Annotated in this window: 49 protein-coding genes and 1 pseudogene (1 of these 50 cut by a window edge); 20 read left to right on the plus strand and 30 right to left on the minus strand. The window is 61.9% G+C overall.

All coding sequences use genetic code 11. The features are described 5' to 3' along the window. Positions 1–41: 41 nt before the first annotated feature. Complete coding sequence (locus tag L1073_RS09155; RefSeq protein WP_246898655.1) at positions 42–1,355, minus strand: 2-hydroxycarboxylate transporter family protein; 1,314 nt, start codon at positions 1,353–1,355, stop codon at positions 42–44. Positions 1,356–1,562: 207 nt separating this feature from the next. On the opposite strand from L1073_RS09155, the gene dcuS reads away from it, so the two are divergent. Together dcuS and L1073_RS09165 are read left to right on the plus strand one after the other, a co-directional pair. Continuing rightward, entirely contained in the window at positions 1,563–3,188 is a 1,626-nt protein-coding gene (gene dcuS, locus L1073_RS09160; RefSeq protein WP_246898657.1) for a DcuS/MalK family sensor histidine kinase, read from the plus strand. A 21-nt stretch (positions 3,189–3,209) separates the two neighbouring features. Then, on the plus strand, positions 3,210–3,950 hold the full coding sequence (locus L1073_RS09165; RefSeq protein ID WP_246898658.1) for a response regulator: 741 nt from the start codon (positions 3,210–3,212) through the stop codon (positions 3,948–3,950). Between the two features lie 152 nt (positions 3,951–4,102). Here L1073_RS09165 and zipA read toward each other — a convergent pair whose 3' ends face one another. Together zipA and smc are read right to left on the minus strand one after the other, a co-directional pair. Continuing rightward, positions 4,103–5,485, minus strand: a complete 1,383-nt coding sequence (zipA, locus tag L1073_RS09170) for a cell division protein ZipA (RefSeq protein ID WP_425531573.1) — start codon at positions 5,483–5,485, stop codon at positions 4,103–4,105. A 138-nt stretch (positions 5,486–5,623) separates the two neighbouring features. Then, positions 5,624–9,118 (minus strand): chromosome segregation protein SMC, encoded by a 3,495-nt coding sequence (gene smc, locus L1073_RS09175; RefSeq protein WP_246898662.1) that lies wholly within the window; start codon positions 9,116–9,118, stop codon positions 5,624–5,626. Between the two features lie 181 nt (positions 9,119–9,299). On the opposite strand from smc, the gene L1073_RS09180 reads away from it, so the two are divergent. The 4 genes from L1073_RS09180 to L1073_RS09195 all read left to right on the plus strand — a co-directional run bounded on the left by L1073_RS09180 (position 9,300) and on the right by L1073_RS09195 (position 12,309). Further along, positions 9,300–9,773 carry a LexA family protein gene (locus L1073_RS09180; protein WP_246898663.1) on the plus strand — a complete coding sequence of 158 codons (474 nt, stop codon included), beginning with the start codon at positions 9,300–9,302 and terminating at the stop codon, positions 9,771–9,773. Further along, positions 9,773–10,393 carry an IMPACT family protein gene (locus tag L1073_RS09185; RefSeq protein ID WP_246898665.1) on the plus strand — a complete coding sequence of 207 codons (621 nt, stop codon included), beginning with the start codon at positions 9,773–9,775 and terminating at the stop codon, positions 10,391–10,393. Before L1073_RS09180 ends, L1073_RS09185 begins: the two co-directional genes overlap by 1 nt. A gap of 109 nt (positions 10,394–10,502) precedes the next feature. Further along, the gene (locus L1073_RS09190) at positions 10,503–11,552 is read left to right on the plus strand and encodes a tRNA dihydrouridine synthase (RefSeq protein WP_246898667.1); all 1,050 of its coding nucleotides are present in this window, start codon (positions 10,503–10,505) and stop codon (positions 11,550–11,552) included. A gap of 46 nt (positions 11,553–11,598) precedes the next feature. Further along, positions 11,599–12,309, plus strand: a complete 711-nt coding sequence (locus L1073_RS09195) for a phosphatase PAP2 family protein (protein WP_246898668.1) — start codon at positions 11,599–11,601, stop codon at positions 12,307–12,309. Here the strand turns inward: L1073_RS09195 and L1073_RS09200 are convergent. Then, positions 12,292–13,473: a GGDEF domain-containing protein gene (locus tag L1073_RS09200; protein WP_246898670.1), complete on the minus strand. Its 1,182-nt coding sequence runs from the start codon at positions 13,471–13,473 to the stop codon at positions 12,292–12,294. The genes L1073_RS09195 and L1073_RS09200 overlap by 18 nt on opposite strands. Positions 13,474–13,714: 241 nt before the next feature. Then, entirely contained in the window at positions 13,715–14,812 is a 1,098-nt protein-coding gene (locus L1073_RS09205; RefSeq protein ID WP_246898672.1) for a GGDEF domain-containing protein, read from the minus strand. Between the two features lie 334 nt (positions 14,813–15,146). On the opposite strand from L1073_RS09205, the gene L1073_RS09210 reads away from it, so the two are divergent. Then, the gene (locus tag L1073_RS09210) at positions 15,147–15,551 is read left to right on the plus strand and encodes a DoxX family protein (protein WP_246898673.1); all 405 of its coding nucleotides are present in this window, start codon (positions 15,147–15,149) and stop codon (positions 15,549–15,551) included. Between the two features lie 29 nt (positions 15,552–15,580). On the opposite strand, the gene L1073_RS09215 is transcribed toward L1073_RS09210, so the two are convergent. Together L1073_RS09215 and L1073_RS09220 are read right to left on the minus strand one after the other, a co-directional pair. Beyond that, positions 15,581–16,270, minus strand: coding sequence for a uracil-DNA glycosylase family protein (locus L1073_RS09215; RefSeq protein ID WP_246898674.1), 690 nt, complete (start codon positions 16,268–16,270; stop codon positions 15,581–15,583). Between the two features lie 91 nt (positions 16,271–16,361). Further along, the gene (locus L1073_RS09220) at positions 16,362–16,802 is read right to left on the minus strand and encodes a VOC family protein (protein ID WP_246898676.1); all 441 of its coding nucleotides are present in this window, start codon (positions 16,800–16,802) and stop codon (positions 16,362–16,364) included. Between the two features lie 114 nt (positions 16,803–16,916). Here L1073_RS09220 and L1073_RS09225 point away from each other — a divergent pair, with 114 nt between their 5' ends. Both L1073_RS09225 and L1073_RS09230 read left to right on the plus strand, forming a co-directional pair. Then, entirely contained in the window at positions 16,917–17,456 is a 540-nt protein-coding gene (locus L1073_RS09225; RefSeq protein WP_246898677.1) for a DNA-3-methyladenine glycosylase I, read from the plus strand. A gap of 43 nt (positions 17,457–17,499) precedes the next feature. Then, positions 17,500–18,573, plus strand: a complete 1,074-nt coding sequence (locus tag L1073_RS09230; protein WP_246898679.1) for a metal-dependent hydrolase — start codon at positions 17,500–17,502, stop codon at positions 18,571–18,573. A 97-nt stretch (positions 18,574–18,670) separates the two neighbouring features. On the opposite strand, the gene L1073_RS09235 is transcribed toward L1073_RS09230, so the two are convergent. The 3 genes from L1073_RS09235 to metE form a co-directional block, all read right to left on the minus strand. Continuing rightward, positions 18,671–19,285, minus strand: coding sequence for an FMN-dependent NADH-azoreductase (locus L1073_RS09235; RefSeq protein WP_246898681.1), 615 nt, complete (start codon positions 19,283–19,285; stop codon positions 18,671–18,673). Between the two features lie 130 nt (positions 19,286–19,415). Then, positions 19,416–20,204 carry a C-type lysozyme, inhibitor gene (locus L1073_RS09240; RefSeq protein ID WP_246898683.1) on the minus strand — a complete coding sequence of 263 codons (789 nt, stop codon included), beginning with the start codon at positions 20,202–20,204 and terminating at the stop codon, positions 19,416–19,418. 173 nt (positions 20,205–20,377) lie between these two features. Continuing rightward, positions 20,378–22,663: a 5-methyltetrahydropteroyltriglutamate--homocysteine S-methyltransferase gene (gene metE / locus L1073_RS09245; protein ID WP_246898685.1), complete on the minus strand. Its 2,286-nt coding sequence runs from the start codon at positions 22,661–22,663 to the stop codon at positions 20,378–20,380. 146 nt (positions 22,664–22,809) lie between these two features. On the opposite strand from metE, the gene L1073_RS09250 reads away from it, so the two are divergent. Next, positions 22,810–23,724, plus strand: coding sequence for a LysR family transcriptional regulator (locus L1073_RS09250; protein WP_246898686.1), 915 nt, complete (start codon positions 22,810–22,812; stop codon positions 23,722–23,724). 69 nt (positions 23,725–23,793) lie between these two features. Here L1073_RS09250 and L1073_RS09255 read toward each other — a convergent pair whose 3' ends face one another. Next, positions 23,794–25,437: an ATP-binding protein gene (locus tag L1073_RS09255; protein ID WP_246898688.1), complete on the minus strand. Its 1,644-nt coding sequence runs from the start codon at positions 25,435–25,437 to the stop codon at positions 23,794–23,796. A gap of 5 nt (positions 25,438–25,442) precedes the next feature. Beyond that, complete coding sequence (locus tag L1073_RS09260; RefSeq protein WP_246898690.1) at positions 25,443–26,162, minus strand: response regulator; 720 nt, start codon at positions 26,160–26,162, stop codon at positions 25,443–25,445. A gap of 545 nt (positions 26,163–26,707) precedes the next feature. Here L1073_RS09260 and L1073_RS09265 point away from each other — a divergent pair. The 3 genes from L1073_RS09265 (at position 26,708) to gnd (ending at position 32,124) form a co-directional block, all read left to right on the plus strand. Then, a complete protein-coding gene (locus tag L1073_RS09265; RefSeq protein ID WP_246898692.1) occupies positions 26,708–29,641 on the plus strand; it encodes a ribonucleoside-diphosphate reductase subunit alpha in 2,934 nt (977 codons plus the stop codon). A 120-nt stretch (positions 29,642–29,761) separates the two neighbouring features. Further along, positions 29,762–31,018 carry a ribonucleotide-diphosphate reductase subunit beta gene (locus L1073_RS09270; RefSeq protein WP_246898693.1) on the plus strand — a complete coding sequence of 419 codons (1,257 nt, stop codon included), beginning with the start codon at positions 29,762–29,764 and terminating at the stop codon, positions 31,016–31,018. A 107-nt stretch (positions 31,019–31,125) separates the two neighbouring features. Further along, entirely contained in the window at positions 31,126–32,124 is a 999-nt protein-coding gene (gene gnd / locus L1073_RS09275; RefSeq protein ID WP_343322488.1) for a phosphogluconate dehydrogenase (NAD(+)-dependent, decarboxylating), read from the plus strand. Positions 32,125–32,323: 199 nt separating this feature from the next. Here the strand turns inward: gnd and lhpI are convergent, their stop codons facing one another. From lhpI to amaB, 5 genes are all read right to left on the minus strand, one after another. Then, positions 32,324–33,259 (minus strand): bifunctional Delta(1)-pyrroline-2-carboxylate/Delta(1)-piperideine-2-carboxylate reductase, encoded by a 936-nt coding sequence (gene lhpI, locus L1073_RS09280; RefSeq protein WP_246898697.1) that lies wholly within the window; start codon positions 33,257–33,259, stop codon positions 32,324–32,326. Between the two features lie 164 nt (positions 33,260–33,423). Next, positions 33,424–34,704: an L-pipecolate oxidase gene (amaA, locus tag L1073_RS09285; RefSeq protein WP_246898699.1), complete on the minus strand. Its 1,281-nt coding sequence runs from the start codon at positions 34,702–34,704 to the stop codon at positions 33,424–33,426. Next, positions 34,701–35,012, minus strand: a complete 312-nt coding sequence (locus L1073_RS09290; RefSeq protein WP_246898701.1) for a DUF8026 family protein — start codon at positions 35,010–35,012, stop codon at positions 34,701–34,703. Before L1073_RS09290 ends, amaA begins: the two co-directional genes overlap by 4 nt. Continuing rightward, positions 35,009–36,460: a sodium-dependent transporter gene (locus L1073_RS09295; RefSeq protein WP_246898703.1), complete on the minus strand. Its 1,452-nt coding sequence runs from the start codon at positions 36,458–36,460 to the stop codon at positions 35,009–35,011. The genes L1073_RS09290 and L1073_RS09295 overlap by 4 nt, the downstream gene beginning before the upstream one ends. 126 nt (positions 36,461–36,586) lie before the next feature. Beyond that, the gene (amaB, locus tag L1073_RS09300; protein WP_246898704.1) at positions 36,587–38,080 is read right to left on the minus strand and encodes an L-piperidine-6-carboxylate dehydrogenase; all 1,494 of its coding nucleotides are present in this window, start codon (positions 38,078–38,080) and stop codon (positions 36,587–36,589) included. A 166-nt stretch (positions 38,081–38,246) separates the two neighbouring features. On the opposite strand from amaB, the gene L1073_RS09305 reads away from it, so the two are divergent. From L1073_RS09305 to L1073_RS17240, 4 genes and pseudogenes are all read left to right on the plus strand, one after another. Further along, positions 38,247–39,158: a LysR family transcriptional regulator gene (locus L1073_RS09305; RefSeq protein WP_246898706.1), complete on the plus strand. Its 912-nt coding sequence runs from the start codon at positions 38,247–38,249 to the stop codon at positions 39,156–39,158. 99 nt (positions 39,159–39,257) lie between these two features. Beyond that, a pseudogene (locus tag L1073_RS09310) lies at positions 39,258–40,484 on the plus strand (2-aminoadipate transaminase); the annotation flags it as partial. 69 nt (positions 40,485–40,553) lie between these two features. After that, the gene (gene hglS / locus L1073_RS09315) at positions 40,554–41,909 is read left to right on the plus strand and encodes a 2-oxoadipate dioxygenase/decarboxylase HglS (protein WP_246898937.1); all 1,356 of its coding nucleotides are present in this window, start codon (positions 40,554–40,556) and stop codon (positions 41,907–41,909) included. Between the two features lie 254 nt (positions 41,910–42,163). Continuing rightward, positions 42,164–42,286 carry a hypothetical protein gene (locus L1073_RS17240; RefSeq protein ID WP_263433926.1) on the plus strand — a complete coding sequence of 41 codons (123 nt, stop codon included), beginning with the start codon at positions 42,164–42,166 and terminating at the stop codon, positions 42,284–42,286. 111 nt (positions 42,287–42,397) lie between these two features. Here the strand turns inward: L1073_RS17240 and L1073_RS09320 are convergent, their stop codons facing one another. The 3 genes from L1073_RS09320 to L1073_RS09330 all read right to left on the minus strand — a co-directional run bounded on the left by L1073_RS09320 (position 42,398) and on the right by L1073_RS09330 (position 44,396). Further along, complete coding sequence (locus tag L1073_RS09320; protein ID WP_246898708.1) at positions 42,398–42,934, minus strand: carboxypeptidase regulatory-like domain-containing protein; 537 nt, start codon at positions 42,932–42,934, stop codon at positions 42,398–42,400. 25 nt (positions 42,935–42,959) lie between these two features. Then, entirely contained in the window at positions 42,960–43,586 is a 627-nt protein-coding gene (locus L1073_RS09325; RefSeq protein ID WP_246898710.1) for a YbhB/YbcL family Raf kinase inhibitor-like protein, read from the minus strand. Positions 43,587–43,688: 102 nt separating this feature from the next. After that, on the minus strand, positions 43,689–44,396 hold the full coding sequence (locus tag L1073_RS09330; RefSeq protein ID WP_246898712.1) for an extensin-like domain-containing protein: 708 nt from the start codon (positions 44,394–44,396) through the stop codon (positions 43,689–43,691). Positions 44,397–44,521: 125 nt separating this feature from the next. Between L1073_RS09330 and L1073_RS09335 the strand changes: the two genes are divergently transcribed. Then, complete coding sequence (locus L1073_RS09335) at positions 44,522–44,950, plus strand: hypothetical protein (RefSeq protein ID WP_246898714.1); 429 nt, start codon at positions 44,522–44,524, stop codon at positions 44,948–44,950. On the opposite strand, the gene L1073_RS09340 is transcribed toward L1073_RS09335, so the two are convergent. Both L1073_RS09340 and L1073_RS09345 read right to left on the minus strand, forming a co-directional pair. Next, positions 44,951–45,136, minus strand: a complete 186-nt coding sequence (locus L1073_RS09340) for a hypothetical protein (protein ID WP_246898716.1) — start codon at positions 45,134–45,136, stop codon at positions 44,951–44,953. 117 nt (positions 45,137–45,253) lie between these two features. Further along, on the minus strand, positions 45,254–46,888 hold the full coding sequence (locus L1073_RS09345; protein ID WP_246898718.1) for a BCCT family transporter: 1,635 nt from the start codon (positions 46,886–46,888) through the stop codon (positions 45,254–45,256). A gap of 208 nt (positions 46,889–47,096) precedes the next feature. On the opposite strand from L1073_RS09345, the gene L1073_RS09350 reads away from it, so the two are divergent. Both L1073_RS09350 and L1073_RS09355 read left to right on the plus strand, forming a co-directional pair. Next, a complete protein-coding gene (locus L1073_RS09350) occupies positions 47,097–47,690 on the plus strand; it encodes a YqaA family protein (RefSeq protein ID WP_246898719.1) in 594 nt (197 codons plus the stop codon). A 90-nt stretch (positions 47,691–47,780) separates the two neighbouring features. Next, positions 47,781–48,776 carry an LLM class flavin-dependent oxidoreductase gene (locus tag L1073_RS09355; RefSeq protein WP_246898721.1) on the plus strand — a complete coding sequence of 332 codons (996 nt, stop codon included), beginning with the start codon at positions 47,781–47,783 and terminating at the stop codon, positions 48,774–48,776. 96 nt (positions 48,777–48,872) lie between these two features. Here the strand turns inward: L1073_RS09355 and tal are convergent, their stop codons facing one another. The 8 genes from tal to L1073_RS09395 form a co-directional block, all read right to left on the minus strand. After that, a complete protein-coding gene (tal, locus tag L1073_RS09360; protein ID WP_246898723.1) occupies positions 48,873–49,823 on the minus strand; it encodes a transaldolase in 951 nt (316 codons plus the stop codon). 39 nt (positions 49,824–49,862) lie between these two features. Beyond that, on the minus strand, positions 49,863–51,359 hold the full coding sequence (gene xylB / locus L1073_RS09365; protein WP_246898725.1) for a xylulokinase: 1,497 nt from the start codon (positions 51,357–51,359) through the stop codon (positions 49,863–49,865). A gap of 60 nt (positions 51,360–51,419) precedes the next feature. Beyond that, positions 51,420–52,904: a mannitol dehydrogenase family protein gene (locus L1073_RS09370; protein ID WP_246898727.1), complete on the minus strand. Its 1,485-nt coding sequence runs from the start codon at positions 52,902–52,904 to the stop codon at positions 51,420–51,422. A gap of 212 nt (positions 52,905–53,116) precedes the next feature. Then, the gene (locus L1073_RS09375; protein WP_246898728.1) at positions 53,117–53,797 is read right to left on the minus strand and encodes an HAD family hydrolase; all 681 of its coding nucleotides are present in this window, start codon (positions 53,795–53,797) and stop codon (positions 53,117–53,119) included. Between the two features lie 11 nt (positions 53,798–53,808). Beyond that, a complete protein-coding gene (locus L1073_RS09380) occupies positions 53,809–54,951 on the minus strand; it encodes an ABC transporter ATP-binding protein (RefSeq protein ID WP_246898730.1) in 1,143 nt (380 codons plus the stop codon). 11 nt (positions 54,952–54,962) lie between these two features. Next, complete coding sequence (locus L1073_RS09385) at positions 54,963–55,748, minus strand: carbohydrate ABC transporter permease (RefSeq protein WP_246898732.1); 786 nt, start codon at positions 55,746–55,748, stop codon at positions 54,963–54,965. Positions 55,749–55,826: 78 nt separating this feature from the next. Next, entirely contained in the window at positions 55,827–57,137 is a 1,311-nt protein-coding gene (locus L1073_RS09390) for an ABC transporter substrate-binding protein (protein ID WP_246898734.1), read from the minus strand. Positions 57,138–57,251: 114 nt separating this feature from the next. Next, positions 57,252–57,532: the 3' portion of a sugar-binding transcriptional regulator gene (locus L1073_RS09395; protein WP_040239644.1), read on the minus strand. Its footprint extends 679 nt past the window's final position; 281 of the gene's 960 nt are visible here — the last part of the coding sequence; its start codon lies off the right edge, out of view; the stop codon is at positions 57,252–57,254.

A 57,532-nucleotide genomic window follows, 5' to 3' on the forward strand; every position in this document is an offset into this window, starting at 1 on the left:
GGCGCCCCATGGGGCGCCCTTTTGAATCGCGGCAAAGATGCTCAGGTAAAGAATATCGGCACGAGGATGCTCGAGATCAGCAGGATCAAGGCGCCACCCAAGCGCGAGGAGATCTGCGCGAAGGGCATCAGTTGCATGCGTTTGGCGGCGGAGAGCACCGCAACATCGCCAGTACCGCCCATGTTGGCCATGCACAACCCTGCGGTGATGGCGGACTCAACGGGATAGAAACCCACCAGCTTGCCGACCAGTCCGGCGCCGAAGGCGGCCCCGGCCACGACGGCGAGCACGATCATCACATAGGTCGGCGTGATCGCATCGATCACCTGGCCGAGATCGGTATAGGCAATGCCGATCCCGAACAGCAGTGCGAAAGTCCAGTTCTTGGCGACGAACTGGAACCACTGCGAGGCAGACTCGTTGATGCTTTCCGGCACCACATTGGCGATCTTGAGCACAGCGACCAAGATGATCATCAGCGCATAGGGATGCAGCGGGATGAAACCACCCAGAATCTGCCCGGCGGTGAAGAATGTCAGTGCGGCGACGAGACCGATGCCCAGCTTGGAGAGATCGAAGGTGCTCTTGCGCTCTTCGATTTCCACGCCTGGCATCATCTGACCGTTACCCGTCAGTTTGGGAAAGCGGTTGGCCAAGCCGTTGAGCAGGCCCGCGATGATGATCGCGAAGACGTTACCCAGCGCCAGCGCCGGCACCAGAATCGAAATGTAGTAGCTTGCCGGCTGGCCGAGAAGCTGCTCGTAGATCTGGCTCATGGGCACCGCGCCTGCGCCCATGCCCCCACCAAGGATCGGCAGGGTGATGACCACCAAGGCATCCTGAGGCGAGAAGCCCATTATGGCACCGACGATCACCGCGAACAGGCCCGCGAAAAACACCGCACAGAGCAAGGGCAACGCGTAACGCGACCCCACCTTGACCAGCACCTTGGAATCCATGCCCAGAATACTGCCGGTGATCAAGGCAGCGATGTAGAAGTTGAGGAAGCCGCCGCTTTTCATGAAGGCGGTGACATTCTCGTTGATCCCGGCAGGCAACCAGCCAACATAAACCAGTGCAGCCGCACCGAAGATGGCCAGGATTGCGCCACCACCGAGGTAGGTCTTGACGATCGGTAGGCGATCACCGATGAAGCCCAGCAATTCACCGAGTATCATCATCACCAGCAAGGCACCGATCATGCCGCTTGGCAGCGTGTCGGTGAACATGGCCACGACCATGACGGCGAAAGCGATGAAGAAGATCGGCAGTGGCATGCCGAAGATGCGCGCACCCAGCACGCTCGAAGCGTGCTGGGTATCGTCCAGGCTTTGTGTAGCGGCACTGGTATTCATTGGCGTGCTCCCATGTGTTGGAATCCGCCCGCGCGGGCGGAGAACGTTAACGTCGCCGAGGATAAGCCGCACATGCCGTGAACCAAGCTTTGCCAACTTATTAAAGCGTTTTGAAATTATTGAAAACGACGACCTTGTGTCCGGCATAGCGTGTCAGGCTTGGGTATTACACCAAGGTCGAAAATCACCCCATAGGGTCCGCTACGCATGCCTCGCTTGCCGACTATTCGTCTCAATGTGCTGATCTCGCTTCTCGTGGCCTCGACGGTGATCGTCACGCTGGGCGTGGCGTTGTGGATGTTCGATGCTGCCCTGCACGACACCCAAGAAGATGCCCAGGCAGCCCGCGTGACCGATATCGCCCAGGTCGTGGCCTCGCGACGGCGTGTCGTCAACGCACTGAAAGAAGCAGGGGGAAAACGCGATTTTGCCGCCGATAGCGACGTACAAAGGGAGATAGACAACTTGCGCCAGCGCCTGGATGTGGATTTCATCGTTGTGATGAACTCCCATGCCATTCGCCTGACACACCCCGACCCGACGCGTATCGGCGAGCATTTCCAGGGCGGCGATGAAGGCGCAGCACTGCGGGGCGAGCATTACGCCTCACGGGCCAAGGGCACCTTGGGTGTCAGCATTCGCGGTTTCGCACCGGTACGCGATGCTGACGGCGAGGTGATCGGCGCTGTCTCGGTAGGGGTGACACTGGATACACTCGGCGCTCGCCTGGCCGACAACCGCCTGCGTGTGGTGCTGGGCATCGCGCTTCTAATGGTTCTGGGTACCTTCGGCGCCAGTTGGCTGGCGCGTTACATCAAGCGTGTGCTGATGGGCCTGGAGCCTCACCAGATCACGCACCTGGTGGAAGAACGCCAAGCGATTCTCGGCTCGGTGCACGAGGGTATTCTCGCGGTGGATGTCGCCGGGCATATTACCTTGACCAACGCCGCCGCGCGCACGTTGCTGCATCAAGCGGGTCTGGAAGCGCCGACGCTGGGCACGTCTATCACCGACTACCTGCCGCAGAGCGGGCTGCCAGACGTGCTGCAAAGCGGCGAGGCCTCGCTCGACCAGGAGGTCTTCATCAATGGCCAGGCACTGCTCGCCAACCGCATGCCGATCCGCCACCAGGGCCGGGTGATCGGCGCGGTGGCAACCTTCCGCGACAAGAGCGAAGTTCGCCTGCTCGCCGAGGAATTGACCGGCGTACGGCGTTACGCCGAAGCCCTGCGCGCGGCGACACATGAATTCAAGAACAAGCTGCATGTCATGCTCGGCCTGGTGCAGCTCGAGGAATACCCTGCACTGCACCGCTACCTGCGCGATGTGGCGGATTACCATGTCGCGCCGAGAGCGGCACTGGTCGAAGGTATCGGCGAGCCGGTACTGGCAGGCTTTCTGCTGGGCAAGCAGAGCGAGGCCCGCGAACGCGACATCACCTTGACGCTGGACGTCGAGGACGCCATTCCCACACCACGCGACCCTGCCATGATTCATACGCTGGTCATCGTGCTGGGCAACCTGCTGGAGAACGCCTTCGACGCCGTCGACACGCAGCACGAGCGCCATGTCACGCTCACCATGGGCGTCGACGCCGCAATGTTGTCGCTGCATGTGCAGGACACCGGCCCCGGCATCCCCGCGGCCATGCAGGCGCACATCTTTACCACTGGCACCTCCTCCAAGGGACGCCAGCGCGGCCTCGGGCTAGCGATGGTGCGCGAGCATGTCGAAGCGCATGACGGTACCCTGGCACTGTATTCCGAACCCGGGCGCGGCACCCTGATCGAAGTCGCCCTGCCCTATCCCGTTTCGTCCGCCACCGAGAATTGAGCGAACAATGAGAACGCCGGCATGAGCGATACGCCACTGCAAGTACTCATCGTCGAGGATGACCCCATGGTCATGCGCCTCAACGTCGAATATCTCAACCGACTCGACGATGTCGCGCTGGTCGCGCAGTGCGGCGATGTTCCCAGCGCCCTGGACGTGCTGGAGCGCGACGCCGTCGACGTCATCCTGCTCGACGTCTACCTGCGCGGTCGCAACGGATTGGAAATCGTCCGCTATCTGCAGCGCCTGGGCCGCGACATCGACGTCATCCTTATCACCGCTGCCAGCGAGACCGAGACCGTGCGCGCCGCACGGCGCCTCGGCGTGCGCGATTATCTGGTCAAACCCTTCGAGTTCGAGCGCTTCAAGGTCGCCGTCGATGCCTGCCGACGCGTGCGCGCCACTCTGGAGCGCCTACCCGAACAAGCCGACCAACGCGACCTCGACCGGCTCTTCCAGCCCGCCAGGCCACGCCAGACGCGTAGCGATGGGCTGCCCAAGGGGCTGACGACGCCCTCATTGGCGCAAATCGCCCAAGCCATTCTGAGCCTCGACGCGGAAACCTTCACCACCGAAAGCCTGATTCCAGCCACCGGCATGTCCCGCGTTTCGGTGCGCAAGTATTTGAAATACCTCACCGAGCACGGCTATCTCAGCGAGTCCTTTCACTACGGGCAGGTGGGACGCCCTTCGTTCACCTACCGCTGCCTGGATACGACCGCCCTGCAAGGGCTCCTCACCGTCGACCGCCCGACGCCATGACATCGGCCATCGTCGACGCATAAAAAACGAGGTCCCGAAGGACCCCGCTGGTTTTCAAGAGCAGTCGTTTTCAAGAACAACCGTTTTCAAGTACAGCCGTCTTCACGAACAGGCGTCGTCGAGAACAGGCAAGAATCGCGACACCAGTGCTCTCAATTCGCCTGATAGCGATGCAGGCGATGGCGGCGCTCGAATTCCTGCACGCGCTGTCGGGCGAATTCCACCGTCTGCGCGGTCATCACGCTGCGGTTTTCGTCCTTCAGCTCACCGCTGAGGTTACGTACCAGCACCATGGCGGTTTCGAACATTGCCTCGAACGCTGCGGCACTGTCTTGCGCGCTGGGCAACGGCATCAAGAACGTCACCCCCGGCGTTGCGAACTCGTCCATGTCATCGAGATCGAACACGCCCGGCTTGATCACATTGACCATGGTGAACTGCAGCGCGCTGTCATCCGATTCGGTCTCGAAACGGTGGAAGACACCCATCTCATGGCAATACCGCAGACCACAGGCCAGCATCAGGTTAAGCAGATCGGGGCCCTGGAAGCCCGCCTCGTCGCGTGACAGAACGCTGATGACGATGACTTCCTCGGCGTCGGACAAGGCCTCGCGTGCGCGATCGGCACGCACCGGATTGCGCTTGGCACGCTCCACCGCCGGGTGATCGGTGACCACCTCGCGACGCGCCGTGCGTTCCTCGGCACGCGCTGGCTGAGCCTGCGGCTCCTCGTCAGGCGTCGATTGCGGGGTCACCTCGGTCTCTTCGTCCGAGTCCGAGGCACGAAACGCCGGTGGTTCGTCGGACACTGTCCGCCGCGTGGGGGCTTCCTCGCGGCGACGCGGCGACGTCTCGTCCATTGCCGGACGCGCCACGTCCGCGCGGGTCGTGTCGGGCGCTGGCTCGCGGGACGACGACTCCAGCGTCGGTTCGTGATGCGGATGCTCGTCATCGGCCAAGCGCTCGTCATCTTGACCAAGGGATGCCGTGAAACGCTGGGCCGAGGCGCTCATACGCTGAGCACCCGCGCGCACAGCGTCCTTCATGCCCCGCATACCGGAACGCTTGACCTGAGAGGCATCGTCATCTCGGTACGCATCGTCCTCATGAGCCCTGTCTTCATGAGCACTGCCCCGGGCACGCTTGAGCACGCTGGGCTTGAGCTTTTCCTCGGGAATTCGCTCCTGGCGCAAGGGCGATTCCGGGCGTACCGGTTCACGCTCCTCGCTACGATCGAAGGTGGCATCGCGTACGACACGCGCACCTCCATTGGGCAATTCCCGCCGGATCTCAGCCTCGCGGGCCGCTTTCTCCGGGTCCTCTTCCTCGGCGTCCCTGCCCTCGGCTACCTGGCTTTGCGCTGCCTGGTCGAGGCGCGGAACGCGGCGCTGGCGCTGGAGCCGACGCACACCGTCGATCACGATGGTCGTCACCAGCACCAGTCCCAGGATGATTAGCCACTCTCTTAGTTCCATGGGTCGTCTTGCCTGTTCGCTATTGGCGCCATGATTAAAATTCGTTCGTGGATGAAGCATAGCGCGATTAACAAAAAAAGGGCCACTTTTTTTGAATGTCAAGTAGTACCCTTAGCTCAGAGCAATCACCCTTCAATATCCCTGTCGAGGCTAGCACATTAGTGTTGGTAACCCTTTTGGCAATTTTCTGCAAGTCGTTCATGCGTCCGCCAGGGTCGCCGCCTCGTCGATTCCTACCGATACCAGCCGGGATACCCCGGCTTCCTGCATGGTCACGCCCATCAATCGCTCGGCCGCTTCCATGGCAATCTTGTTGTGTGTGATGTAAATGAACTGGACACTCTCGGACATTTCCTTCACCAGCTTGGCGTAACGTCCCACGTTGGCATCATCCAACGGTGCGTCGACTTCGTCGAGCATACAGAATGGCGCCGGGTTGAGCTGAAAGATAGCAAATACCAGCGACAATGCCGTGAGTGCTTTTTCACCCCCCGAGAGAAGATGAATGGTGGTGTTTTTCTTGCCCGGCGGGCGCGCCATGATAGCCACACCCGTCTCCAGCAAATCGTCGCCGGTTAGCGTCAACCATGCGGCCCCACCGCCGAAGACCTTGGGAAAAAGTTCACCAAAGCCGGCATTGACCTGATCGAAAGTCTGCTTGAAACGCGTCCGCGTTTCCTGATCGATACGCCGAATCGCCTTTTCCAGCGTCTCGATGGCCTCGCTCAATTCGGCATGCTGGGCCTCGAGATAGTCACGACGCTCGGCCTGCTGGTCGTACTCCTCGATGGCCGCCAGGTTGATGGCGCCGAGACGGCGGATCTTATCACCGAGCTCGTCTAGCCGGGTCTGCCACGCCGATTCGGTGGCGTTGGGGTCGAGCCCTTCGCGCAACGCGTCGACATCGTGCCCAAGCTCTTCGAGATGTTCATCCTGCGTATCGGCTTTCAACGTCAGCGCCTGCACCTGCATGCGCGCTTCTTCGAGCTTTCCGCGTAGACCGTCGAGGTTGCGCTCGTGTTGCTGGCGCGTGGCCTCGGTGTCGCGCAGCGTCTCGGCCAGCTGATGTGCGCGATCGCGCGAAGCGTTGAGCGTCTCCTCTTCGCGACTGCGGCGGTCAAGCAATTCGTCGAGCCGTTCGCGGGTTTCCTCTTCCGGTTCACGCAGGGTGGCGCGCTGCTCTTCGAGCATGGCGAGCTTTTCGGCCAGGCGCTCACGCTGGTCGCGCGAGCGCGCATGCTGCTGATCGAGACCGGAGCGCTCCGTCTCCAAACGCTGACGCTCCATCGCCAGATGCTGCTGGCGCTCACGCGCAGGCGCTACCTGCTGGCGTAGCGATTGGGCTTTTTCCCGCGCTTCGCGACGCTGATTTTCCAATCTCTCCCGGGTCTGGCTGTTGGCGTCCACGTCGCTCATCGCCGCCTGCCAGCGCTCACGCGTTTCCTCGAGTTCCTGACGCCGCTGGGCATGCCGCTCGACGAGCTGCGCTACATCGTCATCGAGCTCACGAGAGCGCGCGTCGAGCTGCTCCAGACGGCTCGCCAGCCCCGCCTCGCGCGAGGCCAACTGCTGCCGACGCTGCCCGAGATCACGTTCCTGAAGACGCAACGATTCGAGTTCCGTCGCCGCGTGCTCCACCGCTTCACGCGCGCTCTGCAACGTTTCCTCGAGCGTCTCGAGAGATGCCTCGAGCGCCGCGATATCCGCCTGCAGTGTCTCGCGTCGACGGCGCTGAACCAGCACGCCATCCTCGGACGCCGATTCGCCGCGCCGACGTACCCAATCCGGGCCCAGCCACAGCCCGCCAGAGGTGATCACACTCTCGCCCGCGGCCAAGCGCCCGCGCATCGACCAGGCGGCGTCTTCATCGGCAGCGCAGTGAATGCCGTTGAGCCAGGTACCCAGCGCCCCGGCGCCGTTGACCTGTTCCCTCAATGTGCCGGCCACCGGCGCCACGTCATCGCCCCCCAGCAATGCCAGTTCGGCGGGCGGGGCATCGGCGACGATCTCGGCCATGGCAGAGGTCGTGGCGAGACGCGCCTTGAGCCACGGCGCCAGCGCCCAGGCGACAACCGTCTCCCAGGGCGCGGCAACCTCCAGCCGTTCGGCCAGACGCGGCGCCTCGGCCAGGCCATGGCGCGCGAGGTGCGACTCCAGAGCAGCGTCGTCATCGGTCAAGGCGGCATCGAGCAATGCCTCCACCGACGCCAGTTCGCCCTGCAGGCGACTCAACTGCGAACGCTGGGTATCGCGCTGAGCGGCTGCGTCGTCGAGGCGTGCCTGGGCGTCCTCGCGTTGTTGCTGCAAGTGCTCGCGTTGGCTTTCCAGGGCTTCCTGATCGAGATCCAGTCCCTCGAGTTCCTCGCGCAATTCACCGCGCTCGCCGCGCAACGACTCGACATCGGGCAGTTCCTGACGTTGCTGACGGCGCTTGCCGATCTGGTCGTCGAGCTCGGCGATAGCGTTTTCGAGACGACGCACGTCGTCCTGGGCCCGCTCGGCCCCGTGTGCCACGTCACGATCGCTTTCGTTGAAACGCTCCCACTCTTGTTGCGCTGTGGTGGCTTCTTCGTCGGCGGCGTCCAGCGACTCCTGCAGCATCTCCAGCGTTTCCTGGGCCTCTTCGAGTTCGGGGGCGATGCTCTCCAGGCGTTCGTCCAAGGCCGCGCGACGCTCGTCGTCCTGGGATCCCAACTGTTCGAGTTCGCTCAGCTCGCGGCGCGCCTCCTCGATATCCTGCGCCAATTGCTGATCGCGCGAACGGACATGCTCGATGGACTGCTCGATACGCGCGATGGCGGCGCCGGTCTCATAGAAGCGGGCCTGATGACTCTCCAGCTCGGCGGCAACCTCATCGTGCGCCAGACGCGATTCTTCCAGGCGGCTTTCGCATTGGCGCTGGCCGAGAATCTCGCGCTCGACCTGAGTTTCCAGCTCGCGGACGTGCTGCTCCTGGGTGTGCTGCTGGGTCCGAAAGGCCCGCGTGCGCAGCAGGGCCAGCTCACCCTTGAGGCGATATTCCTCGTCTTTCAGGGCCTGGTAGCGTCGCGCGGCATCGGCCTGACGCTTCAAGCGCTCGAGCTGCTTGTCGAGCTCCTCGCGAATGTCGTCGAGGCGGTCGAGATTCTCCTGGGTGCGGCGCAGGCGATTCTCGGTTTCGCGGCGGCGCTCCTTGTACTTGGAAACGCCCGCCGCTTCCTCCAGTGTCGAGCGCAGTTCCTCGGGGCGCGCCTCGACCAGCCGCGAGATCATGCCCTGGCCGATGATGGCGTAGGAACGCGGCCCCAACCCCGTACCCAGGAATAGATCGGAAATATCGCGCCGCCGGCACTTCTGGCCATTGAAGAAATAGTTGGATTGGCTATCGCGGGTGACCTGGCGCTTGACGGAGATTTCGGCGTACTGGGCATAAGCGCCGCCCATGGTGCCATCGCTATTGTCGAAGACCAGCTCGATGGAGGCCTGGCCCACCGGTGAGCGCCCCGTAGAGCCGTTGAAGATGACATCGGTCATCGACTCGCCGCGCAGCGTCTTGGCGGAGGATTCGCCCATCACCCAACGCACGGCGTCGATGATATTCGACTTGCCGCAGCCATTGGGGCCAACGATGGCGGTCATGTTGCCGGCGAACGGCACATTGACCGCATCGACGAATGACTTGAAGCCGACCAGTTTGATGGACGTGAGGCGCATGCGCTGCCGGAATTCCTGAGGATGAGTCGCGGCCCGATGCTCGAGCCATGCATGAGAGCCCGCAGTCTATCCGAGGCGCGGGCGCGGCCCAAGCCCCATTGCTAACTCCACGCTGCCAACGGGATTTGCCGCTTCGCCCCGCCTTGCTATGATGCCGAAGGATCATCCGAGGGAGAGGGTCATGTCGCACGTTACGCCGCACTATCTGCAGCGCCTGCCGAACCTGCCACTATCGGACGCCGCTTGGGAGGAAATCGACGCCACCGATTTCGTCGAGATTCCTCTGTTGGGCGTGGTCGCCGCCGGTCTGCCCATGGAGGCCTGCCTCGACAACGAGGCCATCCACGTGCCATCGCGCATGGTACGACGCAACACTTACGCCTTGCGCGTGCGCGGTGACTCGATGATCGATAGCAACATCTTCGATGGTGACATCATCATTATCGAGCGCTTCGAGTCCGCCGAGAACGGCGAAACCGCCGTGGTACAGATCAACAATCAGGAAGTCACCCTCAAGCGGCTTTACATCGAGAAATCCGGCGTGCGCCTGCAACCCGCCAACGATGACATGGCGCCCATCTATCTCAAGAACGACGATGTACAAGTGCTGGGGCTGGTGATGGGTGTGATGCGTCACGCGACCACGAGTCACTGATGCGCTACGCGATTCCCGACCTCGCATCCGGCGAGCATCGCTACCATGAGATCGAAATCGAAAAAAGCCGCTTCATTACCTGGACGGCCTTCATCCCCGATATCGCCAGTTTCGACGCGTTGCTGGCGCAAGCGCGGGCGGCGCACCCCAACGCTAGCCACCACTGTACGGCCTATATCGCCGGTGCGCCCGGCGAGCAAAATGCCATCGGCTTTTCCGACGACGGTGAACCCGGCGGTACCGCGGGGCGGCCCATGTATCAGGCGCTGGAAGGTTCAGGGCTGGGGCAGGTCGGCTGCGTAGTAATTCGTTACTTCGGCGGCACCAAACTGGGCACCGGCGGCCTGGTGCGCGCCTATACGCAGGCGGTCGTCCAGGCACTCGAGAGCCTGCCACGACGCCCCTTTATCGAGCGTCGAACGCTGCGCATACGCATCGATTTCGCCGGCGAGGCCATCGCCCGCGAGTGGCTCGCCACGCAGGATGCCCTCATCGAGAGCGCCGATTACGACGCAGACGGCGTGACGCTCGATATCGCCTGGCCCGACGAGCGCAGCAGCGACTTGAGTGAGCTGACCTCGCGCCTCAAGGGACGGCTCACTCATCTCACCTTGCCATGAGGCAACGCCACAGCACCCACTATCGTTTTCCTGATCGTCCGGGGGTAATGACATAATACCCGTCCGATTCAGGGGATCTTGCAATGATACCAAGGGTGATGGCGAAGACATGACGCAAGTGGCCAGCGGGCGTATCGGCTTAGCCCCGATGGAAGGTGTGATCGACGTGGTCACACGGGATTTGTTGAGCGCCGACGGGGCGCTCGACTGGACGGTGACCGAATTCGTCCGCGTGGTCGATGCACGCCTGCCGGCACGGGTATTCCTGCGCCACTGCCCCGAGCTCGAGCAGGCCCCTTGCGCGACCTCGAACGGTACACCGGTTCACCTGCAACTGCTCGGCTCCGACCCCGATGCCCTGGCAGCCAACGCGGTGCACGCCCAGGCACTCGGCGCCCGCCAAGTCGATCTCAACTTCGGCTGCCCGGCCAAGACCGTCAATCGCCATGACGGCGGCGCCTCGCTGCTGCGCGACCCCGATCGCGTCTACAACGTCGTGCGGGCCGTGCATGAAGCGCTGACGCCCCTAGGGATCGACGTGACGGCCAAGATCCGCCTGGGATTTGACGACAAACAAGTGGCGCTGGCCTGTGCTGAGGCCGCCGAAGCCGGAGGGGCGGCACACCTGGTGGTGCATGCCCGCACCCGCCGCGAAGGGTATCGACCGCCCGCACATTGGGAATGGATCGGACGCATTCGTGCCCGACTGAGGATACCGGTGATCGCCAATGGCGATATCTGGACACTGGAAGATTACTGGAAGGCGCGTACGCTATCGGACTGCACGGATGTGATGCTGGGTCGCGGCATGCTAGCCGATCCCTGGCTTGCACGACGCATCAAGCATTGGCAGCACACCGGCGAGCGCTTACCGGAGACGCCTTGGGCGGCGCGTGCCGAGGTACTGACGGCCTATGCTCAGCGTATGCGCATGCATCTACCGGAAAAGATCGTGGTCTCGCTGCTCAAGCAGTGGCTCAACCAGATGCGTGGGCGTGACGACGAGGCCGCCAAGCGCTTCACCGCCCTGCGTCGGCGTACCGAATTGCAGGCATTTCTTGACGGTCTACAGCCAGACATTCAGGAGGACACCTCTCCCCTCCAAGAGGTTGCTATCGGGATGGCTGAATCTCAAGTTATCAAACGCTGTTCACAATGATGATGAAGCATTAGAATTCGGGTTCACCCATCTCGTTTTCACGCTTATGAAAATCACCCGCATCGCTTGCTACAACCTGCTGGGGATGGCCTTGCTGCTCAGTTGGTGGCTACCTCATTTCCCTCTCTGGTCGACCCTCGACGACGACATCTTCTGGTTCTTCAATCAAACGCTGTCGATCGCCGACCATCCGCTGTGGACGACGCTGATCGCCGTGCTCAACAATCGTGATTTCGATATCGCCAGCTTCCTCGCCCTGGCCGCTGTTTTCGCATGGGCCATGCGCCAGGACAAACGGCCCGAACGCCTGAAACGCTGGGGCGCCATCGGCGTGAGCATGCTGGTCACTGCGGGATTAGTGAGTTTGTTGGTCAATAAACTAGTGACCTACGGCCACCCCAGCCCAACTCTGACGCACAGCGGGATTCATCTGTTGTCGCAGGAAGTAAGTTTCGCCACCAAGGATAGCTCGGGCAACAGCTTTCCCGGCGATCACGGCCTGATGCTGATGACCTTTACCGCCTTCATGTGGCATTTCGCGGGACGCCGCGTCGGTCTCGTCAGCGCCGCCCTGGCCATCGGCTTGAGTGCCCCGCGCATCATCGGCGGCGGCCACTGGTTCAGCGACGTCTACATGGGGGCACTGGCCATCGCCCTGCTATTGCTGCCCTGGGTGCTGTGTACCTCATTGGCCAACCGCATGGCCACCTGGGTTCAGCGAGGCATCGAGCACCTCGCCTCACGCCTTGATCACTGAGTCGTCACGTCGCCGAGGCGGTTCGAACGGACACGCCTCGGCGCCTTCGACGACATACAGGCTCGGTAAGGGAGACAATGCTTCGAAGGCTTCCCAGGCCATGACGCAATCGCGCCCAGCGTCTTTGGCGGCATACAATCGCTGATCGGCCAAGGCGATCACGGCACTGAGTGTCGCCGCCTCGTCCTGGGTAGCGATGCCTTGACTGACGGTCATGCCGAGCGACTTGTCGGGCAGCACCAATGGCTGATCGCGCACGACGGCCGCGACACGCTCGGCGACTGTGATAGCGTCACTGCGTGACGCTCCCGGCAGCAACAGCATGAATTCCTCGCCGCCGTAACGCCCCAGCACGTCACCATCGCGCAACCCCTGACGCAGGCAGTTCACCAGATGGCAGAGCGCCGCATCGCCCGTGGCATGTCCGTGCAGGTCGTTGAACGGCTTGAAGTGATCGACATCCAGCAGTACCACGGCGAAGGGCCGCTTGGCACGCTGCCAGCGCTCGGCGATGGCGACGATGGCGCGCCGATTGAGGGCGCCGGTGAGCATGTCGTGCAGCGCTTCACGGCGATACGCACGCTCGAGCCGCTCGGTCACGCCTTCCAGCCCCATCAGTACTCCGCCAAATAGCACCCCCGTCAGCACTAGGTTGACCCACAACAGCCAAGTCGCCGTCGCCAGGGGCAACACGATCTGGGGCGCCCCCCGGTGCATGCTCATCAACAATGCGCCCATCACGCCCAGCAGCAACAGCGACAGCAAGATCTTGTAACCGCGTGGGATCGCACTGACATGCAACACCAATAGCGCCAGGCTCACGTAGAACTCGAAACCGACGCCGGCGCCATAGAGACGGATGGCCTCGCCAATCAACAACAGCATCATGCTCAGCAACAAGGCCGCGCCCCAGGCCATGTAGCCCCGATGATGCAACCCGCGCGCACCGAGCGTCATCAAAACGCTGGCCAGGACGATCAATATCGGACCGGGCTGCCCTAGCCAGACGAACAGCGGCAGCATCAAACCCACATAGGCCACCAACGCCATCGCGTATAGATGGGCGAAGGTATCGAAATAACGCCGGTATTCCGGCGGCAGTGGACAATACGGAGGCAACGATGCGTCTCGGCCTCCCCATAGGCGATAGGTACGTAGCGGCATGATGAACGAATCCCTTTTTATTGCGTTAGGCCACGTCATGCGACGGGCCTTCCCCTGCATCGATTCCCTAGCAAGGTTAGCCATATTCGGCGCATCAAAAGGACGATTCGTGTATGAATTTAGCCGTTTAGCAGCATGAAATTCGTCAAACGCCAAACAAGCTAAATCCCATGTTGCCGCTTCGTTGCGCTAGGGCATCCGTATTAGATGAAGCGATCTCCACACGGCGTTTCCGGATATCTCATAAGACCGCTGCCGGCCCAATGAACTCCAGGTCACTCATGACCAACTGATCGCGCCCGGCAGACTTGGCGCGATACAAGCGACGATCGGCCATGTCGATGAGCGCTTGCATTGACGTGACTTCCTTGGCGGCCGCCATACCCATGGAGAACGTTACCGGCAGCGTCAACGCTTCCAGCTGACACGGCTGCTCGGCCAGGCATCGGCGAATGCGCGATGCCACCGCGAGCACCTCATCCCGGGAGCTGTCAGGAAACACGATCAGGAATTCCTCGCCGCCCACGCGCCCGAGACGGTCGTCTTCGCGCAAGGCGCCACGCACTATATACGCCAGGTGGCGCAAGACATCGTCGCCTGCGGTATGGCCGTGGGTATCGTTGACCTGCTTGAAATGATCGGCATCCAGCAGCAGCAAGGTGAACTCACGCCCCTGCTGCCACAGCATCTCGGCTTCATGAAAGATGGCGCGCCGGTTGAGCAACTTGGTGAGGTCATCGTAAGTGGCGTCACGTCGAAAACGATGCTCGCAGCGCTCGGTGATGGCATGCAGCCGCCACAAGATACCCCCTAGAATCAAGAAGACCATGACCAGATTGGTCAAGCGGATGTCCTCGCGAAACGCCTCGGCTTCAAGCATCCAGGGGGTGAAATCCGGAGCCATCAGCAGCGTGGCCAGCGCCACGCTACCGATCACAGCACTCGTCGCGATCTTATAGCGCGCCGTCATGTCGCTGATCAGCATCTCGCATAGCAGCAGGAAAAAATAATATTCGAAACCGGCATCGGGGCCGATCAGCCACACACTCAGCGTGATCAAAAGGAGGGTCGCGGTCAGCTTGACGCTCATCGCCCGGTTCAGTTGCAAGCGTCGGTGGAACATCAACGCTGCGGTATTGGTCGCCACGCAGGCGAGGTTCAAAACAATCAGCAGCGGAATCTGCAAGCCGATCAGCACGCATGCAAACAGCAAATGCCCCAGGCTTGCGAGCACGAAAGTCTGCGCTACCACCTCGTAGCTGCGTCGCTGCTCCAGCGGCAACGCCCCCGGCGCATGGCACGACCATTCCCAGAGCCGCTGCAAGGCTCTTGAAGTCATCTTGGCTATCCCTTTCTACCTGCGTACCGTTGCGAGTGTCGCAACGTAGCGTCCTCGCCTCCGGCCACCCTTTGCAGGGATTTCAGGGCAAGGATCGTTATTTGTCTCCGCCAAACGGCGGCTTTAATCCGCCAGTCTCGATGCCAACGTCTGCACAGAGGTCCACTTCCAGCAGTATTTCTGAGAAAGCTTAGCTAATACAAACCAAAGCGCTAGTCAAACGTAAAAAAATGTTAAAAACCGTCTTGCTGGTGAGCAACGCGCGAACATGCGAAAGTCCACACGTCTTGCCCGGCTAGATGCCGGTTTCACACGATGAAGGGTGCCTACTTCCATGCAACGACTGCTGCATCATGACGACTTGGGAAAACTGATTCTGCGCCTGGCCGTGGGCGGGCTGATTCTGCTGCACGGCATCGACAAGCTCTTGTCGCCCGCCAGCATCACCGGCATCGGCAACATGCTCGACGCCATGGGGCTACCGATCTTCCTCGCCTATGGCGTGCTCATCGGCGAGATCGTTGCCCCGTTGATGGCCATCTTGGGTTGGCAGGCGCGCATCGGCGGCCTGTTGATGGCCGGCAACATGCTGGTGGCGTTCATCCTCGTCCATCGCGACGAGTTGCTGACGCTCAATGCGCAGGGCGGCTGGACGCTGGAGTTGCAGGGCATGTTTCTGTGCGGCGCCCTGGCGATCATGCTCATGGGCAGCGGGCGCCTGGCGATGCACCCCGACTGATTTGGCGCCTCATACCACTCCTCACACCCTCAGTGGACGCTTTCCAAAGCAGCGAGGCGCGCATCGAGCAATGCCGGAAAACGCTTGTACCAGGTTTGGTTGAGGGGCGAAGGATGCGGCAGTGGCGCCAGTTGGAACTCGGCACTACGCCCGTCGGGGAGTGACAGCACAGTGGTATGCAGCGCCTCGAAGCGGTCCTCACGCGCCCAGAAGGCCTCCAATTCATGCTTGATCTCGCGCGGCTGACCGATGGCAAACCACAAGAACGCCTCGCGCCCCAGAGTGATCAGAGTGCGGCCTTGCCAGTGCGCGATTAGAAGCTCCGCCATCAAGGGCTGAAAGCGCTTCTTGACCGCCATCGACCACGCCTTGTTGCCGATTGGCTTGTAGGGCACGGTGTTGGCCCAGAAATAACGCCGCCCCACGGCGAGCGAGGCCTCGAAATCGGGCAGTTCTTCCCCGTGCAGATGTTTATACAGGCCGGCACGTACCTTCTGGCCGCCGCTGCCCACAAATGGCGCGCCATGCACGACCTCCTGACGACCTGGGTCACGCCCGAAAAAGCCCACCGGCGCGTCGCGCGGACCCAGGCCGATGATCGGCTCCAGCGGGTCGCGCCGATTGGCGCGGTAGACATCGCGGTCGATGCCGTCGAGCGCGTCGGCTTCACGGCGAAACGCATCGCGCAGCGCCGGCGGGAGGGTCACGTCTTGTGACATGCTTGGTATCCTTTCCAGTTCTAGAATCGTTCAGCCTGCGGCAATAGCCGCGTCCCGCCCATCGTAGGAACGGGGCGCGATACGCGGTGGCTTACCAGCTACCGGTGTTTTCCATCGAGGCCCACGGTTCCTGAGCGGGCAGTTCATCGCCCTTTTGCAACAATTCCACAGAGATGCCATCCGGCGAGCGAACGAAGGCCATGTGGCCGTCGCGCGGCGGACGATTGATGGTCACGCCGTTGTCCATCAGGTGCTGGCACAGGGCGTAGATATCATCGACCCGATACGCTAGGTGGCCGAAGTTGCGACCGCCGGTATAGGTCTCCGGATCCCAGTTGTAGGTGAGCTCGACTTCCGGGGCCTTTTGCTCACGCGAACGTTCTTCGTCCTCCGGCGCGGCGAGGAACACCAGCGTGAAGCGGCCCTTTTCGTTCTCCTTGCGGCGCACTTCCTTGAGGCCCAGCAGGTCACAATAGAAATGCAGCGAAGCGTCGAGATCGGCGACACGGACCATGGTGTGAAGGTACTGCATGGTAATCTCCTCATGATGTTATGCAGGCTAAACGTCTATGGTAAACCAGCCCACCGGCCACGGCGAATTCATCACCGCCGGGGCAATTCGTCAACACTCCGCGAGGCACTCCCCATGAGCACGTATTGCGACCATGCCCCCGGCCATCCTTTTCATGGTCCCTACCACGATCACGAATACGGGTTTCCCGTGCGCGACGACGACCGGCTCTTCGAACGCTTGATCCTCGAGATCAACCAGGCCGGTCTTTCCTGGCTGACCGTTCTCAAGAAGCGCGAAGCATTCTCGGCGGCCTTCGACGATTTCTCGGTGGCACGCGTTGCCGCCTACGACGACACGCAAAGGGCGCGTCTGCTCGCGGATGCAGGTATCATCCGCAATCGGCGTAAGGTCGACGCGGCGATTCACAATGCCAACGTGGTGCTCGACCTGCAGTATTCTCACGGCAGTTTCGCCACCTGGCTCGATGCGCATCATCCACTCGCGTTACCGGAATGGGTAAAGCTATTCAAGCGCACCTTCCGCTTCACCGGCCCGGAAATCGTCAACGAGTTCTTGATGAGTACCGGCTACCTGCCGGGCGCCCATCGCGAAGACTGCCCGATTCAGCATCAGATACGCGCACAACGGCCGCCGTGGCTAAACATCGAATGAACGTTCACCAGGGACACACCGCCGCAAGGGGAGATCACAGCGCATGGATTCACTGACGCAGGCCTGCCTCGGCGCCGCTATCGGCGGCACCGTGCTGGGCCGCCGTCTAGGCCGCAAGGCCGTCATCGCCGGCGCCTTACTCGGCACATTGCCCGATCTCGACGTGGTCATCGACTACGGCGACGCCGTGGCCGATTACACCTATCACCGGGGGTTCAGTCATTCCCTGTGGGTACTCGGCGCCCTCGCCGTCCTGCTGACCGGGCTGACCCGCGCAGGCGAGCGTTGGCGCCAAGTCTCGCCGCCCATCGGCACCTGGCGCTGGGGCTTACTGTTCGGCGGTTGCCTGCTGACGCACCCGCTGCTGGATGCCTTGACCACCTACGGCACTCAACTCTGGTGGCCGATGACCACGCCGCCGGTAAGTTGGCACACCATCTTCATCATCGACCCGCTGTTCACGCTGCCGTTGCTGGTGGGCGTCATCGCCGCGCTGATCAAGGGCTATTCGCCGCGTCTGCTGGGCTGGGGGCTGACGCTTGCCTGCTTCTACCTGGCCTTTACCGTCGCCGCCCAGAACACGGTAAACGCGCGCATCGGCCCGAGCCTGGCCAGCCAAGGCCTCGAGGATGCCCCACGACTGGTTCAGCCCACGCCCTTCAACGCCCTGCTGTGGCGCGTCACGGTGGTCCAGGACGACGCCTACTACGAAGGCGTCGTAAGCCTCTTCGATGGTCGCACACCACTGGCGCTGACTCGTCTGCCGCGTGGCAACGAATGGCAGGACGCCGCACTGGCGACGACGGCCGGGCAGCGTCTGGCGTGGTTCGCCGGGCCGTTCCTGCGCTATCGCACCGAAGAACGCCAGGGCATCACTCAGTTGATCGCCACCGATCTACGCCTGGGCACGCCCGGCTACCACATGTTCAACTTCACGCTTGCCGAGCGCAGCGCAGATGGCTGGCATGCCATCGACAGCGAACGTGTCGCGGGCGCGCGTCCCGACAAAACCGCCTTCGTCTCACTCTTCCAACGCCTGATCGCACCGCAAGCCAACGTCTGCCCGCCACTCGGCGATCCTCAGGCGCGGTGCCTCACGCCACGCGTCTCGCCCTGAAATGCAGAGGGCGGCTCGCCATGAGCCGCCCTTTTCTTACTTTCTTCCTGATCTTACTTTCTTCCTGACTGCTTTATCTGCCAGGCACCACTTTACCTCAGAGACGTTCCGCCGCGTAATTCGCCACCGCCTGACGCGCCTCGCCCATGGCCTGTTCACGTACCGCTTCGCCCATATTGAGGCCTTCCGCGTAGATCCAGTCGATGTCGCGAATGCCGATCAAACCCAGCAGACTGCTGACGTGGCCGGTCTGAGTATCCATATCGGTGCCCGCGTACTGCCCGCCGCGTGCCGCCAGCACCAGCGCGCGTTTTCCCTCGATCAGGCCCACCGGGCCGTTCTCCGTATACTTGAACGTCTTGCCGGCCCGCAGAACGCGGTCGAACCACGCCTTGAGCTGACTCGGAATGCCCAGGTTGTAGAGCGGCACCGCCAGTACGATCAGATCGTGCGCGAGTACTTCCTCGATCAATACATCGGAGCGCGCCGCCAGCTCCTGCTGGACCGCGTCGCGCTCGGCGGGAGCGGTCATCCAACTGGCCATTTCGGCGCCATCGAGATGCGGCAGATCGAGCGCCACGACATCACGCTCGGTGATCCGGACATCATCCCGCGCGCCGAGCTGCGCCTTGAAATGCGTCGCCAGCGCGCGTGACTGACCATGCTCGCCAAGAATGGAAGCGGTCACCAATAGAATATTGCGAACGGCCATGCGAAATTCCTCTCATTGAATTCAGGGCATGTGATGCGAGTCGCGTTATTATTCGTTGCCCTTTTTGAAAAGAAAAACGCAAAAAACCCCATGAACCATTCGATAGAATGCACGTTTCCCCATATACGTCTCAGCGCGTTCGCTCGATGCCCTGGCCGCAGCCGACCCAGGTGCGTCCCGCCTCCTCGACACGCACCTGAACGGGATACGGTTTGCCGCTCATGCTGTCGAAACAGGCCCGCGCCTTGAGCTCGACGGTCACGGGCGCATCGGCGTCGCCAGACTCTAGCGTCATGGCGGCCTGGTGGCCGTTGTCGAGCTGCGTAACCCGATAATCCAGCGTGCGCTTTTCCTCGCCGTATTGCGTCATCAGCGTGAGCTGCGGCGCCTCGCGGTCGAGTTCGAGCGTCCATCCTGGCTCGTTGCCCTGCCCCTTGAAGATGACGTCCGGGGCGTCGTCACGCGTGATCGACTCGCGACGGGCATCTTGCTGACAGGCGAGCTGGCCGTTGTCGCTTTCGACATGCGCCTCGTCGCCCTGCTGGGCGAACGTCAGGGTGCCCTTGCGGTAGCGCTTGCCGTCGGCGACCACGCTACGCTCGAGCGCGTAGTACCCCTGTGCCGACCACAGCCGCAGGCTATTTCCGGGCGCAACCGAGATGAGATCCTGCGCTGGCGTACACCGCCAGGAGACGAATGCCTCCGCCCCATCGGCAAAGAAGGCGCTCGGCAGTAGCGGCGACTTGGGGGCGTCGTCGTTCTCGTCCGGCGAATCGAGTTGCGGCGGGGGCGTAAAACCACTCCCGGAGGCGTCGCGCACCTGCGGCGGGCCGTCGGAACTGGCGCAGCCACCCAATACGGCAACGCATACCATACCCGACAAGACGTGCCGCGCACGCCGAGACATTCTGGGTAACATTCAGCTTCTCCTTGCTGGCCAAGATATGCGATATCGTTCAATCAAAGAAGGCCGATAGCATACCAGTCCTCATGTCATGAGAAACGCTGGTGCCACGAGAAACGCCTGCATCATAAGAAACGCGCCGCCGAGCGGTGGCTCGACGGCGCGTTCATGGCGTCAATACGAAATACTTACCCGTGGCGGCGACGCAGCTCCTTGGCCGCTTCGACCATGTTGGCCAATGCCGGCTCGACTTCCGCCCAACCGCGCGTTTTCAGACCGCAGTCCGGGTTGACCCAAAGCCGCTCGGCGGGGATCTTCTCGGCGGCTTTTTCCATCAACTGCACCATCCATTCCACCTCGGGGATGTTAGGCGAGTGGATGTCGTACACGCCCGGGCCGATCTCGTTGGGATAGGCGAAGTCCTGAAAAGCGTCGAGCAGTTCCATATCCGAACGCGAAGTTTCGATGGTAATCACGTCGGCGTCCAGGGCCGCGATCGCCGCGATGATGTCGTTGAACTCCGAGTAGCACATATGGGTGTGGATCTGCGTCTCGTCGCGGGCCACGGCCGCGCTCAGCTTGAAGCTTTCCACCGCCCAGTCGAGGTAGCGCTGCCATTCGCCCTGCCGCAGCGGCAGGCCTTCACGCAGTGCCGGCTCGTCGATCTGAATGATCTTGATGCCCGCCGCTTCGAGATCGGCGACTTCGTCACGCAGAGACAGGGCGATCTGACGGCAAGTGGCATCGCGCGGTTGGTCGTCGCGCACGAACGACCATTGCAGGATCGTCACCGGCCCGGTGAGCATGCCCTTCATAGGCTTGTCGGTGAGCGATTGCGCGTATTCGCTCCAGCGCACCGTCATCGGCCCAGGGCGGCTCACATCACCGAAGATCACCGGCGGCTTCACGCAGCGCGAGCCGTAACTTTGCACCCAACCGAAGCGCGTGAAAGCAAAGCCATCCAGCAGTTCGCCGAAATACTCGACCATGTCGTTACGCTCGGGCTCGCCATGCACCGGCACATCTATATCCAGGGCTTCCTGGCGCTCGACGGCGTGGACGATCTCCTCACGCATGCGAGCCTCGTAGGCATCGCGGCCCAATTCGCCACTCTTGAAGGCGCGGCGCGCGGCGCGGATATCCTGCGTCTGAGGGAACGAACCGATGGTGGTGGTCGGAAACAGCGGCAGGTCGAGATGACGACGCTGGGCCTTGGCACGCGCACCGTAAGGGCTCGGGCGCTCGGCATCGGCGGCGGACACCGCCGCCAGGCGCTCGCCCACGGTAGACTTGTGAATGCGCGGAGAGTTGCGACGTGCTGCCAGCGCCTGCGTAGCGGCTTCCAGACGAGCGGTGTCGTCGTCCGTGGCACGCCCGTCGAGCAAGTGCGCCAGGGTGACGATTTCATCGAGCTTCTGGCGTGCGAAGGCCAGCCAACTCTTGAGCTCGGCGTCGAGGTCGGTTTCCGCCTCGAGATCCACTGGCACGTGCAGCAGCGAGCAAGACGCCGAGACCCACAGACGCTCGCCGAGACGCGCGCGGGCCACTTGCAGGCGCTCACGCAGTGCCGCCAGATCGGCACGCCAGATGTTGCGTCCGTCGATGGCGCCGATGGACAGCACTTTATAGGTGGGAAGACGGTCGAGCACCGCATCGAGCTGTTCGGGCGCACGGACTGTGTCGATATGCAGCCCGGCGACCGGCAGACCGGCGGCCAGGCCCAGATTGTCGCCCAGGGCGCCGAAATAGGTCGCCACCAGAAGCTTGACCCGCGCGGACTGCAACTTGTTATAGGCGGCCTCGAAGGCCTGGCGCCAGTCGCGGGGCAAGTCCTGCACCAGGGCCGGCTCGTCGAGCTGTACCCATTCGACGCCCTGCGCCGCCAAACGCTCGAGGATCTCGCCATACACCGGCAACAACGTATCGAGCAGGGTCAGACGGTCGAGCCCCTCGCTCTTTTCCTTGGCCAGCCACAACCAGCTAATCGGCCCCAGCAGTGCCACCTTGACCGGGTGCCCTTCGGCCTGGGCTTCAGCGACCTCGTCGAACAACCGCGTGGAGGCCACCCGGAAGCGTTGCCCGGCATGCAGCTCGGGGACCAGGTAGTGGTAGTTGGTATCGAAGTACTTGGTCATCTCGCAGGCGGCCGCCGGCTCGCCGGTGGGCGCCCGGCCACGCGCCATGCGGAACGTCGTATCCAGGTCGACATCGCCCTCGATGGCACCAAAACGCGGCGGCACCGCGCCCAACAGCGCGCTGACGTTGAGTACCTGGTCATAGAAGGCGAAGTCGCCTACGGTGACGAGGTCGAGCCCCGCATCGCGGCTGGCTTGCCAGTGTGCGGCACGCAGCGTCTTGCCGCTCTCCTCGAGCGTGGCCTGATCGATCTCGCCTTTCCAGTAGGCCTCGACGGCCTTTTTCAACTCACGGTTCGCGCCAATGCGCGGATAGCCCAGAATGTGTGCCAGCGCCATCGTGTTTCCCCTTGCGGTATACGGCTAGAATAAGTGACTTCGTGGTCACGGCGACGCCGTGATGTGCTGGCGGGCAGTCTCGCTGGCGGTAGTGCGTGAATCAAACTAAATTAATTAATCTTCAAAATGAACGGCTCTCATACACCATGCTCGAGCTTCGCCATCTCCGCACCTTGATCGCACTCCGTGACGCCGGCTCGCTCGTCGAGGCCGCCGAACGCGTGCATCTCACCCAATCGGCGCTCTCGCATCAGATCAAGGATCTCGAGGAGCGCCTGGAGGCGCCCCTGTTCCAGCGCAAGACGCGCCCCGTCACCTTCACCCGGGCGGGCGAGCGTCTGCTTGCGCTGGCCGAACAGGTCCTGCCGCAGATCCGCATGGCGGAACGCGACCTGGCACGCCTGGCCGGCCATGAACAAGGACGCCTGCACATGGCCATCGAATGCCATAGCTGCTTTCAGTGGCTGATGCCGACCATCGATCACTTCCGCAATCACTGGCCGGAGGTTGAAGTCGACATCCCCAGCGGCTACAGCTTCGATGCCCTGCCATCACTGGCGCGCGAATCGCTGGATCTGGTGATTACCGCCGACCCCCAGCCGCTTGCCGGCATTCATTACGAGCCGTTATTCCGCTATGAGGGGCTATTGGCGGTGGGCAAGCAGCATGCCCTGACATGCCGCGACTGGGTCACGCCGGAGGAACTGGCCGGCGAGACACTCATCACCTACCCGGTGGAGCACACGCGCCTCGACGTCTTCACCCAGTTTCTGACTCCTGCGGGCTTCACGCCGGCCGAGGTACGCACCGCCGAGTTGACGGTCATGATGATGCAGCTAGTGGCCAGCGGCCGAGGGGTCTGCGCATTGCCCAACTGGGCGCTCACCGAGTATCTGGAGCGCGGTTATGTGCGCGCCCTGCATCTCGGCGAGCAGGGGGTATGGAGCACGCTATTCGCGGCGATTCGCGAGGAAAGCCGTGACGCGCCGTGGATGGAAGATTTCCTGCGCACCGCGCGCGAGACCTCCTTCGCGGTACTCGAGGGAATCAAGCCGGCCTAGCCACGTCTCGTCGCCACGCTCCCACGCTGACGCTTGCGGGATGCCAGCGTCTGTCGAGGGAGATAGCGGTCAAGCATCGTCCAGGCGGCGCCCCCGCGAGTAGCGGGGGTCCCCCTGGAGGAGATCCGGGGTCGGCAACAATAGACTGAAGCGTGCCCCACCGAGTCTCTGGCTACGCTCGACCACGACGCTGCCGCCATGCCAGGCCATGATTTTCTGCACGATGGAAAGCCCCAGGCCATAACCGCCGGAACGCCGTGTGCGGCTGTCGTCGAGGCGCGCGAAGGGTTTGAAGATCAGCAGGCGATCGGCTTCGGGAACCCCGGCGCCGTCGTCCTCGACATCCAGGCGCACGGCCCGCGTTTCCCGCGTCACGCTGACATGGATATGCCCGTCCGCATGGCGGCAGGCATTGGACACGAGATTGGAAAGCGCGCGTTGCAGATAGCGCGGATCGGCCTCGAGATCGACCTCCTCGCCTTCCAGGACTTCGAGACGCAAATGCGCGTGCAGCGGTGCCAGGGTATCGACCACGCGATGGGCCATGGCGCGACAATCGGTGGTCTCGGTGGCGAGCTGGATGCCCTGGGCGCTATCACTCCCCAGGCGGGCGTAGGTCAGAATTTCGTCGACGAGTTGATCGAGTTCTTCGATATCGCCATCGATATCCTGCAACTGACGCCGCACCACGGGCTCATCGGTCATGTCCTCGACCATCTGCACCGCGAAACGGATACGTGCCACCGGGGTGCGCAACTCATGGGAGACGGCGCGAATCATTTCCTGCTGTGTACGCAGCAACGATTGCACCTGGGCCGCCATGCCGTTGAAGGCCATCCCCAACCGTCCGAGAAAGTCGCTGCTCTCGACCTTGACGCGGGTATCCAGGTGTCCCCCGGCGATGCGCGTGGCAGCACGCTCCAGACGCTCCACACGCCCTTCCACGCCACGCACCACGAAGTAGATGGTGCCCGCCAGCACTAGCAGCATGATGCCCAGCAGGGCCAGCGCCAACGAGATAGGCATCGGCTCGAAGGATGGAATGGGGCCGATAGTGAGCCAGCGATCCGCTCCCAGACGTGCATGCACATACAATACGCCGAGCCCCGGCTCGAGGCGCACTACGACTTCACCGCCTTCGAGACGCGACTGCTGGATGGGATCGACGCCCGCAGGTGGCGTCGGCGAGACGTCCAACGGGATCTTGAAGACACGCTGAAGACGCGCCAGACGCTCGGCGCTCTCATCTTCCGAGACGCCGCTGAGCCAGGTACGCAGAGCCTCGGTAGCACCGCGCAACTGCATTTCCTTGAGCCCGCCGACACGCACTTCCAGCAACCAAGGCGTATCCGGCAGCCGTCGCAGAACCGACCATGCCGCATCGTGGCGCTCGATCAGCGGCCGTCCTTCATTGAGCCGCGAGCGATCGAAGTAACTCAGCGACACGTCATCGATGGGATGCAATGTCATGGGAACGCCCAGCGTCGATGACATCGACGCCAACCATTCGTCACGCTCGTCGACGGGCTGCTCGGCAGCCAGATGCGCCAGCACCTGCATCGGGCCACTGGCCAGGCGCTCGCGGTAATTCTCCTGACGCACCTGGTCGACCACCAGATATCCCAGCAATGCGAGTCCGAATGTCAGCACCAACGCCAGCAACAACAAGGCGTAAACGCGCAGGAAGGTGCTGTCCGACAGGGTTCGCCGCATCAACGTTAGCTATCCTTGACGAACAGATACCCTTTACTGCGCACGGTCTTGATCCGGTGCGGTTGGTTGGGATCGTCGCCGATCTTGGGCCGGATACGCGAAACCCGCACATCGATGGAACGATCCTGTCCGTCATACTTGATGCCCCGCAGTTGCGAAAAGATTTCCTCGCGGGTCAGCACATGGCCTGCATTACCGGCCAACAGCCATAACAGGTCGAACTCGGCGCTGGTCAAATCGATGCGTTCGTCGTTGAGCCAAGCCTCACGGGTGGCGCTATCGATGAGCAGGTCACCGAAGTTCAGCCGCGTAGCGCCGCTGGCAGCCTCCAGGGCATCGGCACGGCGCAGCAGGGCGCGCATGCGCGCCAGCAGCACACGCGGCTGCACCGGCTTGGGCACATAGTCGTCGGCCCCCATTTCGAGTCCCAGCACCTGGTCCATGTCGTCGGTACGCGCGGTCAGCATGAGAATGGGACCGGCATACTGGGTACGCACACGACGACAGATGGAAAGACCATCCTCGCCGGGCAACATGAGATCGAGAATGACCATATCCGGCTGCTCGTCGAGAATGCGCTCCACGGCACGTGCGCCGTCGTATTCCAGATCGACCTGGAATTCATTCGCCTCGAGATAGTCTCGCGTCAGATGCGCCAGCCGCTCGTCGTCCTCTATGATCAGGACGTGATCGTGATGTCTGCTGCTGTCCAAGCTGTCATCCATCCCTTTACATTGGTGCCATGAAGCCCTGCCTACCTTCGGCCTTGTCGTGCGAGTTCCGTTCGTCTTTATTTTGTATTCTTTGCGCTCTCCAGAGAGGCTCCGCCGGAATGCGCGGTGCGACAAAGGGGTGCATGCCGCCATTCCCTACCATAGCGGATAGCAAGCGATGATACCCGAATTCACTCGCGAGTAGCTGTCGAGCATCATAGAGATCGCCATGCAGATTGAAAAATCGTCGCGTGGCAGCGAGTTATGGATGCCTTGGCGGAACCCAAGAATAGCCCCCAGGAGAGCCACAGACTATCCACAACTTATCCACTTGCGACCCCCGCAAAACCGCTCTATCTTGTGCTCATTATAAGGATCCCCCCCATATATAGGGATCACCGTATTTCGCGTGCTCGTCCCGAACGTTCCTCTTCAGGCACGAAAATGCCGAGACAAGACGGTTAAATCGGTCATCGTCACGATAATGCCCGACTTCTCGCGACACGAACATGTGCGGCGATACCCTTTCCTCTGGACCGTAACGACAGGAAGGCGTCATGGATACCACACTTTCTTCCTCTGACAAGGCGTCAGTGGACATCACCGCACCGCAGCGACTGCGCGTCATCAAGCGCAACGGCGATGTCGCGGCCTTCGACGGCAGCAAAGTCTCGGTGGCGATCACCAAGGCGTTCATCGCCACCGAAGGCGACAATGCCGCAGCATCGTCACGCATCCGTGACTTCGTTCACGAGGCGACCCAGAGCATCGTCGATACCTTCCTGCGGCGCATGCCCGATGGCGGCACCCTGCACATCGAAGAGATCCAGGATCAGGTCGAGCTGGCCCTGATGCGTGCCGGCGAGCAGAAAGTCGCCCGCGCCTATGTACTGTACCGCGAGGAACATGCCCGTGCCCGTCAGCCTCACAACGGTGATATCGCCAAGCCGCATCCCAGCCTCAATGTCACACAGGCCGACGGCACCGTGCGTCCGCTGGATCTGGGCCGGGTCGAGACGCTGGTCTTTGACGCCTGCGAAGGGCTGACTAACGTCGAGCCGCAGAAGATCGTCGATGCGTCGCTGAAAAATCTCTACGACGGCGTGTCCATCGATGGCGTGTCGCAAGCGCTGACGATGACCGCACGTACCCTGGTCGAGAAAGAGCCCAACTATACCTACGCCACCGCGCGACTCTTGCAGGACAGCCTGCGTCGCGAGGCACTTGCCTTCCTGGATATCGCCGACGAGGCGACTTACCAGGAGATGGCGGATCTCTATGCGCCGGCCTTCAAGGCCTATATCGCCAAGGGCCTCGCCTTCGACCAGCTCGACCCGCAGCTTGCCGAGTTCGACCTCGAGCGCCTGGGCACGGCGCTGGATTACACCCGCGACGCCCAGTTCACCTACCTCGGCCTGCAGACGCTTTACGACCGCTACTTCCTGCATCACGACGACATCCGCTACGAACTCCCGCAGGTGATGTTCATGCGTGTCGCCATGGGCCTGGCGCTCAACGAAGACGATCGCGAAGCGCGAGCCATCGAATTCTACGAGCTGCTCTCGAGCTTCGACTACATGGCCTCCACGCCGACGCTGTTCAACGCCGGCACCGTCAAGAGCCAGCTCTCTTCGTGCTATCTGACCACCGTGCCCGACCAGCTCGACGGCATCTACGGCGCGATTCGCGACAACGCCATGCTCTCCAAGTGGGCCGGCGGCCTGGGCAACGACTGGACGCCAGTGCGTGCGCTGGGCTCCTACATCAAGGGCACCAACGGCAAGTCGCAAGGTGTGGTGCCATTCCTCAAGGTGGTCAACGACACCGCCGTAGCCGTCAATCAGGGAGGAAAACGCAAGGGCGCGGTCTGCGCCTATCTCGAGACTTGGCACCTCGACGTCGAGGAATTCCTCGAGCTGCGCAAGAACACCGGCGACGACCGCCGCCGTACCCACGACATGAATACCGCCAACTGGGTGCCGGATTTGTTCATGAAGCGGGTCTTCGACGACGAGGAATGGACGCTTTTCTCGCCGTCCACCTGCCCGGACCTGCACGATCTGTACGGCGCCGCTTTCGAGAAGCGCTACACCGAGTACGAGGAAATGACCCGCAACGGGCAGCTCAAACTGTTCAAGCGCGTCAAGGCCAAGGACTTGTGGCGCAAGATGCTGTCCATGCTGTTCGAAACCGGCCATCCGTGGATCACCTTCAAGGACCCGTGCAACCTGCGCAGCCCGCAGAACCATGCCGGCGTGGTGCATAGCTCCAACCTGTGCACGGAGATCACCCTCAACACCTCGGCGGATGAAATCGCCGTGTGTAACCTGGGCTCGATCAATCTGGCGCAGCACATCGTCGACGGCAAACTCGACGACGACAAGCTGAAGAAGACCGTCAAGACGGCCGTGCGCATGCTCGATAACGTCATCGACATCAATTACTACGCCGTGCCCCAAGCCAAGAACTCCAACTTCAAGCACCGCCCGGTGGGCCTCGGCTTGATGGGTTTCCAAGATGCGCTCTACAAGCGCGGGATCGCGTACGCTTCTCAGGAAGCCATTGAGTTCTCCGACACCTCGATGGAGCTGATCAGCTATCACGCCATCGAAGCCTCCAGCGACCTGGCCGCCGAGCGCGGACGCTACCAAAGCTTCGAAGGCTCGCTGTGGAGCAAGGGCGTGCTGCCCATCGACTCCATCGCCAACCTGACCGAAGAGCGCGGCGCCGACTATATCGAGGTGGACACCTCCACCACGCAAGATTGGACGCGTCTGCGCGACAAGGTCACCAGCCAAGGGATGCGCAACTCCAACGTCATGGCGATCGCGCCGACCGCGACGATCTCCAACATCTGTGGCGTGACGCAGTCCATCGAGCCGACCTACCAGAACCTGTTCGTCAAATCGAACCTCTCCGGCGAGTTCACCGTGGTCAACGCCTACATGGTCAACGACCTCAAGGAACGCGGCCTGTGGGACGAGGTCATGATCAACGACCTCAAGTACTACGACGGCAGCGTGCAGCCCATCGACCGCGTGCCGGACGATCTCAAGGCCCGCTATGCCAGTGCCTTCGAGGTCGAGCCCAAGTGGCTGGTCGAGGCCGCCGCGCGGCGCCAGAAGTGGATCGACCAGGCGCAGTCGCTGAACCTCTACATCGCCGGCGTCTCGGGCAAGAAACTCGACGTCACCTATCGCATGGCCTGGTTCCGTGGCCTCAAGACCACCTATTACCTGCGCGCCCTGGGCGCCACCTCGGTGGAAAAATCCACCGTCGATCGCGGCAATCTCAATGCCGTGGGCAACGCCGATAGCGGTGCAACGGCGCCGACTCCGCCCGCCCCCAGCAGCGCCCCCAGCCCGGCGGCCAGTGGCGCCTCCAGCGAAGCGCGCGGCATCGACGACTTCCTGAACGGCAAGAACGGCAGCGGCTCGCGCGCGCCATCGGCGGGCGATATCGACGAACTCGGCTGCGAGGCTTGCCAATAGACGCTTAGCGCCAGCGACGGGCTTCGAGTCGCGAGCCACGAACTGCTCGAAGCTCGAAGCTCACCAAAGTCTAGCCACTGGCGTTATGCATTAACGCCACTAGCAAGGAACGAGGAAAACATGCTGAACTGGGACGATTTTCACGAAGACGCGGTGGATGACGAGAGTGCCGCCGCCGAGCCTCAAAAGCCCGCGCCGGCCCCCAAGCCGACAGCGCAACCCGCAGCGCCGGAACCCGAGCAGGTGCGCGAAAGCGCGTCACGCTACCAGGTCGCCGATGAAGACCGGCTGGCGCGTGCCCGCAAGTCCCTGGACGAGCTTGATGTCGCCGCCGGCCTGGAAGAGCTGGAAATGGGCGCGGCACGTATCGAGGTCGACGACAAGAAGATGATCAATGCCCGCGCCGACCTCAACCAGTTGGTGCCTTTCAAGTACGAGTGGGCGTGGCAGAAGTACCTGGACGGCAGCGCCAATCACTGGATGCCCCAGGAAGTGAACATGAACGCCGACATTGCGCTGTGGAAAAGCAATGACGGCCTGACCGAAGACGAGCGTCGCATCGTCGAGCGCAGCCTGGGCTATTTCTCCACCGCCGACTCGCTGGTCGCCAACAACCTGGTGCTGGCGCTGTACCGCCTGATCACCAACCCCGAATGTCGCCAGTACCTGCTGCGCCAGGCCTTCGAGGAAGCCATCCACACCCACGCTTATCAGTATTGCGTGGAGTCGCTGAGCATGGACGAAGGCGAAGTCTTCAACATGTACCGCGAGGTCCCCTCGGTCGCCGCCAAATCGGCGTGGAGCCTCAAGCACACCCAGTCGCTGGCGCGCCCGGACTTCCATACCGGCACACCGGAGACCGACCAGGAACTGTTGCGCAATCTGGTCGCCTTCTACTGCGTGACCGAAGGCATCTTCTTCTATTGCGGCTTCAGCCAGATCCTCTCCATGGGCCGGCGCAACAAGATGACCGGTGTCGCCGAGCAGTTCCAGTACATCCTCCGCGACGAGTCGATGCACCTGAACTTCGGCGTCGACATGATCAACCAGATCAAGATCGAGAATCCGCACCTGTGGACGCCGGAATTCCAGGACGAGGTCACCCAGATGATCATCGAGGGCACCGAGCTGGAAATCGCCTATGCGCGCGATTCCATGCCGCGTGGCGTGCTGGGCATGAACGCCGCGATCATGGAGGAGTATCTGCACTTCATCTGCAATCGCCGCCTGGCGCAGATCGGCTTGAAGGAGCAGTACCCCGGCGCGGAGAACCCCTTCCCGTGGATGAGCGAAATCATCGACTTGCGCAAGGAGAAGAACTTCTTCGAGACGCGCGTCACCGAATATCAGGTCGGCGGCGCGCTGAGCTGGGATTGATGCACCACACTGAGTGAACGTCGCGGGTCATGCCTCACGGCATGGCCCGCTTTACGTCATGTATTCGGTATCGGTAGGCTTGCCGCCGTTCCCACTCCCACCCCAACATCGCGAAAGGTACGAACATGCAACTCGGTATCATCGGACTCGGCCGCATGGGCGGCAATATCGCCCGACGCTTGATGCGCGGCGGCCACGACGTCGTCGCCTATGACCGCGATCAATCCATCGCCTCGGCGTTGATCGAGGACGGTGCCACTCAGGCGGATTCCCTGGCCGCGCTGGTGGAGCAACTGGAAACGCCACGCGTGGTGTGGGTCATGCTGCCCGCCGGCGCACCCACCGAGGACACCATCAATGCCCTTGCCGAACGCATGGAAGCTGGCGACATCATCATCGACGGCGGCAACACCTTCTACAAGGACGATATCCGCCGTGCCAAGGCGTTGTCTTCACAAGGCATCCGTTATGCCGATGTGGGCACGTCGGGCGGCGTCTGGGGACTGGAGCGCGGCTATTGCATGATGGTCGGCGCCGAGCAGGAAACCTTCGACCATCTCGATCCGCTGTTCGATACGTTGGCCCCCGGTTACGGCAACCTGGATCGCACGCATGGCCGCAACGCGCCCCATGACAGCGCCGAGCGTGGCTATATCCATGCCGGCCCGGTGGGTGCCGGCCACTACGTGAAGATGGTCCACAACGGGATCGAGTACGGCCTCATGCAAGCCTACGCCGAAGGCTTCGAGCTGATGCAGAGCAAGTCATCGACGGAATTGCCGGAAGAAGAACGCTTCGATCTCAACCTCGCCGACGTGGCCGAAGTCTGGCGCCGCGGTAGCGTCGTCTCCTCGTGGTTGCTCGACCTCACCGCCCAGGCGTTGACCGGCGACCCCAAGCTCGATCATTACTCCGGCGCCGTCGCCGATAGTGGTGAAGGCCGCTGGACCATCGACGCCGCCGTCGAGCAAGGCGTCGCCACCCCAGTGCTGGCCAACGCCCTGTTCGCACGTTTCAACTCGCGCAAGGACAGCACCTACGCCAACCGCCTGCTCTCGGCGATGCGCTTCGGCTTTGGCGGCCATGTCGAGCCACCGAAGCAGTAATCCTCGGTGTGCGCTGGCCGCGGTATCGTTTGGGAGCGTCAGTCGCCCCCTCCCAGCGACCGCTGCCAGCGTTTTTCAAGCGTATCGGAGCCGGTCGCACCGAATATCGCTCGTGATTCCCCCAATACGAGGAAAGCCCCCAATAGCTCCGGGGTCGTACCAGAACCATGCCAGTAAAACCCCGTGCGTGATGGCGGCATCATGATTCGAGCTGCTCCCACACTTCGATGGCCGCCGCGAGATCCTCGAGCGACGCACCGACAGATTTGAACAACGTTACCGCCTGAGGGCTACTGCGCCCCGGCGAGGCGCCACTGATCAATTCACGCAACTCGCCGCGAATAGCGTCGAATTGGAAATCACCCTCTTCAATGGCTTGGTGAATATCACCGGCTTCGCCTTTGGCGCCCTCATAGGTATCGACGAATACCTCCGCACGGGATAGGCATGCACCGTCGCTTTCACGCATGGTAGGGCGAAACGCCCCCACCAGGTCCAGGTGCGTACCCGAGCGCAGCCACTCGCCGCGAACCAGCGGCTCGCTGCTCAGCGTCGCACAACTGACGATATCGGCCGAGGCGACCGCCTCGCTGAGCAAGGTGACCGCTTCGCAGTCGAAGCGCTCCGCATAGGCGTCGGCGAGCTGTTGCGCCTTCTCCGGGTTGCGCCCCCAGATCTTGACGCGTGAGATAGGACGCACGGCGGCATGCGCTTCGATCAGCATGGGCGCCAGCTTGCCGGTGCCGACCATCACCAGCGTCTCGGCATCCTCGCGCGACAGATAACGACTGGCGACCGCCGAGGCGGCGGCGGTACGGCGGCGGGTCAACTCACTGCCTTCGATACAGGCCAGGGGTTGACCGGTATCGCCATCGCACAACAGGTAGACACCCGAGATCGCCGGCAAGCCTCGGTCAGCATTATGGGGAAAGACATTCACCATTTTGGTGCCGATATAGCCCGCCTGCTGCCATGCCGGCATCAACAACAAGGTCGCTTCCCCCGCGTCGCGCGGGATAGCGTGGTGGTGGCGCAACGGCGTTTCGATACTGCCGTCGAAACACGCGTCCAGGCGCTCGATCAACGCCGGCCATGCCAAGGCGTCGCTGACCTCCTGCGCGGAGACTGTACGCATCTTACTCTCCTGTGGTTGCTGCAAATCGCCATATCGCGCAGAAAGCACTGCGCCATCAAACACCGACTGCAGCGACGAAAGAATGGCAAGCCAAATTAGAACAAGCTAGTCACAATTCCATTGCAGGGATAGCTAGCGTAAAAACTGCTTCCAATAGATGCTGCTCATATCAATACACGTAAACACTGCCCTGCATGGTATAGCGTGAAGCCTCCTTCGTAACCGGTGCTCCACAATGGCTTGGCGCGTATCGGTCGATGTGAGCAGATGGGCAGTGGCAATAAGCTATCATCACCGGTGTTCAAGTAATGGGCAAAGCCCTTTCCTACCACCGTGCCAGTCGTGATACCACGGCCGTTATAACCCGCAACACCTAAAATGCCCGGCGCCGGCTCGAAGAGGCGCAGAGTGTGATCCGGAGTGAAACCGACCTGGCCTGTCCAGGTACATTCCCAGTCCACTCGGCCCAGTTGCGGGAAGTAATGCCGCTGAACCCGATCGGCCCAGCAGCGCAGGAAAGACGCCGGCTTGCTATCACCACATCCTAGGCTGCCAAGAATCAAGCGTCCCTCGGCATCGCGCCTCAGACTGCTGAGCACCGTGCGGGTATCCCACGCGCCCTGGCGTTCGGGCAGAATGTCACCGGCAAGCTCGTCGGAGAGCGGCGGAGAGGCAACCTGGTAGAAGTGTCCACGGAAGAAGTGCTCGCGCACTTGGTTCCAATGATCTTCCGTGTAGGCATTGGTTGCGATCACCAGACGCGGTGCCCGAACGCTGCCCTGCGGGGTGTCGACCCGCCAGCGGTCGCCTTCGCGCGCGATACCCTCGGCGGAGCTATGAGTGTGCAGGTTGGCACCTGCATCATGAGCCGCACGGGCGAGCCCCCGGGTATAGGCGGTCGGATTCAGCGTGCCGGCCCGCCGGTCGAGCAGAGCACGATGGATTCGAGACGTGCCGACGCGGCGTTGACACGCCTCTCCCTCGAGCAACTCGACTGGCGCGCCGCAACGCGAAAATTGTTCGAAGCGGCGAGTCAGTTCCTCGGCTCCCTTGCCGTTGTGGGCAAGGTGCAAGGTGCCAGTCCGAGTATCCTGGCAATCAATGCCATGCCGGTCGATGAGAGCGAAGACCTCGGCGGGCGCACGACCGAGCACTGCATTGGCACGTTCGCCGTTTTCCGGGCCCAGGGCCTCGAGAATATCGTCCGGTGGTATCCACATCCCCGCATTGACCAAGCCGACACTGCGCCCGGAACCGCCGCTGGGGATGTCTCCCGCCTCCAGAAGCGTCACCGAAACGCCGGTTTCGGCGAGATGCAGGGCGGTACTCAGCCCGGTGATGCCGCCGCCAATGACGGCGACATCGGTAGCGGCGTTGCCTTCCAGGCGAGAGTATTCCCTTTGGCGTTCGGGAGAGGTGGTGGTCCAGATACAGGCCGATTTCATGGCGCCTCCCTAACATCGTCGTCGGCGTGCGACCAGTCGTAGAAGCGTTGCGGATTACGCTGCAGGGAGTCTCGCTGCGCCTGTCGCCATTCCCGGATTTCAGGAGCGTGCTCGCTCTCGGGATGCTGCGTCAGCCAGCGCTCGAGATCCCGGAAGGCACGCGGCGAGAAGGGCTCGAAATCGCCCTGTGAGCGGAGCAGGGCCAATTTGCGCTCCTCATGTCGAATCGACACGATCAGGGCGCAACTGGCCACGCCCCACAAGGCGATGATGGAGGCGATCATGACGATGATGGCGGATAGGCTCATGATGACTGACCTCCTGTGGAATTGGCGACATGCGGCGTGTCATGGCGACGGTTCATGATCCACATGCATAGCGGGATCATCAGCGTGAGTATTACGAGGCCGCTGATCGTCTTCCAGGGTGTCTGCCCAAGATTGCTATATAGGAAGTAGGCCATGATGCCGAGCATGATGGCGGGGATTTGGTAGCGAATGACGAGCTCCCAGACACGCGGCACGTAAAGATCGGCGCCCCGGTTGAGGCTCAACACGCGCAGTCGGTGGGCATCGAACTTCCAGCCGATGGCGAGCATGGTGATGAACGTCGAAAGCGGTAGCCCCCAGTTGCCGACCACGAAATCCAGGTAGCCGAGGATATTGGCATTCATGGCGCTCGGGATACCGAGTAACCAGATAATGCCGCAGATGGTCAGCACGGCCTTGGTACGGCTGGTGTTCCGCTCTTCCCGGTAGGTGGTAACGCCAACTTCGGTAATGGCGATGGCGGTGGTCAAGTTGGCGAAGAAAAAGCCCATGAAAAACAGCAAGGCCCAGAAGTAACCGCCCGTCATGCTGCCGAAGGCATTGGCCAGAGCCACGAAGGCCAGTTCAGCGCCGGAGCTGGGCGAGATGCCGAAAGCGAAGACGATGGGAAAGACGGCAAAAATGGCGAGCAGACCGAAGCTAGTATTGCCGACCGCCGTGAAGATGCCTCCCCCCAGCGGGATATCGTCGTTACGGCCGAGATAGCTGCCGTAGGTCAGGGCGATCCCCCAGCCGAGGCCAGTGGAGAACAACGCCTGCCCCAGCGCCGCCAGCCAGGTCTCGCCCCGGGCCAGGTATTCCCAGTTGGGCGAGAAGGCGAACTCCAGGCCAGCCATGGCCCCCGGCAGCGTCACCCCGCGAATGGCGATAGCGATCAAGGCGATGGTCAGAATCGGCATCATCCACTTGGCCATACGTTCGATACCCCCCTTGATACCGAATAGCAGAATGCCGGTAACCATCAGCATGGCAATCGTATGCATGCCGACGTTCAGGGCCGTGTTGCCGCTAAAGTCTTGCCACAGGGCAGCCGTATCGAAATCAGTCTGGGTGAAGGTGCCGAGCACGGCATGAAAGGCATAGTAGATCGACCAGCCAACGATCGATGAGTAGTAGGACATCAATACGATGTTGAAGATCAGAATCACCAGCCCCAGGCCAACGAGGCGATTGTTGCCATAGACCTTGCGGAAGGTGCCGATCAAGCCCTGGCGGGTATAGCGCCCAAGGCTGGTCTCGCCCATCAGACCGGGTACCGCGATTAGATAGAGCAGCAGGAAGTAAGCGATCAAAAAGGCGCCCCCGCCGTTCTCTCCCGTCACGTAGGGCATGCGCCAGATATTGCCGGCACCGACCATGGCGCCGACGACGGCCATCAGGTAACCAAAGCGGCTACCCCATTGTTCTCGAGAAATTGTTGTTGTCATCTCTGGACTCCATGACACGTTCTGCCTGGATGGTCGAACGTTCCAAAAAACCCGACCCTGTGCGTCGAGGTTTCGAGCACGTCCATGCAACGAAGCGCCGCCCCGTCATCGGGACGGCGCTCGTGGTCAGTCGAACTTGATCCCTTGTGCCAGTGGTAGCTCACGGGAGTAGTTGACGGTGTTGGTTTGTCGACGCATATAGCTCTTCCAGATGTCGGAGCCGGACTCGCGACCTCCGCCGGTCTCCTTCTCGCCACCGAAGGCACCACCGATCTCCGCACCACTCGGGCCGATGTTGACATTGGCAATACCGCAGTCGCTGCCGACATCCGAAATGAAGGCCTCGGATTCGCGCACGTCGCTGGTGAAGATGCACGATGACAACCCTTGGGGAACGTCGTTGTGCAATGTCATGGCCTCATCGAAGTCGCGGTAGCTCATGACGTAGAGGATCGGGGCGAAAGTCTCGTTCTTGACCAGATCGTCCTGCTGCTCGACCTCGACGATGGCCGGGGTCACGTAATAGCCATCGGGATACTGATCGGCGAGTTGGCGTTCGCCACCGAATACGCTCGCACCCTGCTGGCGCGCCTGCTCGAGCACGGACTGCATCTGCTCGAAGGCCTGGGCATCGATCAACGGGCCGACCAGGTTGCCCTCCATGGGATCGCCGATCGTCACGCCGGCATAGGCCTTCTTCACGCGCTCGACGACTTCGTCGCGGATCGACTCATGGACGATCAGGCGACGCAGGGAGGTGCAACGCTGTCCAGCCGTCCCCACGGCGGAGAACAGAATGGCGCGGACCGCCATGTCCAGATCGGCGCTGGGCGCCAGAATCATGCCGTTGTTGCCCCCGAGTTCGAGAATGCTGCGACCGAAACGAGCCGCCACCCGAGGCGCTAACTCCCGACCCATGCGCGTACTACCGGTGGCGCTGATCAGCGGCACACGCGGATCGTCTGCCAGGCGCTCGCCCGCCTCGCGGTCTCCCAGAATCACTTGGCTGAGGCCTTCGGGCGCCTTGTCGCCGAACTCGGCCATGGCGCGCTCAAGTAACGCCTGGCAGCCCAGAGCAGTGAGCGGGGCCTTCTCGGAGGGCTTCCACAGCAGGCTGTTGCCGCATACCAAGGCCAAGGCGGCGTTCCAGGCCCAGGGGGCCACCGGGAAGTTGAAGGCGGTGATCAAGCCGATCGGCCCCAACGGATGCCAGCTTTCGCGCATATGGTGACCGGGACGCTCGGAAGCGATGGTCAGGCCATAGAGCTGACGCGACTGACCGACGGCCAGGTCGCAGATGTCGATCATCTCCTGAACTTCCCCGAGACCTTCCTGATAGATCTTGCCGCACTCCAGGGTAACCAAGGCACCGAGATCTTCCTTGTGGCGACGCAACTGTTCGCCGAACAGTCGAACGAGCTCGCCGCGACGAGGGGCGGGTACTCGACGCCACTCTTCGAAGGCCCTTTGGGCACGTGCCACGCGGGCCTCGACGGCATCGGCGCCCTCGAGGCGAATCTGGCCGAGCTCGCCACCGTCGGTGGGTGAGATGACCGCAAAATCGCCCTGGCGGTAGGCATCCTCGGAAACACCGAGACGCTGCATGAGGGATTCGATCATTCTTCCTCCTACTATCAATTCCTGGGTTCGAAAATCGAAACCAGTATTGGCGCGGAGGTTGACGCCCTTCAAACGACGTTTTATATGGAGGTCATTCCCATTTTTCTGGTTTAGTCTTCATGATGAAGAACCACGACGGGACACAATCCATACACAGGAGAGCGGCATGAGCCATCGACACCTGCCCAGCCTGACCGCCATGCAGTGCTTCGAAGCCTCGGTGCGGCACATGAGCTTCACGCGTGCCGCCGACGAGCTGAACCTGACCCAGAGTGCTGTCAGCAAGCAGGTAGCCCAGCTCGAGGCGGTGCTCGAACATCCTCTGTTCCGTCGAGTACGCAAGCGACTTCAGGTCACCCCGGAGGGCTCGCTCTATCTCACCGAGGTGCGCAAGATCCTGGCCCAGGTAGAGATGTCCACGCGCTACATGCAGTCCTACGGCGGCCAGAGTGTGGTGCTCAATGTCACCACCCTGCCGACCTTCGGGGCCCGCTGGTTGATTCCGCGGCTCAACGGGTTCCGCTTCCGGCATCCACGGGTCTATCTGAACATCGTCAACCGCTCGGAGCCCTTTGACCTGGAGGAGGAGCGCGTCGATGTCGCCTTCTTCTTCGGTCATGGCGCCTGGCCCCGGGCCGAGTGCATCAAACTGCTTGAAGAGGAGATGGTACCGGTGTGCTCGCCTGCGGTGCTGCCAGTCGACGGCATTCAAGAGCCGCTGGAACTGACAAAGCTGGTGCTTTTGCAGAGCTCGACGCGGCCCGAGGCCTGGCACGACTGGTTCGAGGCCCAGGACTGTTACACCGAGCATAGCTACCACGGGCCACGTTTCGATACCTTCTACATGGCCTTACGCGCGGCACGGGCCGGATGTGGCGTTGCCCTGGCACCGCGCTTTCTGGCCGAGGAAGAACTACAGGCCGGCCTACTGACGATTCCCTGGACGTTCGGCCTGACCAGTCGCGATGCCTATTACCTGGCCTATCCCGAGCACAAGGGGGAGGACACCAAGGTTCGAGGCTTCATCGACTGGATACTCGAGCACCGGGAGGCCCCTGGCGACGTTGTGGCACCCTAGTGCATGAATTAATGGAATGGATAACACGCTTTTTTTCGTTTGAAGCCCTGAAGATGGCTCTGTTCTCATCGTGGCGATAGGCTTCTTCAGGATGACGACATGGACCTCCCGCACATCAGTGACGCCCTCGGCATCGTTCACCCTCTCTGCATCGACAGAGGCCGCAACGCCGAGGTCTGGGACGAACAGGGCAACCACTATATCGACTTCGTCGGCGGTATCGGCGTGCTCAACCTGGGGCATGGGCATCCCGACGTGGTCGAGGCAGTCAAGGCGCAGGTCGATACCTTGATGCATTCCGCCTTCAATGCCCTGCCGCATCGTGGCTATCTCGAGGTCGCCAGCACCTTGAATGCCTTCGTGCCGGTGTCTTATTCGCTGTCCTGCATGCTTACCAACAGCGGTGCCGAGGCCACCGAGAACGCTCTCAAGATTGCACGTGCTGCCACCGGGCGCCAAGGCGTGATCGCCTTCGACGATGGCTTTCATGGCCGCACGCTGGCGGCATTGAATCTCAACGGCAAGGTCAAGCCTTACAAGAATCGCCTCGGTGCCTTGCCCGGACCGGTGCATCACCTACCCTTCCCCAGTCGCGACGGTGGTGTCGACGCCGACACCGCCATGGCCGCCCTAGAGAGACTTTTCGAGGTCGAGATCCCTGCCGATGAAGTGGCCTGTATCATCGTCGAACCGGTCCAGGGCGAGGGTGGCTTTCGTCTACTGTGCGCCGATTTCGCCGCACGCCTACGGGCGCTGTGCGAAGCACACGGCATTGTGCTGATCTTCGATGAGATCCAGTCCGGCTTCGGACGCACCGGCAAGCGTTTCGCCTTTTCCCACCTGGGGGTCGAACCCGACCTGCTGCTGATGGGCAAGAGCATGGCCGCCGGACTGCCGCTGGCCGCAGTGGCGGGCAAGCCAGAGATCATGGATGCCCCACCTAAAGGTGGCCTGGGCGGCACCTATTCGGGCAATGCCGTCGCCTGCGCTGCGGCCCAGACAGTGATGGCGCTAATGAGCGAGGAGCACCTGGCCGAGTGGAGCGAGCGCCAGGAAGCGATGATCCTGGAAGCGTATCGTGGCTGGCGAGCGTCTGGCCGCTATTCAATGCTTGGCGACATGACCGGCATTGGCGCCATGCGCGGTATTGTCTTCGAGGATACGCCCGCAGCCACCGGCGCCGAACATCTGGCCGCGCTGATCGTCGCCGGTCGCGAAGAAGGCGTACTATTGATGCCCAGCGGGCGTCGGCGCAACGTATTACGTCTGCTGCCCCCATTGACCGCCGAACCCGAGGTTCTGGAAGAAGGACTGGCGAGGCTCGAGAGAGCGCTGCTGGCAGTACTAAGCGCGCATCCATCCAACGTCGACGACCGACACCATGAGGCACCGCCGATGACAGCCCCCATTTCCCATCACGAGATTCGTGACCGTTTCTCCAAGGCCATGTCGGCCATGTATCAGGCCGAAGTGCCCCAGTACGAAACCCTGCTCGAGCTGGTGGCTCAGGTGAACCGCGAGACCCTCGAGCGCGATCCTGAGCTGGCCGCGCGGCTCGAGGCTCATGATGAGTTGAATCGCCTCAGCGTCGAGCGGCATGGAGCCATCCGCGTCGGTACGGCCGAAGAACTCACCATGCTACGCCGGCTGTTCGCGGTGATGGGCATGTATCCGGTGGGCTACTACGATCTCTCCGAGGCCGGCGTGCCGGTTCACTCCACCGCCTTCCGGCCCATCGACGACGCCGCCCTGGCGCGCAACCCCTTCCGTGTCTTTACCTCGCTGCTACGCCTGGAGTTGATCGAGAGCGCCGAGCTACGCGAGCGCGCCGCCGGGATCCTCGCCGAGCGTGACATCTTCACGCCCGGCGCACGGGAGTTGATCGAACTCAGCGAACGCCAGGGCGGGCTCACCGACGAACAGGCCGACCGCTTCGTGGCCGAGTCGTTGGAGACCTTTCGCTGGCACCAGGACGCCACGGTGGACCTGGAAACCTACGAGGCGTTGCACGCCGAGCATCGATTGATCGCCGACGTGGTCTGCTTTCGCGGGCCACATATCAATCATCTGACGCCACGCACCCTGGATATCGACGAGGCGCAACGCCGCATGCCGGCGGCGGGGATGAATCCCAAGGAAGTCATCGAAGGCCCGCCGCGCCGCGACTGCCCGATCCTGCTGCGCCAGACCAGCTTCAAGGCCCTGGAGGAGCCGACCCGCTTCGCCGGTGAACGTCAGGGCACTCACACCGCGCGTTTCGGCGAAATCGAACAACGTGGCGTGGCGTTGACCGCCAAGGGACGTGCGCTCTATGACCGGCTGCTCGCCGAATCGCGTCAGCGTACGACCGGACTGACCAATGCCGAACACCAGCGCGTCCTGGCCGAGGTGTTCGCCGACTTCCCGGACACCGAAGCCGAGCTACGCCATCAGGGTCTGGCCTTCTTCGAGTACCGACTGACCGCAGCGGGGCGTGAGGCCGGAGCGGGCGCCGAGGCCGAGCTGGAAAAACTCATCGAGCAAGGGCTGGTCGCCGCTCGGCCGATCACCTACGAGGATTTCCTGCCCGTCAGCGCGGCCGGCATCTTTCAGTCGAACCTCGGCGATGACGGCAATCAGGCCTATGCGGGCAATGCCAACAAGGAGGCCTTCGAGGAAGCGCTAGGCGCCAAGGTAACCGACGAGCTGGCCCTCTATGCAGAACGCGAGCGCATGTCTCTTCAATCGACTCTCGAGGCCTTGAAGCGCTAAGTTCTACCGATTCAATCTTGAGAAATCACTATCGTTTGACCTGGACGGCAAGGGGGCGTCAATCCCCCAGCCCCAGCGACCGCTGCCAGCGCTTCTCGAGCGTATCGGGGCCGCTGGGGCGTCGAGTCAGTCACGTTCAAGCGATTCGTTTCCAAGTTGAAGGCATCATCCTACGAACGATCACAGGGGATGGGATTGATTCCAATCCGCAACCGGCGTAGCGTGAAGGCGTAGATTTCACAGGAGACTGGATCATGGCGGAAGCTAAGAGTGTCATCAAACGTGTCTATGTTCCTACCTATGTCCGCGACCTGCCCAATGGCGAACGCGTGACGGTGCCCGGACACTACAAGAAGACACCCACACACTCGCGCTGACGCTCGTGGTTGGGTCGCACCTCGCCCTTGCTTCGCGGGTATGCAACGAACCAGAAACGCCCTGCCAACCAGCAGGGCGTTTTGCGTAGGGAGGGGCGTGCATCGCATGCATCAGCGGCTCAGATCGATCTCTCGCGTCTGGCCGGCGCCGATCTCGATCTGCTTCAGGATCAGCGGGCTGCGCGAGCCGTCCGGCAAGCGCACACTCCCGGCCACATAGAAGACCCCCGCGGGAATGCCGGTGGCCTCGAAATAGCCGTTGGCGTTGGTCTTGGCGTAATGCGTGTATTCGCGGGCACGTGGATCAGCGGGCTCGATACGCTTCCCCGCTAATGCGGCTTCGGCGGCCTCGGCGGAATAGCGCGTGGCCGGGGCTATAGACACGGTTTCGTTCTTGCCCACCAGCGCACCGTCTGTCGATGAGGTATAGCGCAGTCGCCCCTTGACGACGGCGGAGCCATGCTTGTCCAGCTTGGCATATTCCTCGGCGGGAAACGCAACCTGACGTTCGACGGTTCCCACCGGCGTGCCTTCACCGACTTCCTCGATATCAACGGGCTGCGTCGGCCCATCCGTCGACAGCATTTCACAGCCACTCAATGCCAGCCCTACCAGAGCCAGACACCATCCCGTGCGTCCATGTCTCATTCCATGAGCCACCTTATAAACGAACTTAACGCGTAAGTTCTGGATTGAGCGTATAAGTCCCCATTACGCTGGATTGCTCGATGACATGTCCTTGCATGGCCTCGAGAACTTCATCACCGGTGAACTCGCCCTGCAAGCCCAGCGAGGCGACATCCAGCGCATAGACGGTGAAGTAATAGCGATGCACCAGAGTGTCATTCCATGGCGGGCAAGGCCCGTCATAGCCACCGTAGATGCCTTCGAGCTGTTCGTCATCGGCGAAGAAGTCCGTGTAGCTGTTGATACCGCGCACACCCTTGCCGGTATCGCCCGGCGCCTTGCCCATGGCCACGACACCATCGGCATCTTCGCCTTCGTCGATGCCGCTCACTGCCGTAGGAATATCGATCAGTACCCAGTGGTAGAAATCGGCGCGGGGCAGATCGGCTGGCACGCGGCGGCCCTCTTGGTTGACGTCGCTAGGGTCCGTGGGTGCATCCGCATCGACCACCAACAGCACGAGACTACGCGTCCCGTCGGGCACGTCGTGCCAACGAACACGCGGATTGCGATTGTCGCTGAAAAGAAGGAGCCGCTCGGGATCGGGAACGGCGAACGCGAAGCGTTCGGGAATGGGTTCACCGTCGATGATGTCCTGCACGTCGATGCGCATGCGGCTGCCTCCTGGTAGGCCGTGAAGAAGATGCTTTTGACTAGTTTGGCACATTCATGAGGCGGTGCGCATAGGACCAACGGCGCCCAGCGCGCAACGCCATTAGCGACACAATGAGATACCACGCATGCCAAAATGGAAATGGTTGGCATGCGCGGCATTGTAGTCCGGTCCTAGAGTCGTCCCGAACACCTCGCAGGCGCCGTCACGCACGCGATGCAGGAAGTCCGCCGCGTCATCGTCGCCCGTCCAGTCGTCGAGCACGGAAACACGGCGTCCGTCCGCTAGCCGAAAGGCCGCTACATCAAGCGCTTCCGCAGTGGCATGGTCGCTGCGGCGGGCATTGTCGCGATGATAGATGTTGCGGCAGGCGAAGCTCCCCAAGTGACGCACCGACGCTACCGGCTCACCGAACACCTCCCGCGCGGCCGGCTGCAGGCGTTGACGTTCGAACAGCGTCCAAGCCACCGCCAACGGACAGCTGACCACGAAACTAGCATTGAAATCGACCCCGGCACGGCGCACGCGCACCACGTTTTTAAGCGGGCAGCCGGCAACGGGAGTGTAATCCGCCAGCGGCGTATAATTCAGGGTACCAGCAGGCGCGGCGTCGAGAACATCGCGGCAGGCCTCACGATCGCCCTCCAGGCGACCGAGCTTCCACTGCGTTACCGGGGTAAGTGGATCATCAATCGCTAGCGGAGCGAAAGGATTCCACTCCTGGGGGATCGTCCAGACGTCCTTATCCAGGGCGATTCCCGCAGCAATCAAGGCGAAACTAAACGCGAGGAAGGCAAGCGATGGCTTCATGGCGCTCCCGACAAGGTGCAAAGCCTTCAGTGTAGAGAACGTCAGCGGTCATATGACGATCATCCTGCGAGAGATGTGAATTTGACCGATACTGTACGCACCTTCACCCGGAAAAGAGAACTGCCATGCCACGCTGGATTCCGCTCGCCTTCATCGCTGGCTTCTTCGCCGTGCTTTGCTTCCATCAGCCCATGGCGGGCTTGTTGCACGCCTACGCCATCATCCCGTTTGCGCCCTATGGCACCACAGCCGTACCTCCTTTGGGCGTTCCTCAGTGGCTGTCGGCGAGCTTCTGGGGCGGTGTATGGGGTATCGTCATGTTGTGGGCATTCACGCGTTACCACGTCACGACCGGGCTGTGGTGGAAAAGCGTATTGTTCGGCGGGATCGCGTTGACGCTCGTGGCGCTGTTTATCGTCTTTCCGCTCAAGGGGCGCGGCCTCAATCTCGCCGGGTTCCCCATCGGCTTTCTGGTCAATGGCGCCTGGGGGATAGGCACCTGGGTCTTCGCACGCTGTTTCGGGCTCTGGAAAGTCTCGCCACGGTCAGCGTGATCAGCCCCATAGCAGGGTTACCAACAATGCCAGTGCGCCCACGATCAATGCGGTGAGCACGGCAATGCCCACCAGCCGATCCAGCCAGACATCGACGCCACTCCGGGAGCGCCTCGCGAGTGCCGTTTTCCGACGGCGGGTGGCGCCGTGACGTTGCTGTCTGCCTGCTCTGGCCACTTGAGGCATTCCTGTCACTCCGGTGCATGCAATATCGCTTACCATAAGGGGTGAAGCGCGTTTCCACCACCGTCAACGTAAAATGCCCGGCCGAAGCCGGGCGTTTCATATGCTGCAAGCGAGCTATCACCCGCCTTCATGCGTATTGATACGGCGATTGACCACATTCGGAGCACGCCGATACCGCTCGGCATCGGCCAACGTTTCGGCTTCGAAGGCATCGGCGCCGACCGGCGTCTCTCCGTGGCGATGATAAAGTGCCGTCAGCATTGCCTTGCGATCCGCTCGCAGTTCCTTCACCAGCACGATGATCATGCCATAGAGAATGAAGGTAAATGGCAATGCCGCCAGTACTGCTGCGGATTGCAGCCCGTTCAAGCCTCCTGCCACCAGCAAGGTGAGACAGATCGCGGCGATCAACACGCCCCAGATAATCCGCTTCACCAAAGGCGGATTCAGCGAACCGCCATCGGTCATCTGCGAGACGATATAGGTCGCCGAATCTGCAGACGTCACCAGGAAGATGAAGATCAGAAACAGCGCCACCACCGACAGCACATTGGAGAAGGGCATCAAGTTGAACATCTGGAACAACGCCACGGTGATGTTATCGGCCGTTGCCGAGGCCAATCCGACATCACCGGACAGTTCCATGTTGAGCGCCGCCCCACCGAATACGCCGATCCACAGGCACGCCAGCAGCGGCGGCACTATCAACACGCCGAACACATACTCCTTGATGGTACGCCCGCGCGAGACACGCGCCACGAAAGTCCCCACGAACGGCGACCAAGCGATGACCCACGCCCAGTAGAAAATCGTCCAGGTGCTCGCCCAAGTATCGTCACTATAGGGCGCGACACGCAGGCTCATGCCCACGATGTTTTGCAGGTAATCGCCGATCCCCAAGGTGATGGTTTCGAGGATCGCCACGGTCGGTCCGGTGATCAGCACATAGAACATCAGCGCAAAACACAGCACCATGTTGAGATTGGAAAGGCGCTTGATGCCCTTGTCCAGCCCCGACCAGGTAGACACCATGTAACACAGGAACATGGCGCCCATGATGATGAACTGCCATTTGACGCCTTCCTCGACGCCGAACACCGCATGCAGACCACCATTGATCTGCAACACCGCCAGGCCGATGGACGTCGCCACCCCCATCACCGTGGCGACCACTGCGAACACATCCAGCGCCGGCCCTATCTTGCGCAGCTTGGGACGCTTGGCGGTCATGCTCGAAAGCACGTTGGACACCAGCCCCGCCTGCCCCTTGCGGAACTGATAATAGGCGATAATCAGCCCGACCACGGAAAACGCCGCCCACTGATGGATGCCCCAATTGAAGAAGCTATATTGAATGGCGTAGCGTGCCGCTTCCTCGGTGCCGCCTTCCATGTCACCGTAAGGCGGTTCGAGAAAGTGTGTCATCGGCTCGGCCATGCCATAAAATACCAAGCCGACGCCAAATCCGGCCGCCAGCAGCATGCTGACCCACGAGAAAAAGCTATAGGAGGGTGAGCTATCCTGCGGGCCCAGGCGGATCTTGCCGTACTTGCTGAAAGCCAGCGTCAGCAAGAACACCACGAACCCGAAGACCGAAAACAGGTAAAACCACCCGAAGTAGTGTGAAACAGTTGATAATGCCGTCGATGCCGCCTCACCGAAGCCCTCGGGAAAGGCCGCACCGATGGCGACCAGAACCGCCACGATCAAGGCGGAGACGATGAACACGTTTTGCCTTCCAAGATTGGCCATGCAGCTATCCTCTTAGTCTCCGACGATACGATGCCTCATGCACCTCACGGGTTCTTATCACCGAGCTCGGCATACCGGCAATGGCCCAGGGAACCAAAGCCAGGTACATGAGACCAATCGACCACGATGGCAGAATCATCGCCGCATGGCCATAACCGCATTTTATATTTAAGCAAATCAATCATTAAACTTCATTGAAGAGCCCGCTATGCCGTCACCGTCCCGCCTGGCTTCCGCCACCGCTTGGCTCGAGCGTCTTTCGCATTCACGGCACACCCTGCCGCTTTTGTTTTTCGCTTCGATGCTGGAAACTCTCCTGGTGCCGATTCCCATCGAGACCATCCTGATTCCCTGGATGCTGGCCCAGCCGCATCGTAAATGGCGCTTGGCAGGCGTGGCGCTGGCCGGCAACTTAACCGCCGCCGCTATTGGCTACGCTCTGGGGGCCTGGGCATTGAACACCTGGGGGACAACGCTCATCCCCTGGTTCGGCGGCCAGGACGCCTATGCAGCCTTTCAGGCGCGCATGGCCAGCGACGGCTTTATGGCGGTGCTCGCGGTGGGCATCATCCCCATCCCCTTCCAGATCGCTATGCTCGCCGCCGGATCGAGTGGCTATCCCTTCCCCATGTTTCTGCTGGCATCTCTTTTTGCGCGTGGCGTGCGCTATTTTGGCCTCGCCTTGCTGGTGCATCTCGCCGGCGACGCGGCCCTATCGTTGTGGCGGCGCCACGCACGCCCTATCGGCGTGCTGGGCATCGTGTTGTTCGGCTCGTGGCTCTGGCTTCAATTCATGCCATGAGCGCGCCCACGACCTTGAGTTATGCCTTCGTCATCCCAACAGAAAGGAAATATTGAGGACGCTAACGTTCACCCTATCCAAGAGGCCATCATGAGCCGACTCTCGCAAATTCCGCTGTCCGTGCTCGATCTTGCCCCGATCTCGCATGACGGCACGCCCGCCGAGACCTTCGAACGCACGGTCGATCTCGCCCAGCTCACCGATACCCTGGGCTACAATCGCTATTGGCTGGCCGAGCATCACAACATCGACGGTATCGCCAGTGCTGCCACGTCCCTGCTCATCGGTCATGTCGCCGGCAAGACACAACGCATCCGCGTAGGCAGTGGCGGCATCATGCTGCCCAATCACCCGCCACTGGTGGTCGCCGAACAGTTCGGCACGCTGGAGACGCTATATCCGGGGCGCATCGATCTCGGCCTGGGGCGCGCACCCGGCTCCGACGGCGTGACCATGCAGGCCATGCGTCGCAACCCGCGCGCAGGCGTGAATGACTTCCCCGACCGCCTGGCCGAGCTACGCGGCTACCTGGGCGACGCCCTGCCCGACCAGCGTGTCAAGGCGGTGCCCGGTCAGGGTACGCATGTCCCCCTCTGGCTACTGGGCTCCAGCGACTTCAGCGCGCGTCTTGCCGCACAGCTTGGCTTGCCGTTCGCCTTCGCCGGCCAGTTCGCACCGGGCTATATGCTCGAGGCCATCCAGCTCTATCGGCAAATGTTCCAGCCCTCCGAGGTGCTGGACGCGCCTTACGTGATGCTAGGCATCCCGCTGGTTGCCGCCGACAGCGACGCACATGCGCAGTATCTGGCTACCACCCAGCAGCAGAAGTTTCTCAACCTGATTCGCGGCAAGAGCACGCGGACCCTGCCCCCCGTCGAGGCCCTCGACTGGTCGCCGCAGGAACGCGCCATGGTCAGTCAGAACCTCGGCGCTTCCATCGTCGGCGGTCCCGAGACGATCCGCGACGAACTCGAAAACTTCCTGGCGCATACCCAGGCCGACGAACTGATGATCAACGGTGATTTCTACGACCATGACGACCGTCGTCGCTCGTACGAGATTCTCGCCGACGTCTGGAAAGGCTAAGACTCGCACCACTCATCTGCCCAGATGCAAAAGGCCGGCGTCAGCCGGCCTCCTTTTTGCGTGTTCACGAAACACTAATCCGCCTGCAAGCGAGCCTCACCCCAGCCGTGCGGCGAGTTTCTCTTCCAGCGTCGCCTGATCGTCGGCGAAGCGGCGAATGCCTTCGGCGAGTTTCTCGGTGGCCATGGCATCCTGGTTGAGTCCCCAGCGGAACGAGGCCTCGTCCAGCAGGGCGAGGCGCTCGCTGGCATCCCCGACGTCACTGATCTTGCGCTCGATCTCGTTTTCCTCGGCCTCGAGTTCCTCGAGCAGCGCCGGCGAAATAGTCAGGCGATTGCAGCCAGCCAGGCCCAGGATCTGGCCCTTGGTACGGAAACTGGCGCCCATGACCACGGTGTCGTAGCGGTAGCGGCTGGCGATGTCGCATACCTCGCGCACGAACACCACGCCCGGGTCTTCCTCCGGGGTGTATTCCTGCCCAGTCTTCTGCTTGTACCAGTCGGTGACACGGCCCACGAAGGGCGAGATGAGATGCACCCCGGCGTCGAAGCAGGCCCGGGCCTGCGCCTTGGAGAACAGCAGCGTCAGATTGCACTGAATGCCTTCCTTCTCGAGCTGCTCGGCGGCGCGGATGCCTTCCCAGGTCGAAGCCAGCTTGATCAGCACGCGTTCACGGCCGATCCCGCGCTGCTCGTAAAGCTCGATGAGGCGGTGCGCCTTCTTGATGCTCGCCTCGCGGTCGAAGGACAGCTTGGCGGCGACTTCCGTGGACACACGCCCCGGAATCAGCTGCGTGATCTCACTGCCCATGGCGACGGATAAACGGTCCACTGCCTCGTCGACCCGAGCCTGGGGATCGGCGATATCGGCCTTGACCTGCGCCAGCGTCTCGTCGATCAGCGCTTGATAGCCGGGCAGCTCGAAGGCCTTGAGGATCAGCGAAGGATTGGTCGTGGCATCGTGCGGCTGATAGCGCTTGATCGCCTCGAGATCGCCGGTATCGGCGACCACCATCGAAAGTTGCTTGAGAGCCTCGAGTTGCGTCATGGCAAATATCCTGTAACGAAAAGGGTCATGGGTCGCGTCTCATGGCGCGACGTCGTAGCGTTCGGCCAGCGCCTGACGGTAACGCTGGTAGAGTTCCTGGTAACGGCGCACCGACTCGCCACGCGGACGGGTCAGGGTATCGAGATCCACCTCGACGAGGCGTTCGGTCAATGCCGCCAGCGACTCGCCCTGCCCACGCGCCAGGGTATCGCACCAGGCGGCCTGAATCGCCCCGCCCAAGGCGGCGGCTTCGGTAATGCGGGGACAGATCACGTCGACATCCAGCACATCGGCGACGATCTGGCGCCAGACGGCACTCTTGGCGCCACCACCGACCAGACGGACTTGGCTGGCCTGCGATGCCAGCTCGTCCAAGCGTTCGAACCCATAGCGTAGCCCGAACGTCGTCCCTTCGACTACCGCGCGACAGAGATTGTCCGCCGTCGTGTTGAGGCTCGTCATGCCCTCGAAGCTGGCGGTGGCGTGTGGCAGCGCCGGCACACGCTCGCCATTGAAGAAAGGCAACGCCATAACGCCCTCGGCGCCCAGCGGGGCTCGAGCCACGCGCTCACCGAAGGTCGCCAGATCGAAACCCAAAAGCTCGCGCACCTTGGTCGTCGCCGAAGTCACGTTCATGGTGCAGATAAGCGGTAACCAGCCACCGTGGCTGGCGCAGAAATTGGCAACCTGGGCGTCCTCGGCCTCCACCGACACGGCCGAGTAGGCGTACACGGTTCCCGAGGTACCCAGGCTCAGGGTCACCATGCCGGGGGCGATATTGCCGGTGCCGATGGCCGCCATCATGTTATCGCCGCCGCCACTGGACACCAGCACGTCATCGCCGAGGCCCAACAGGCGCGCGACCTCGGGACGTACCGTGCCTACTGGCGCGTGAGAGTCGATCAAACGCGGCAGTACCGCTTCCGGGGACAGTTCCGGCGCCATGATCTGGAACACATCATGCCGCCACTCACGCGCGCGGGTATCGAAATATCCGGTGCCGGAGGCATCGCCGCACTCGGCGACACGCTCGCCGGTCAGCCAGAAGTTCAGATAATCGTGGGGCAACAGCAAGGTGGCGATACGCTGGTAGGCGTCGGGATGCGTGTCGCGCAACCAGGCGACTTTCGAGGCCGTATAGCCGGTTTGCAGTACCAGCCCCAGCTTGTCCAGACAGCTTTCCCGGCCGCCCAGGCGCTCGATCAGCGCCTCGTTGTGCAGTGCCGTTTCGGTATCGCACCACAGTTTCGCGGGATGCAGTGGCTGGCCATCGGCATCCAGCGCCACCATGCCGTGCTGCTGCCCCGAGACGCCGATGGCGCGGATGTCGCGCGCATCGATACGCGCCTCACTCACCGCCTCGTGGAACGCCTCGGTCAAGGCCGATATCCATTCGCTAACGTCCTGCTCACGCTTGCCGTTATCGCCTTCGATCAAATGATGCGGACGGCTGGCCTCGCCCAGGATCGCCGCGCGCTCGATATCGACCACCACCACCTTGGTGCTCTGCGTTCCACAATCCACGCCAACGTACATGTTCTCTCCTTCTTGTAACGCCACGTTGCATTATCCGCACGAGGCGGAACCTTCATCGCGTCACGCCAGACGCCCCTCGGCCACGGCACGCAGCGTCTCACGCGCGCCCTCGGCATGCAGGGACGCAAGTGCCTGCAGATAAGCATCGCGGAAACGTGCGTTCTCCGCCAGGTCACCGAACAAGGCATGCTGCTCGATGAACGCCGTGGGATGGATACGATTGTCGCTGGCCACCGCCATCAAACGCTCCTTGAGACGATCGACGACCTCGATCGGTTGGCCCTGTTCGTCGACCCCTTCAGCATAGCGCGCCCAGCTGGCCACCACGGCGGCGCTACGCTGGATCTCGCCGCCACGCGCGAGCTGTTCGCGGATCACCGGCAACAGCCACTTGGGAATGCGGTCCGAGCTTTCCGCGCATAGCCGCGCCAGGGTGTCCTTGATCTCGGGATTGGCGAAGCGCTCGATCAGGGTGCGCTTGTAGGCGTCAAGATCCACACCGGGGACCGGGGACAGGGTCGGCGTGGCCTCGCGATTCATGTAATCGAGCAGGAAGTCGACGAACAATGGATCCTGGCACACCTCATGGGCATAACGGTAACCCGCCAGGTATCCGAAATAGGTCAGCGCCTGATGACTGGCATTGAGCAGACGCAACTTCATCAGTTCATAGGGCACGACGTCGTCGACCATCTGCACGTCGACCTGTTCGTAGGGCGGGCGCCCTTCAGGGAAGCGATCCTCGAGGACCCATTGAGTGAAGGGCTCGCAGACCACCGGCCATTGGTCCTCGACGTCGAAACGCTCGGCGAGCGCGGCGCTATCATCGGGCGTCGTCACCGGCGTGATGCGATCGACCATGGCATTGGGAAATGCCACTTGGGTGTCCATCCATGCGCCGAGCGCCGGATCCAGGGCACGCGCATGGGCGGTGAACATCTTGCGGGCGACATCGCCATTGCCCTCGATGTTGTCGCAGGACATCACCGTAAACGGCGCGATACCCCGTTCGCGACGCCGCTTGAGCGCCGCGACGACCAGCCCGAAGGTAGTGCGTGGCGCTTCGGGCGTGGCCAGGTCCTGGCGCACCTCGGGGGTGGTGAGATCATATTCGCCAGTGATGTGATCGACGTTGTAACCGCCCTCGGTCACCGTCAACGAGACGATGCGAATCGCGGGGTCGCTCATGGTCTCGATGACCATATCGGGGGCCTCGGGCGCGTACAGATAATCGACGATCGAGCCGATCACACGCGCCTCGTACCGTCCGTCGGGATGCTTGACCATCAGCGTGTAGAGATGATCCTGCGCCGCCAGAGCATCGCGCATACGCACATCGCCCGGCATCACGCCGACGCCGATGATGCCCCAATCCAGTGCCTCACCACGATTCATCAACGTATCGAGATACATCGCCTGATGGGCGCGATGGAAGCCACCCACACCGATGTGAACGATGCCCGGTGTCACGCTATCGCGGTCATAGGCAGGCACGGCGATATCGGCCGCTAGATGTTGCAGGTTGTCGTTATTGAGTCGGGTCATGAATATCTCCTGCCGTGGGCGGCGAATGCTTCGCCTGTGGGTCTTTGAGTGCTCGGTCGCTTGCAAACCAGTGCAGACCGGCAGCAACGGAGGCGGCCTTGATTTCCCGAAACGCCTTCAGCGCATCCAATTGCCGCCGTCGATATTCAACGTCTGGGCCACCACGTAGTCGCTGTCATCACTGGGTTGTGAGAGATACGACACGTGGCCGCCTAGCGCGCACCCGGTCGCTCATCACGCCAGCGCTGTACCAGCGCGCCGAGTTCCGCCATGTGCGTGAGCACCTGCCAGGCACCGGCCTCGCGTAGCCGCTCTTCGTGGCCGGATTCGATATGGCTGGCGCCGGTAAAGCCGATCACCGTCATGCCGGCGGCACATGCCGCACGGGCACCGGACACGCTGTCTTCGATGACCAGGCAGGCCTCGGGGACCACCCCGAGACTCTGCGCCGCCAATCGGTAGACGTCCGGCGCCGGCTTGGGGCGCGCGACCTGTTCAGCAGTGAACAGCGGCGCCTTGCCGAGCAGTGCATCGAGTCCGGTGTTGGCCAGCGAGTCGACGACGCGGCGGCGGCGACTGTTGGAGACGATCGCCAGTGGCAAATCGAGCGCCTCGATGGCAGCCGCCACGCCGGCCATCGCCTCGAGTTCCTCGGCCAGGCGCATCTCGATCGCCGCATCGATACGCGTCAAGGCGTCATCGGGCAACGCATAGCCACTGTGGGCGGCGAGATGCTCGAGAATCGCCTGGGTGGTCATGCCTAACGCATGGCGCAGCTCATCGCCGATAGCCAAGTCGGGTAACCAAGCCGTCAGACACTCGTGTAGCACCGCCTCGGCGATGGCTTCGCTGTCGACCAGCACGCCATCGCAATCGAAGATCAGCATCTCCATGGGCGACTCCATCATTGGCCGTCCGAGGGGGAGGACACGCGATTTTGCTTGCGGTCGATGTCGACCAGCGGGTGACGGTGCAGATGGTTCAGCGCCTCGCCATCACCCTTGAAGAGATGGCCGCAGGTCGGGTCGAAAGAAAAGCGCACCTGGTCGTGCACCCGGTGAGCGACATCGCCGTCGGCGACCAGAATCCACTCGCTGTCACCGTGCTCGAGATACAGTGAGGTGACCCCGCCGAGACGCTCGATAACCACGATCTTGCCGGTCAGCGGGCCCGCGTCATCGAGCTTCAAGTGTTCGGGGCGGATGCCCAACGTCAGCGTGTCGCCGGCGCTGACGCCACTGCCATCGACCGGCACGCGGCAGTCACCGCCAGGCAGCGCCACGTTGATGCCTTCGCCGCTTGCCTCGCGGACCTCGACGTCGAGGAAATTCATCTTCGGTGAGCCGATGAAACCGGCCACGAAGCGGTTGCACGGGTGGTGGTAGAGCTCCATCGGCGAGCCGATCTGTTCGACCAAGCCGTCCTGCAGCACGACGATCTTGTCGGCCATGGTCATGGCCTCGATCTGATCGTGAGTGACATAGATCATCGTCGCGTCGAGTTCTTCGTGCAGTCGCGCCAGCTCGATGCGCATCTGCACGCGTAGCGCCGCATCGAGATTCGACAACGGTTCGTCGAACAGGAAGATGCTGGGATTGCGTACGATCGCCCGGCCGATGGCCACGCGCTGGCGCTGGCCACCGGAGAGTGCGCGGGGCTTGCGGTCGAGCAAGGGTTCGAGCTGCAGAATGCGTGCGGCGGCGAGCACCTTCTCGCGACGCTCGGCCTTTTTCACCTTGGCCAGGCGCAGACTGAAGCCCATGTTGTCCTCGACGGTCATGTGCGGGTAGAGCGCGTAGCTTTGGAAGACCATCGCCAGACCACGATCGGCCGGCCCGACCTCGTTGATGCGCTCGCCATCGATGGAGATTTCACCGCTGGTGGTACTTTCGAGCCCGGCGATCATCCGCATCAGGGTCGACTTGCCGCAGCCCGACGGGCCGACGAAGACCACGAATTCGCGATCCTTGACCTCGAGGTCGACGCCCTTGATCACCTGAGTGCCGCCGAAGTCCTTGACGATGTCGTTGAGTTGTAGCGTTGCCATGGCGGAATTCCTTATTTGACGGCGCCGAAGGTGAGACCACGAACCATCTGTTTCTGGGTCATCCAACCGAAGATCAGGATCGGCGCGATGGCCAGCGTCGAGGCGGCGGATAACTTGGCCCAGAACAGCCCTTCGGGACTCGAGAAGGAGGCGATGAAAGCAGTCAGCGGGGCAGCATCCGAGGTCGTCAGGTTGAGGCTCCAGAAGGCCTCGTTCCAGCTCAGGATGACCGACAACAGCCCGGTGGAAGCGATCCCCGGCAGGGTCAGCGGCAACAACAGGTAGAGCACTTCCTGCAGAGTACCAGCACCGTCCATGCGCCCCGCTTCGAGGATGTCCTTGGGAATATCCTTGAAGAAGGTGTAAAGCATCCACACCACGATCGGCAGGTTCATCAGCATGTAGACGATGGTTAGTCCGAGCGGCGAGTCGAGCAGCCCCATGTCGCGGAACAACAGATAGACCGGCATCAGTACACCCACCGGTGGCAGCATCTTGGTGGAAAGCATCCACAGCAGCGTGCCGCCGATCACGCTGACCGCCAGCACCCAGCCGACCAGCAGCAGCGTGTTGCCCATCACCGTCCACAAGGCCGGGTCGGTGAGCAGATAGGTGTAATTGTCCCAGCCGGCGAAGCCGGAAATCATGGGGTTGATCAGGTTATAGCGCTGGAAGGAGAACCACAGGGTCATGCCCAGCGGCACCAGCATCCACAGCAGCAACAGGGTAACCGCCGGGCCCTGCAGGAACAGGTTGCGGAAGCCGCCGACGGTTCGTCCAGACGTTCTCTCGCGCATGGGAATGCCCTACTGAAGGAAACGAGTCGGAAAATGCGGCCGGAGCATGACGATCCGGCCGATGTGGGACGCTATCTGTTAGTCGTAGTAACCGGCCTGACGCATGGTACGTTCGACCGAGTGTTGGGCCTGATCGAGGGCAGCATCGACCGACTGCTCGCCGGAAAGCGCGGCGCCGATCATCTGCCCGACCTGGGTACCCACCGACTGGAACTCGGGAATATTGACGGTCTGCACGCCGATATACGGGCTCGGCTTGAGCGTCGAGTCGGTCGGGTCGGCAGTCTGGATGGCGTTCAGCACGAAATCGGCGAACGGCGCGGCTTTTTGATACTTGGAATTTTCGTAGGTCGACTCACGAGTGCCCGGGGGCACGCTGGTCCAGCCTTCTTGCTCACCGACCAGTTCGATGTAGTCCTGCGAGGTCGCCCAGGTAATGAAGGTCTTGGCGGCGTCCTTGGAATCCGACGAGGCAGGAATCGCCAGCGTCCACGACCATAGCCAGTTGGCCCCCTTCGGGGTCTTGGCAATCGGTGCGGGAGCGAAGCCCAACTTGTCAGCTACCTGCGACTCATCGGCATCATAAAACTTGCCGGCAGCCGAGGTAGCATCGACCCACATGCCGCACTTGCCGCTGGAGAACAGCGCCTGATTCTCGTTGAAGCCGTTGGAGGTCGCGCCCGGCGGGCCGTATTTGTTCATCAGATTGACGTAGAAGCTGACCGCTTCCTTCCACTCCGGCGAATTGATTTCCGGATGCCAGTCTTCGTCGAACCAACGGCCGCCGAAGGTATTCACCAATGTCGAGACGAAAGCCATGTTCTCGCCCCAGCCCGGCTTGCCGCGCAGGCAGATGCCGTAAACGTCGTTGTCGGGGTCGTTGATCTGGCTCGCCCAATCCTGAACCTGGTCCCAGGTCGGTTGATCGGACATCTCGATGCCGGCTTTTTCGAAGAGACCGGTGCGGTAATACATCATCGAGCTCTCGCCGTAGAACGGCAGCGCATATAGCGAACCGTCCTGGCTCAAGCCGTCGCGGATCGGCTTGAGCAGGTCCTGCTCGTTATAGCTTTCGGGAAGGTCGTCGAGTTCGACCAACCAGTCCTGATTGGCCCAGATCGGCACTTCATAGGTGCCGATGGTCATGACATCGAACTGACCGCCATCGGTGGCGATGTCAGTGGTCAGGCGCTGACGCAGCACGTTTTCCTCGAGCACCACCCATTCCAGATCGACATCCGGGTGGGCTTTTTCGAATTCGTCGGTCAGGCCCTGCATGATGATCATGTCGTTGTTGTTCACCGTGGCCACGGTGATGGTTTCAGCATGTGCGGCGAACGAGGCCAATGTCGCGGCCCCGGCCAGGGGGAATACATGCTTGAGGTACATGGCGAGCTCCTGAGTGGAAATTATTGAACTTGTTTTGATCAATCTACTCATTGAGTATTCAAATGATCATTTGCAGCGCCAAAAAAAGCAAACCTCATACGCTTAGACTTTGGCCTAAGCAGCTCCCAATGTGGACACGATATAGCGTGCCGCCGCCTCATCGGTGACCAGCCCTTTGAGCCAGCCCCCCCGCAAGGCACTCAGAATCGCCGGGCCCTTGTCGTGTCCGCCAGCCAAGCCCATCAACGGCTGACCGCCGAGGGCCGACAACGGCAAGCTGGTGATCCGGCGCGTGATAGGACAATCGATGAGCCGCCCTTGGGTATCCAGCGGCCAGCCGAGCAACTCCCCCACGGCGCCGGCCTCGAGCAACTCGTTGAGTTCGGCTTCACTGA

The organism is Chromohalobacter nigrandesensis, assembly GCF_023061285.1.
Classification (GTDB): domain Bacteria; phylum Pseudomonadota; class Gammaproteobacteria; order Pseudomonadales; family Halomonadaceae; genus Chromohalobacter; species Chromohalobacter nigrandesensis.

What these genes read in the sequence shown, in the direction of transcription:
- L1073_RS09155 (WP_246898655.1), bottom strand. Translation starts at nt 1,355, where the DNA reads ATGAATACCAGTGCCGCTACACAAAGCCTGGACGATACCCAGCACGCT.
- dcuS (WP_246898657.1), top strand. Translation starts at nt 1,563, where the DNA reads ATGCCTCGCTTGCCGACTATTCGTCTCAATGTGCTGATCTCGCTTCTC.
- L1073_RS09165 (WP_246898658.1), top strand. Translation starts at nt 3,210, where the DNA reads ATGAGCGATACGCCACTGCAAGTACTCATCGTCGAGGATGACCCCATG.
- zipA (WP_425531573.1), bottom strand. Translation starts at nt 5,485, where the DNA reads ATGCTTCATCCACGAACGAATTTTAATCATGGCGCCAATAGCGAACAG.
- smc (WP_246898662.1), bottom strand. Translation starts at nt 9,118, where the DNA reads ATGCGCCTCACGTCCATCAAACTGGTCGGCTTCAAGTCATTCGTCGAT.
- L1073_RS09180 (WP_246898663.1), top strand. Translation starts at nt 9,300, where the DNA reads ATGTCGCACGTTACGCCGCACTATCTGCAGCGCCTGCCGAACCTGCCA.
- L1073_RS09185 (WP_246898665.1), top strand. Translation starts at nt 9,773, where the DNA reads ATGCGCTACGCGATTCCCGACCTCGCATCCGGCGAGCATCGCTACCAT.
- L1073_RS09190 (WP_246898667.1), top strand. Translation starts at nt 10,503, where the DNA reads ATGACGCAAGTGGCCAGCGGGCGTATCGGCTTAGCCCCGATGGAAGGT.
- L1073_RS09195 (WP_246898668.1), top strand. Translation starts at nt 11,599, where the DNA reads ATGAAAATCACCCGCATCGCTTGCTACAACCTGCTGGGGATGGCCTTG.
- L1073_RS09200 (WP_246898670.1), bottom strand. Translation starts at nt 13,473, where the DNA reads ATGCCGCTACGTACCTATCGCCTATGGGGAGGCCGAGACGCATCGTTG.
- L1073_RS09205 (WP_246898672.1), bottom strand. Translation starts at nt 14,812, where the DNA reads ATGACTTCAAGAGCCTTGCAGCGGCTCTGGGAATGGTCGTGCCATGCG.
- L1073_RS09210 (WP_246898673.1), top strand. Translation starts at nt 15,147, where the DNA reads ATGCAACGACTGCTGCATCATGACGACTTGGGAAAACTGATTCTGCGC.
- L1073_RS09215 (WP_246898674.1), bottom strand. Translation starts at nt 16,270, where the DNA reads ATGTCACAAGACGTGACCCTCCCGCCGGCGCTGCGCGATGCGTTTCGC.
- L1073_RS09220 (WP_246898676.1), bottom strand. Translation starts at nt 16,802, where the DNA reads ATGCAGTACCTTCACACCATGGTCCGTGTCGCCGATCTCGACGCTTCG.
- L1073_RS09225 (WP_246898677.1), top strand. Translation starts at nt 16,917, where the DNA reads ATGAGCACGTATTGCGACCATGCCCCCGGCCATCCTTTTCATGGTCCC.
- L1073_RS09230 (WP_246898679.1), top strand. Translation starts at nt 17,500, where the DNA reads ATGGATTCACTGACGCAGGCCTGCCTCGGCGCCGCTATCGGCGGCACC.
- L1073_RS09235 (WP_246898681.1), bottom strand. Translation starts at nt 19,285, where the DNA reads ATGGCCGTTCGCAATATTCTATTGGTGACCGCTTCCATTCTTGGCGAG.
- L1073_RS09240 (WP_246898683.1), bottom strand. Translation starts at nt 20,204, where the DNA reads ATGTTACCCAGAATGTCTCGGCGTGCGCGGCACGTCTTGTCGGGTATG.
- metE (WP_246898685.1), bottom strand. Translation starts at nt 22,663, where the DNA reads ATGGCGCTGGCACACATTCTGGGCTATCCGCGCATTGGCGCGAACCGT.
- L1073_RS09250 (WP_246898686.1), top strand. Translation starts at nt 22,810, where the DNA reads ATGCTCGAGCTTCGCCATCTCCGCACCTTGATCGCACTCCGTGACGCC.
- L1073_RS09255 (WP_246898688.1), bottom strand. Translation starts at nt 25,437, where the DNA reads ATGCGGCGAACCCTGTCGGACAGCACCTTCCTGCGCGTTTACGCCTTG.
- L1073_RS09260 (WP_246898690.1), bottom strand. Translation starts at nt 26,162, where the DNA reads ATGGATGACAGCTTGGACAGCAGCAGACATCACGATCACGTCCTGATC.
- L1073_RS09265 (WP_246898692.1), top strand. Translation starts at nt 26,708, where the DNA reads ATGGATACCACACTTTCTTCCTCTGACAAGGCGTCAGTGGACATCACC.
- L1073_RS09270 (WP_246898693.1), top strand. Translation starts at nt 29,762, where the DNA reads ATGCTGAACTGGGACGATTTTCACGAAGACGCGGTGGATGACGAGAGT.
- lhpI (WP_246898697.1), bottom strand. Translation starts at nt 33,259, where the DNA reads ATGCGTACAGTCTCCGCGCAGGAGGTCAGCGACGCCTTGGCATGGCCG.
- amaA (WP_246898699.1), bottom strand. Translation starts at nt 34,704, where the DNA reads ATGAAATCGGCCTGTATCTGGACCACCACCTCTCCCGAACGCCAAAGG.
- L1073_RS09290 (WP_246898701.1), bottom strand. Translation starts at nt 35,012, where the DNA reads ATGAGCCTATCCGCCATCATCGTCATGATCGCCTCCATCATCGCCTTG.
- L1073_RS09295 (WP_246898703.1), bottom strand. Translation starts at nt 36,460, where the DNA reads ATGACAACAACAATTTCTCGAGAACAATGGGGTAGCCGCTTTGGTTAC.
- amaB (WP_246898704.1), bottom strand. Translation starts at nt 38,080, where the DNA reads ATGATCGAATCCCTCATGCAGCGTCTCGGTGTTTCCGAGGATGCCTAC.
- L1073_RS09305 (WP_246898706.1), top strand. Translation starts at nt 38,247, where the DNA reads ATGAGCCATCGACACCTGCCCAGCCTGACCGCCATGCAGTGCTTCGAA.
- hglS (WP_246898937.1), top strand. Translation starts at nt 40,554, where the DNA reads ATGACAGCCCCCATTTCCCATCACGAGATTCGTGACCGTTTCTCCAAG.
- L1073_RS17240 (WP_263433926.1), top strand. Translation starts at nt 42,164, where the DNA reads ATGGCGGAAGCTAAGAGTGTCATCAAACGTGTCTATGTTCCTACCTAT.
- L1073_RS09320 (WP_246898708.1), bottom strand. Translation starts at nt 42,934, where the DNA reads ATGAGACATGGACGCACGGGATGGTGTCTGGCTCTGGTAGGGCTGGCA.
- L1073_RS09325 (WP_246898710.1), bottom strand. Translation starts at nt 43,586, where the DNA reads ATGCGCATCGACGTGCAGGACATCATCGACGGTGAACCCATTCCCGAA.
- L1073_RS09330 (WP_246898712.1), bottom strand. Translation starts at nt 44,396, where the DNA reads ATGAAGCCATCGCTTGCCTTCCTCGCGTTTAGTTTCGCCTTGATTGCT.
- L1073_RS09335 (WP_246898714.1), top strand. Translation starts at nt 44,522, where the DNA reads ATGCCACGCTGGATTCCGCTCGCCTTCATCGCTGGCTTCTTCGCCGTG.
- L1073_RS09340 (WP_246898716.1), bottom strand. Translation starts at nt 45,136, where the DNA reads ATGCCTCAAGTGGCCAGAGCAGGCAGACAGCAACGTCACGGCGCCACC.
- L1073_RS09345 (WP_246898718.1), bottom strand. Translation starts at nt 46,888, where the DNA reads ATGGCCAATCTTGGAAGGCAAAACGTGTTCATCGTCTCCGCCTTGATC.
- L1073_RS09350 (WP_246898719.1), top strand. Translation starts at nt 47,097, where the DNA reads ATGCCGTCACCGTCCCGCCTGGCTTCCGCCACCGCTTGGCTCGAGCGT.
- L1073_RS09355 (WP_246898721.1), top strand. Translation starts at nt 47,781, where the DNA reads ATGAGCCGACTCTCGCAAATTCCGCTGTCCGTGCTCGATCTTGCCCCG.
- tal (WP_246898723.1), bottom strand. Translation starts at nt 49,823, where the DNA reads ATGACGCAACTCGAGGCTCTCAAGCAACTTTCGATGGTGGTCGCCGAT.
- xylB (WP_246898725.1), bottom strand. Translation starts at nt 51,359, where the DNA reads ATGTACGTTGGCGTGGATTGTGGAACGCAGAGCACCAAGGTGGTGGTG.
- L1073_RS09370 (WP_246898727.1), bottom strand. Translation starts at nt 52,904, where the DNA reads ATGACCCGACTCAATAACGACAACCTGCAACATCTAGCGGCCGATATC.
- L1073_RS09375 (WP_246898728.1), bottom strand. Translation starts at nt 53,797, where the DNA reads ATGGAGATGCTGATCTTCGATTGCGATGGCGTGCTGGTCGACAGCGAA.
- L1073_RS09380 (WP_246898730.1), bottom strand. Translation starts at nt 54,951, where the DNA reads ATGGCAACGCTACAACTCAACGACATCGTCAAGGACTTCGGCGGCACT.
- L1073_RS09385 (WP_246898732.1), bottom strand. Translation starts at nt 55,748, where the DNA reads ATGCGCGAGAGAACGTCTGGACGAACCGTCGGCGGCTTCCGCAACCTG.
- L1073_RS09390 (WP_246898734.1), bottom strand. Translation starts at nt 57,137, where the DNA reads ATGTACCTCAAGCATGTATTCCCCCTGGCCGGGGCCGCGACATTGGCC.